At 70.1% G+C, this 54,726-nt stretch carries 62 protein-coding genes (2 of these 62 only partly in view); 28 read left to right on the top strand and 34 right to left on the bottom strand.

The genetic code is table 11. From position 1 onward, the window contains the following. The 11 genes in view from AB0M27_RS05130 to AB0M27_RS05080 are tightly spaced (at most 58 nt apart) and all read right to left on the bottom strand, a layout consistent with a single transcriptional unit that may run on beyond the window. Positions 1-463, bottom strand: the 5' portion of a protein-coding gene (locus AB0M27_RS05130; RefSeq protein WP_365718048.1) for a hypothetical protein. 113 nt of this gene lie to the left of the window's left edge; 463 of the gene's 576 nt are visible here — the first part of the coding sequence; the start codon lies at positions 461-463; its stop codon lies off the left edge, out of view. Then, positions 453-1,346 (bottom strand): phytanoyl-CoA dioxygenase family protein, encoded by an 894-nt coding sequence (locus AB0M27_RS05125; protein ID WP_365718046.1) that lies wholly within the window; start codon positions 1,344-1,346, stop codon positions 453-455. The genes AB0M27_RS05130 and AB0M27_RS05125 overlap by 11 nt, the downstream gene beginning before the upstream one ends. A 58-nt stretch (positions 1,347-1,404) precedes the next feature. Beyond that, positions 1,405-2,688: an MFS transporter gene (locus tag AB0M27_RS05120; RefSeq protein ID WP_365718044.1), complete on the bottom strand. Its 1,284-nt coding sequence runs from the start codon at positions 2,686-2,688 to the stop codon at positions 1,405-1,407. A gap of 15 nt (positions 2,689-2,703) precedes the next feature. Further along, complete coding sequence (locus AB0M27_RS05115; RefSeq protein WP_365718042.1) at positions 2,704-4,263, bottom strand: amino acid adenylation domain-containing protein; 1,560 nt, start codon at positions 4,261-4,263, stop codon at positions 2,704-2,706. Further along, entirely contained in the window at positions 4,260-4,505 is a 246-nt protein-coding gene (locus AB0M27_RS05110) for a phosphopantetheine-binding protein (protein WP_365718040.1), read from the bottom strand. The genes AB0M27_RS05115 and AB0M27_RS05110 overlap by 4 nt, the downstream gene beginning before the upstream one ends. Then, entirely contained in the window at positions 4,505-5,623 is a 1,119-nt protein-coding gene (locus AB0M27_RS05105; RefSeq protein WP_365718038.1) for an acyl-CoA dehydrogenase family protein, read from the bottom strand. The genes AB0M27_RS05110 and AB0M27_RS05105 overlap by 1 nt, the downstream gene beginning before the upstream one ends. Then, positions 5,620-6,069 (bottom strand): hypothetical protein, encoded by a 450-nt coding sequence (locus AB0M27_RS05100; RefSeq protein ID WP_365718036.1) that lies wholly within the window; start codon positions 6,067-6,069, stop codon positions 5,620-5,622. Before AB0M27_RS05100 ends, AB0M27_RS05105 begins: the two co-directional genes overlap by 4 nt. Then, positions 6,062-6,340, bottom strand: coding sequence for a hypothetical protein (locus AB0M27_RS05095; protein WP_365718034.1), 279 nt, complete (start codon positions 6,338-6,340; stop codon positions 6,062-6,064). Before AB0M27_RS05095 ends, AB0M27_RS05100 begins: the two co-directional genes overlap by 8 nt. Positions 6,341-6,372: 32 nt before the next feature. After that, positions 6,373-7,149 (bottom strand): hypothetical protein, encoded by a 777-nt coding sequence (locus tag AB0M27_RS05090; RefSeq protein ID WP_365718031.1) that lies wholly within the window; start codon positions 7,147-7,149, stop codon positions 6,373-6,375. A 46-nt stretch (positions 7,150-7,195) separates the two neighbouring features. Further along, a complete protein-coding gene (locus AB0M27_RS05085; protein WP_365718029.1) occupies positions 7,196-8,335 on the bottom strand; it encodes a YcaO-like family protein in 1,140 nt (379 codons plus the stop codon). Then, positions 8,328-9,677 (bottom strand): TfuA-like protein, encoded by a 1,350-nt coding sequence (locus AB0M27_RS05080; protein WP_365718027.1) that lies wholly within the window; start codon positions 9,675-9,677, stop codon positions 8,328-8,330. Before AB0M27_RS05080 ends, AB0M27_RS05085 begins: the two co-directional genes overlap by 8 nt. Positions 9,678-10,335: 658 nt before the next feature. Here AB0M27_RS05080 and AB0M27_RS05075 point away from each other — a divergent pair. The 4 genes from AB0M27_RS05075 (at position 10,336) to AB0M27_RS05060 (ending at position 13,418) form a co-directional block, all read left to right on the top strand. Further along, entirely contained in the window at positions 10,336-11,652 is a 1,317-nt protein-coding gene (locus AB0M27_RS05075) for a hypothetical protein (protein ID WP_365718025.1), read from the top strand. Between the two features lie 166 nt (positions 11,653-11,818). Next, complete coding sequence (locus AB0M27_RS05070) at positions 11,819-12,295, top strand: helix-turn-helix transcriptional regulator (RefSeq protein WP_365718023.1); 477 nt, start codon at positions 11,819-11,821, stop codon at positions 12,293-12,295. A 76-nt stretch (positions 12,296-12,371) separates the two neighbouring features. Beyond that, the gene (locus tag AB0M27_RS05065) at positions 12,372-12,962 is read left to right on the top strand and encodes a hypothetical protein (RefSeq protein WP_365718021.1); all 591 of its coding nucleotides are present in this window, start codon (positions 12,372-12,374) and stop codon (positions 12,960-12,962) included. 114 nt (positions 12,963-13,076) lie between these two features. Further along, complete coding sequence (locus tag AB0M27_RS05060) at positions 13,077-13,418, top strand: DUF2516 family protein (protein ID WP_365718207.1); 342 nt, start codon at positions 13,077-13,079, stop codon at positions 13,416-13,418. A 131-nt stretch (positions 13,419-13,549) separates the two neighbouring features. On the opposite strand, the gene AB0M27_RS05055 is transcribed toward AB0M27_RS05060, so the two are convergent. From AB0M27_RS05055 to AB0M27_RS05045, 3 genes are all read right to left on the bottom strand, one after another. Next, on the bottom strand, positions 13,550-14,851 hold the full coding sequence (locus tag AB0M27_RS05055; RefSeq protein ID WP_365718205.1) for a fused response regulator/phosphatase: 1,302 nt from the start codon (positions 14,849-14,851) through the stop codon (positions 13,550-13,552). Positions 14,852-15,192: 341 nt separating this feature from the next. After that, entirely contained in the window at positions 15,193-16,260 is a 1,068-nt protein-coding gene (locus AB0M27_RS05050) for an NlpC/P60 family protein (protein ID WP_365718020.1), read from the bottom strand. 224 nt (positions 16,261-16,484) lie between these two features. After that, positions 16,485-17,297: a class I SAM-dependent methyltransferase gene (locus tag AB0M27_RS05045; protein ID WP_365718018.1), complete on the bottom strand. Its 813-nt coding sequence runs from the start codon at positions 17,295-17,297 to the stop codon at positions 16,485-16,487. 200 nt (positions 17,298-17,497) lie between these two features. Between AB0M27_RS05045 and mshA the strand changes: the two genes are divergently transcribed. The 3 genes from mshA (at position 17,498) to AB0M27_RS05030 (ending at position 21,118) form a co-directional block, all read left to right on the top strand. Then, positions 17,498-18,835, top strand: coding sequence for a D-inositol-3-phosphate glycosyltransferase (gene mshA, locus AB0M27_RS05040; protein WP_365718016.1), 1,338 nt, complete (start codon positions 17,498-17,500; stop codon positions 18,833-18,835). Next, complete coding sequence (locus AB0M27_RS05035; RefSeq protein ID WP_365718014.1) at positions 18,828-19,328, top strand: YbjN domain-containing protein; 501 nt, start codon at positions 18,828-18,830, stop codon at positions 19,326-19,328. The genes mshA and AB0M27_RS05035 overlap by 8 nt, the downstream gene beginning before the upstream one ends. 104 nt (positions 19,329-19,432) lie before the next feature. Then, positions 19,433-21,118 (top strand): glycosyl hydrolase family 28-related protein, encoded by a 1,686-nt coding sequence (locus tag AB0M27_RS05030; protein ID WP_365718012.1) that lies wholly within the window; start codon positions 19,433-19,435, stop codon positions 21,116-21,118. Here the strand turns inward: AB0M27_RS05030 and AB0M27_RS05025 are convergent. Continuing rightward, on the bottom strand, positions 21,097-21,891 hold the full coding sequence (locus AB0M27_RS05025; RefSeq protein ID WP_365718010.1) for an AraC family transcriptional regulator: 795 nt from the start codon (positions 21,889-21,891) through the stop codon (positions 21,097-21,099). The two genes, AB0M27_RS05030 and AB0M27_RS05025, sit on opposite strands and share 22 nt — an antisense overlap. Before the next feature lie 49 nt (positions 21,892-21,940). Here AB0M27_RS05025 and AB0M27_RS05020 point away from each other — a divergent pair, with 49 nt between their 5' ends. Then, on the top strand, positions 21,941-22,366 hold the full coding sequence (locus AB0M27_RS05020; protein ID WP_365718008.1) for a DUF2000 domain-containing protein: 426 nt from the start codon (positions 21,941-21,943) through the stop codon (positions 22,364-22,366). A 15-nt stretch (positions 22,367-22,381) separates the two neighbouring features. On the opposite strand, the gene AB0M27_RS05015 is transcribed toward AB0M27_RS05020, so the two are convergent. Continuing rightward, positions 22,382-22,855 carry a carboxymuconolactone decarboxylase family protein gene (locus AB0M27_RS05015; RefSeq protein ID WP_365718006.1) on the bottom strand — a complete coding sequence of 158 codons (474 nt, stop codon included), beginning with the start codon at positions 22,853-22,855 and terminating at the stop codon, positions 22,382-22,384. A 537-nt stretch (positions 22,856-23,392) separates the two neighbouring features. On the opposite strand from AB0M27_RS05015, the gene AB0M27_RS05010 reads away from it, so the two are divergent. Next, positions 23,393-23,644, top strand: a complete 252-nt coding sequence (locus AB0M27_RS05010; protein WP_365718004.1) for a hypothetical protein — start codon at positions 23,393-23,395, stop codon at positions 23,642-23,644. 115 nt (positions 23,645-23,759) lie between these two features. Here the strand turns inward: AB0M27_RS05010 and AB0M27_RS05005 are convergent, their stop codons facing one another. Next, complete coding sequence (locus AB0M27_RS05005) at positions 23,760-25,013, bottom strand: MFS transporter (protein ID WP_365718002.1); 1,254 nt, start codon at positions 25,011-25,013, stop codon at positions 23,760-23,762. A gap of 155 nt (positions 25,014-25,168) precedes the next feature. Here AB0M27_RS05005 and AB0M27_RS05000 point away from each other — a divergent pair, with 155 nt between their 5' ends. Beyond that, positions 25,169-25,930: a phosphoglyceromutase gene (locus AB0M27_RS05000; RefSeq protein ID WP_365718000.1), complete on the top strand. Its 762-nt coding sequence runs from the start codon at positions 25,169-25,171 to the stop codon at positions 25,928-25,930. An 80-nt stretch (positions 25,931-26,010) separates the two neighbouring features. Here AB0M27_RS05000 and AB0M27_RS04995 read toward each other — a convergent pair whose 3' ends face one another. The 11 genes from AB0M27_RS04995 to AB0M27_RS04945 all read right to left on the bottom strand — a co-directional run bounded on the left by AB0M27_RS04995 (position 26,011) and on the right by AB0M27_RS04945 (position 33,224). Further along, positions 26,011-27,255, bottom strand: coding sequence for a tyrosine-type recombinase/integrase (locus AB0M27_RS04995; protein ID WP_365717998.1), 1,245 nt, complete (start codon positions 27,253-27,255; stop codon positions 26,011-26,013). Beyond that, the gene (locus AB0M27_RS04990) at positions 27,255-27,488 is read right to left on the bottom strand and encodes a helix-turn-helix domain-containing protein (protein ID WP_365717996.1); all 234 of its coding nucleotides are present in this window, start codon (positions 27,486-27,488) and stop codon (positions 27,255-27,257) included. The genes AB0M27_RS04995 and AB0M27_RS04990 overlap by 1 nt, the downstream gene beginning before the upstream one ends. Further along, complete coding sequence (locus AB0M27_RS04985) at positions 27,481-28,782, bottom strand: replication initiator (RefSeq protein WP_365718203.1); 1,302 nt, start codon at positions 28,780-28,782, stop codon at positions 27,481-27,483. Before AB0M27_RS04985 ends, AB0M27_RS04990 begins: the two co-directional genes overlap by 8 nt. 146 nt (positions 28,783-28,928) lie before the next feature. Then, positions 28,929-29,180, bottom strand: a complete 252-nt coding sequence (locus AB0M27_RS04980; protein WP_365717994.1) for a SpdD protein — start codon at positions 29,178-29,180, stop codon at positions 28,929-28,931. Positions 29,181-29,203: 23 nt separating this feature from the next. Continuing rightward, complete coding sequence (locus AB0M27_RS04975) at positions 29,204-29,398, bottom strand: hypothetical protein (protein WP_365717992.1); 195 nt, start codon at positions 29,396-29,398, stop codon at positions 29,204-29,206. Between the two features lie 16 nt (positions 29,399-29,414). Next, positions 29,415-29,606: a mobile element transfer protein gene (locus AB0M27_RS04970; RefSeq protein WP_365717989.1), complete on the bottom strand. Its 192-nt coding sequence runs from the start codon at positions 29,604-29,606 to the stop codon at positions 29,415-29,417. A gap of 4 nt (positions 29,607-29,610) precedes the next feature. Further along, complete coding sequence (locus tag AB0M27_RS04965; protein WP_365717987.1) at positions 29,611-29,796, bottom strand: hypothetical protein; 186 nt, start codon at positions 29,794-29,796, stop codon at positions 29,611-29,613. A 3-nt stretch (positions 29,797-29,799) separates the two neighbouring features. Continuing rightward, complete coding sequence (locus AB0M27_RS04960; protein ID WP_365717985.1) at positions 29,800-30,450, bottom strand: DUF2637 domain-containing protein; 651 nt, start codon at positions 30,448-30,450, stop codon at positions 29,800-29,802. 82 nt (positions 30,451-30,532) lie between these two features. After that, positions 30,533-31,909, bottom strand: a complete 1,377-nt coding sequence (locus AB0M27_RS04955) for an FtsK/SpoIIIE domain-containing protein (RefSeq protein WP_365717982.1) — start codon at positions 31,907-31,909, stop codon at positions 30,533-30,535. Continuing rightward, a complete protein-coding gene (locus AB0M27_RS04950) occupies positions 31,909-32,265 on the bottom strand; it encodes a hypothetical protein (RefSeq protein WP_365717981.1) in 357 nt (118 codons plus the stop codon). The genes AB0M27_RS04955 and AB0M27_RS04950 overlap by 1 nt, the downstream gene beginning before the upstream one ends. A 170-nt stretch (positions 32,266-32,435) precedes the next feature. After that, positions 32,436-33,224: a GntR family transcriptional regulator gene (locus tag AB0M27_RS04945; protein WP_365717973.1), complete on the bottom strand. Its 789-nt coding sequence runs from the start codon at positions 33,222-33,224 to the stop codon at positions 32,436-32,438. A 109-nt stretch (positions 33,225-33,333) separates the two neighbouring features. On the opposite strand from AB0M27_RS04945, the gene AB0M27_RS04940 reads away from it, so the two are divergent. The 4 genes from AB0M27_RS04940 (at position 33,334) to AB0M27_RS04925 (ending at position 36,915) form a co-directional block, all read left to right on the top strand. Then, complete coding sequence (locus AB0M27_RS04940) at positions 33,334-33,741, top strand: NUDIX domain-containing protein (protein WP_365718200.1); 408 nt, start codon at positions 33,334-33,336, stop codon at positions 33,739-33,741. Between the two features lie 46 nt (positions 33,742-33,787). Beyond that, positions 33,788-34,216, top strand: coding sequence for an ATP-binding protein (locus AB0M27_RS04935; protein WP_365717971.1), 429 nt, complete (start codon positions 33,788-33,790; stop codon positions 34,214-34,216). Continuing rightward, a complete protein-coding gene (locus AB0M27_RS04930) occupies positions 34,210-34,590 on the top strand; it encodes a hypothetical protein (RefSeq protein ID WP_365717969.1) in 381 nt (126 codons plus the stop codon). The genes AB0M27_RS04935 and AB0M27_RS04930 overlap by 7 nt, the downstream gene beginning before the upstream one ends. 534 nt (positions 34,591-35,124) lie before the next feature. Further along, complete coding sequence (locus tag AB0M27_RS04925) at positions 35,125-36,915, top strand: calcium-binding protein (protein ID WP_365717967.1); 1,791 nt, start codon at positions 35,125-35,127, stop codon at positions 36,913-36,915. A 697-nt stretch (positions 36,916-37,612) separates the two neighbouring features. Here the strand turns inward: AB0M27_RS04925 and AB0M27_RS04920 are convergent. Continuing rightward, the gene (locus AB0M27_RS04920) at positions 37,613-37,942 is read right to left on the bottom strand and encodes a hypothetical protein (RefSeq protein ID WP_365717965.1); all 330 of its coding nucleotides are present in this window, start codon (positions 37,940-37,942) and stop codon (positions 37,613-37,615) included. Between the two features lie 306 nt (positions 37,943-38,248). Here AB0M27_RS04920 and AB0M27_RS04915 point away from each other — a divergent pair, with 306 nt between their 5' ends. Both AB0M27_RS04915 and AB0M27_RS04910 read left to right on the top strand, forming a co-directional pair. Then, positions 38,249-38,437, top strand: coding sequence for a hypothetical protein (locus AB0M27_RS04915; RefSeq protein WP_079077019.1), 189 nt, complete (start codon positions 38,249-38,251; stop codon positions 38,435-38,437). A gap of 410 nt (positions 38,438-38,847) precedes the next feature. Continuing rightward, complete coding sequence (locus AB0M27_RS04910) at positions 38,848-39,333, top strand: DUF4265 domain-containing protein (protein ID WP_365717963.1); 486 nt, start codon at positions 38,848-38,850, stop codon at positions 39,331-39,333. Between the two features lie 819 nt (positions 39,334-40,152). Here the strand turns inward: AB0M27_RS04910 and AB0M27_RS04905 are convergent. Then, the gene (locus AB0M27_RS04905; protein WP_365717961.1) at positions 40,153-42,408 is read right to left on the bottom strand and encodes a hypothetical protein; all 2,256 of its coding nucleotides are present in this window, start codon (positions 42,406-42,408) and stop codon (positions 40,153-40,155) included. 295 nt (positions 42,409-42,703) lie between these two features. Between AB0M27_RS04905 and AB0M27_RS04900 the strand changes: the two genes are divergently transcribed. Then, positions 42,704-42,985 (top strand): hypothetical protein, encoded by a 282-nt coding sequence (locus tag AB0M27_RS04900; RefSeq protein ID WP_365717959.1) that lies wholly within the window; start codon positions 42,704-42,706, stop codon positions 42,983-42,985. Between the two features lie 26 nt (positions 42,986-43,011). Here the strand turns inward: AB0M27_RS04900 and AB0M27_RS04895 are convergent, their stop codons facing one another. Then, positions 43,012-43,212, bottom strand: a complete 201-nt coding sequence (locus AB0M27_RS04895; RefSeq protein WP_365717956.1) for a DUF6150 family protein — start codon at positions 43,210-43,212, stop codon at positions 43,012-43,014. Between the two features lie 213 nt (positions 43,213-43,425). Between AB0M27_RS04895 and AB0M27_RS04890 the strand changes: the two genes are divergently transcribed. The 3 genes from AB0M27_RS04890 (at position 43,426) to AB0M27_RS04880 (ending at position 45,778) form a co-directional block, all read left to right on the top strand. Further along, entirely contained in the window at positions 43,426-44,295 is an 870-nt protein-coding gene (locus tag AB0M27_RS04890) for a GAF and ANTAR domain-containing protein (RefSeq protein WP_365717954.1), read from the top strand. Next, a complete protein-coding gene (locus tag AB0M27_RS04885; protein WP_365717952.1) occupies positions 44,295-44,486 on the top strand; it encodes a hypothetical protein in 192 nt (63 codons plus the stop codon). Before AB0M27_RS04890 ends, AB0M27_RS04885 begins: the two co-directional genes overlap by 1 nt. A 101-nt stretch (positions 44,487-44,587) precedes the next feature. After that, positions 44,588-45,778 carry a GAF domain-containing protein gene (locus AB0M27_RS04880; protein WP_365717950.1) on the top strand — a complete coding sequence of 397 codons (1,191 nt, stop codon included), beginning with the start codon at positions 44,588-44,590 and terminating at the stop codon, positions 45,776-45,778. 69 nt (positions 45,779-45,847) lie between these two features. On the opposite strand, the gene AB0M27_RS04875 is transcribed toward AB0M27_RS04880, so the two are convergent. Both AB0M27_RS04875 and phoU read right to left on the bottom strand, forming a co-directional pair. Continuing rightward, positions 45,848-46,003, bottom strand: a complete 156-nt coding sequence (locus AB0M27_RS04875; protein ID WP_365334386.1) for a hypothetical protein — start codon at positions 46,001-46,003, stop codon at positions 45,848-45,850. Between the two features lie 142 nt (positions 46,004-46,145). Beyond that, positions 46,146-46,835, bottom strand: a complete 690-nt coding sequence (gene phoU / locus AB0M27_RS04870; protein WP_365718198.1) for a phosphate signaling complex protein PhoU — start codon at positions 46,833-46,835, stop codon at positions 46,146-46,148. A 179-nt stretch (positions 46,836-47,014) separates the two neighbouring features. On the opposite strand from phoU, the gene AB0M27_RS04865 reads away from it, so the two are divergent. Next, positions 47,015-48,274, top strand: a complete 1,260-nt coding sequence (locus AB0M27_RS04865) for an ATP-binding protein (protein ID WP_365717948.1) — start codon at positions 47,015-47,017, stop codon at positions 48,272-48,274. Next, on the top strand, positions 48,271-48,951 hold the full coding sequence (locus AB0M27_RS04860) for a response regulator transcription factor (protein ID WP_010358452.1): 681 nt from the start codon (positions 48,271-48,273) through the stop codon (positions 48,949-48,951). Before AB0M27_RS04865 ends, AB0M27_RS04860 begins: the two co-directional genes overlap by 4 nt. A 145-nt stretch (positions 48,952-49,096) precedes the next feature. Here AB0M27_RS04860 and AB0M27_RS04855 read toward each other — a convergent pair whose 3' ends face one another. Further along, positions 49,097-49,774 carry a DUF461 domain-containing protein gene (locus AB0M27_RS04855; RefSeq protein WP_365717946.1) on the bottom strand — a complete coding sequence of 226 codons (678 nt, stop codon included), beginning with the start codon at positions 49,772-49,774 and terminating at the stop codon, positions 49,097-49,099. A gap of 614 nt (positions 49,775-50,388) precedes the next feature. Between AB0M27_RS04855 and AB0M27_RS04850 the strand changes: the two genes are divergently transcribed. The 6 genes from AB0M27_RS04850 to rlmB form a co-directional block, all read left to right on the top strand. Next, positions 50,389-50,871, top strand: coding sequence for a CarD family transcriptional regulator (locus tag AB0M27_RS04850; RefSeq protein ID WP_003953493.1), 483 nt, complete (start codon positions 50,389-50,391; stop codon positions 50,869-50,871). A 331-nt stretch (positions 50,872-51,202) separates the two neighbouring features. Further along, positions 51,203-51,955, top strand: a complete 753-nt coding sequence (ispD, locus tag AB0M27_RS04845) for a 2-C-methyl-D-erythritol 4-phosphate cytidylyltransferase (RefSeq protein ID WP_365717944.1) — start codon at positions 51,203-51,205, stop codon at positions 51,953-51,955. Beyond that, positions 51,945-52,436, top strand: coding sequence for a 2-C-methyl-D-erythritol 2,4-cyclodiphosphate synthase (gene ispF, locus AB0M27_RS04840; protein WP_365717942.1), 492 nt, complete (start codon positions 51,945-51,947; stop codon positions 52,434-52,436). The genes ispD and ispF overlap by 11 nt, the downstream gene beginning before the upstream one ends. 91 nt (positions 52,437-52,527) lie before the next feature. After that, a complete protein-coding gene (locus tag AB0M27_RS04835; RefSeq protein WP_365717940.1) occupies positions 52,528-52,932 on the top strand; it encodes a PPOX class F420-dependent oxidoreductase in 405 nt (134 codons plus the stop codon). A 60-nt stretch (positions 52,933-52,992) separates the two neighbouring features. Continuing rightward, positions 52,993-54,393: a cysteine--tRNA ligase gene (gene cysS / locus AB0M27_RS04830; RefSeq protein ID WP_365717938.1), complete on the top strand. Its 1,401-nt coding sequence runs from the start codon at positions 52,993-52,995 to the stop codon at positions 54,391-54,393. Between the two features lie 94 nt (positions 54,394-54,487). Next, positions 54,488-54,726, top strand: partial view of a 23S rRNA (guanosine(2251)-2'-O)-methyltransferase RlmB gene (gene rlmB, locus AB0M27_RS04825; protein WP_365717936.1) — the 5' portion only. The gene runs 703 nt beyond the window's last position; only the first 239 of its 942 coding nucleotides appear in the window; the start codon lies at positions 54,488-54,490; its stop codon lies beyond the right edge, outside the window.

Raw genomic sequence — 54,726 nt, 5'->3', positions numbered from 1 at the left:
TGCCTTCGTCGGCGGCAGCGGCGATGTCGTCCTCGAACACCTCGGTGAAAGCGTAGTTGTTGGCCGCGTCGCCCAGGACGGGGCAGTGCTCCACGGCGAGGCTCAGACATGCGCGGTGAATCGCGGCGGACGTGATCACCGGCGATCCGTCCTCGGGTCTCTCCAGCGCCACCCAGGCGGTTGTGTCGAGGTCGTTTCCGCAGACCTGACAGCCCCACAGGCGGCGGCACAGCTCCGCCTTGACCCGCTCGACCTCCCGGAAGAGCGGTCCGCTGTCCCCCATGGGGGTGACCCAGGGAAAGGGCAGCCCGGCCACCACGGGGCGCGGTAGTCCGGCCGGGTTCTGGAACTCCGCCCCCTTGTAGCTCGGCGGGTGGACGTAGATGACGTCCTTCATGCGCTGGCCGTCATCCCGGTCACGCAGGTAGACGACCCTCTGGCCGGCGCGGGCTTCAGCGGGCAACGGTGCCCTCCTGCAGCCGCTCGATCATGCGCTCGGTCGTCGCGAGGGGCGCCTCCTGCGGCGAAGCCACTCCCACGGCGACGCCTGGCTGGTCGTTCCAGGTCTCGTGCCCCGCGAAGGGTATGGTCTCGTCCGGCGTGTACCGGGGCAGCTTCCGGTAGGTGTTCACGCCGTCGACGGGCTTGCCGCGGACCAGCACCGGGTCCAGGTAAAGGCCCTGGCTCTCGATGCGGGTGGACGCCGAGATGTATCCGATGTCGAGCCCGCAACGCCGCTTGGGCGACGTGTTCGCCTCCGAGCAGTGCAGGAGGTGCGGGTGGTGAATCGAGACGTCGCCGGGGTTCAACTCGATGTCGACGACGCCCTGTTCCGCGACCCACCGGGAGACCAGGTTGGTGTCGGCCTCCGAGAAAAGCATGTTGGGCTCGTCCGTGCGCAGGTTCGGCGGGTACAGCGGCAGCTTGTGGCTGCCGGGGATCATGCGCAGGCAACCGTTCTCAGTGGTGCTCTCGTCGATGGCCAGCCAGACCGTCAGTGCCCGCATCGGCGCCAGCTTCCAGTAGGCGCCATCCTGGTGCCACAGCACCGGCTGGCCGTCGTACGGCGGCTTGCAAATGTAGTGCGCGGTGAAACAGGCGAGGTCCGGGCCAAGGAAGTGCTCGCCGATGTCCACCAGCCGCGAGTCCGACACCAGCCGTACCCAAAAGGCATCGTTGCGGATCAGCGGGTGGTGGAAGTGCTCGGGGCGCAACTCCGGATACCTGGCGGTCAGCCACTCGACGTGGCTGCGCGCCTCTTCCAGCAGATCCTCGGGAATGACGTTGCGGATGATCGCGAAGCCGCGCTCCTCGTACTCGGCAGCGGCCTGCTCCAGTGGGGTCATGTGTGTCTCCGAAAGAACCGTTCGTCGTGTCTCTGGGGTGTCGAAAGGGGCGCGCCGGTCACACTTCCCACTCGGCCGGAAGCGTGCGGTGGCGGCGCAGGGGGGAGCACAGCAGTAGGACGAGGGGGAGGGCCATGACCAGCCCGCCGGCCCACAGGGCAGTACCGGTGGACCAGTGGCCGGCGATGAGACCGCCGACGAGCGCGCCGAGCGGGGTTGCTCCCTGAATGACGACGCTGTAGGCCGCCGTCACCCGGCCCATGTAGGCGTCAGGGGTCACGCGTGCGCGGAGACCGGCGGTGGAGACGGCCCTGCCGACGATGGCGATGCCGATGAGGACCTCCGCCACGGCAATGAGGGGTACTGCGGCCTGCCGGAACACTCCGGCCAGCGGCGCCGAGAGCACGGCGAACGGGGCCAGGCCGGAGAAGACCAGCGTCATGCGGATCTCGCCGAAGCGCCGGCGCAGCCGTGGCGCCAGCAGGGAGGCGGCGAAACCGGCCACGGCCCCGAGGGTGGACAGCAACCCGTACAGCCAGGTGGCTACCCCGATCTCCTTCAGGAGGAAGACCGGCAGCATCGACAGGAGGATGCCCGCGCCGATGTTGTTGAGGGCGGCCTGGTTGAGCAGCAGCCGCAACAGCGGCTGCTGGAACAGGACGCGTATCCCGTCCGCGATCTCCCGCCCGAACTTCTGCTCGGCGTCGGCCGGCCCGCGCGCGATGTCGCCCTGCGGGTGGATCCGCCGCAGCATCAGGAGCGACGCGAGGTGGCCGAGCGCGGCGAAGCAGTACAGGACCGGGGCCGCCACGCTCTGCGTCAGTACGCCCGCGACGCTGGGGGAGATGGCCTGGATGGCCGTCTCGGAGCTCTGCAGCCGGGCGTTGCCGTCCGCCACGCGCCGCCGGGGGAGCACGTAGGGCAGCACACTGCTGTGCGCCACGTCGAAGAAGACGCCCGCCAGGCTCACCACCAAGGCCACCGCGACGAGTTGGGCCACGGTGAGCACGCCCAGGAAGTAGGTGAGCGGCACGCTGGCGAAGGCGCCCGCGTACGCGATGTCGGCACAGATCAGCACGGGCTTCTTACGCCAGCGGTCGATCCACACCCCGGCCGGCAGCCCGATGGTGAGGAACCCGGCCCTGCTGCACATGAAGATCACGCTCATCGTCAGCGGCCGTGCATGCAGCAGGAGCAGGGCGGTGACCGGCAGGGCGAACGAGGCCACCTCGGCGGCCGCGTACCGGAATCCGTTCGCCGCCCACAGCCGCCTGAAATCAGGGACCTTGAGGACTTCGAGGGACTCGTCGGGGGCGACGTCGGCCGATGAGGAAAGCGACACGAGAACGGCCTTTCTTCAGTGGACGATCGTCAGCCCGAGGCCGTCGCCGAGGGCCGGTTTGGCGGCGAGCTCGGCGAGCGCCTTGCGATCGACCTTGCCGTTGGCGTTCCTCGGCAGCTCGCCGGCAGCCAGGACGATGCGCTGCGGGATCATGTAGTGCGGCAGCCGGTCCCGCAGCAGCTGGGGCAGCGCCTTGACGTCGTCGACGCCGTCCGCGCTCACAAATGCCGTGATCACCGTGGAGAAGAGTGCGTCCGGGGTGGCCACGACCACGCATTCGTGGATGCCGTTGAGGGCGTGCAGATGCCGTTCGATCTCGCCCAGTTCGACCCGGAACCCACGCGACTTGACCTGGGCGTCCCGGCGGCCGATGAACTCAAGCTCACCCGCCGCGTTCTCCCGGACCATGTCCCCGGTCGCGTACCACTGCCGGCCGTCCGCGGTGCGCACGAAGGCGCGGGCCGTCTGCTCGGGGTCCAGGTAGCCCTCCATCAGCATGCTGCCGCGGACCAGCAGCTGACCCGGGCGGCCGGGCCGCACCGGTTCCAGTTCCTCGTCCACCACGACGACCTCGGCACCGGGCAGCACCCGGCCGACGGGGATGACCGCGTCGAGCGGCTGCGGCCCCCGGATCTCGTGGAAGGTGCATACGTTGCTCTCCGTCGGTCCGTACACGTTGAGCAGCCGTATCCCGGGTACGGCTGCGAACAGGGTGTTCACGTCACCCGGCGGCAGCACCTCGCCGCCCACTACGGCGGCGCGCAGCGGCTCGAGCTGCGGCAGCAGGTCACTGCCCCGGCGGGCAAGCCAGACCAGGGTCGAGGTCACGGCGTACCAGACGGTGCCGCCAACCTGACGGCAGAAGTCGATGTAGGCGGCGGGGAAGGGCGCCGCCGAGGCGGGCATCAGCGCTACGGCGGCACCGACCCGCGCGGCACCGAACAGGTGCAGCGTGGTGGGGTCGAAGTGCAGGGGTGCCGAGTTGACGATGACGTCCTGCTCGGTGAGCCGCAGCTCGGCCACGGACCAGTCGACGAAGGCCGAGGCGCTCGCATGCGTGTGCACCACTCCCTTGGGGTGGCCAGTGCTCCCGGAGGTGTGGAACACGTAGGCGAGATCTGGTAATGGCGCGCGCGGGACGGCCGCCGGTATCGCGTACCACAGCGGGGCGTCCGCCGGGGATGCGGTGGGCAGCGTCTGCCAGGCGAGTTCGGGGGCCACCGTGTGCCACTGGTCGCGGGCCGGGGTGTCCGTCACGATGACGCGGGGCCGGCTGCGGTCGATGATGAGCCGGGCGCGGGCGATCGGGCCGTCTGGGTCGACGGGCACATACCCCGCCCCGGAGCGGAGGATGCCGTGCACGGCCGCCACTGCGAGGCGGGACTTCGCGCCGTGCCAGGCGACGCAGTCTCCGGGCCGGACGCCCGCCGCGCGCAGCGCCTGGGCGATCCGCTCAGCCATACCGTCCAGCCGGGTGTAGCTGAGCGTGCCGGTGCCGTCGATGACGGCGGTGCGGGCGCCGTGGCGGGCAGCGGTCGTGCGCAGGTCGTCCACCAGTGATCGGCTGGAAGTCATGAGTGCCCCTTGGACTTCAGGAACGCCCGGATGGCGAGCGGGGTCTCGAAATGGGCGGGGAGGATCTCCGAGTCGCGTACGGTGACCGAGAACTCCTTCTCCAGCAGCGCCACCAGGCTCAACAGCGACAGGGAGTCGATGATGCGGTGGGCGATGAGCTGGGTGTCCTCGCTCACCTCGGCGCCCGGCGCCACCTCCCGGACCGCGGCCAGCACGGTCCGCAGCGCGGAGTCTTCTGCCATCACAAACCCAGCCCTTCCGCGATGATCTTCATCTGCATGTCCGAGGTCCCGGAGTAGTACCTGCTGGCCACTGCGTCGGCCAGCAGGGCGGTCGCCCCCGTCTCCGGTAGCAGTGCGTAGCCGCCGTACACGTCCGGAAGTTCCTGGCAGAACCGGTTGAACTCGGTGCTGACGTGAAGTTTCGTCAGCGAGGAGCGGCCGTGGTCGAGGGCATCCGTGTCCGCGCGGCGGGCCGTGGCGTGGAGCAGCTCGCGTGCGCTGGTCAGGCTCACGTGCATGCGGACAAGGCGCCGGCGGATCGTGTCGTAGGAGGCGAGGGGATGCCCGAACTGGCCGCGGGCCCGGGCGTGTTCCACAGCTTGGCGCAGTGCTCGGGCCATCAGCCCCAGCGCCGGGGCGAGGATGAACGCCCGCTCGTGACGCATGGCGTGCATGAGGACGGCGAACCCGCCGCCGGGGCCGCCGAGCAGATCGGTGTCGTCGAGCACACAGTTGTCGAGGTGCAGGGAGCCCAGGTCCGCACCCGCCAGCCCGGTCTTGTCGATGACCGTGCCGATGTGCAGGCCAGGGGTGCCCCGGGAGACGAGGAACGCGGTGAGCCCGGACAGGGCGCTTCCCTCGGCGGTGCGGGCGAGAATGAGGAAGACGTCGGCGGTCGGCCCGTTGGTGACGAAGGTCTTGGCGCCGTTCAGCCGCCAGCGTCCCTCGCCGTCGCGGTCGGCGCTGGTGCGCAGGGAGAGCAGATCGGAGCCGGAGTCGTACTCGGTGGCCGCGAAGGCGCCGACCGCGGTGCCCGCGAGGAGCGGGGTCAGGTACCGGTCGTGTTGGCCCTTGCTGCCGAATTCGAGCAGCGGCTCCTGGCAGGCCCACATCTGTGCGGCCATGGCGAAGGGCGGACCGCTCAGACCGCTCTCCTCGGCGAACGCCTCCAGTGCCAGGCACGCGGCCTCGTAGCCGGCGCCGCTGCCGCCCGCGGGCTCGGGGACGGCCAGGGACAGCAGTCCCTGGGCCGCCGCCGTGCGCCAGATGCCGTCGTCCTCCCGGCACTTGGCCGCCCAGGACCGCAGCCCGGCCAGCCAGCCGGCGAACTCCTCCGGAGGGGAAGCGCGGTGCGTCACTGCAGCTCACCCCCCTCCCGGACCGGCCACCGGAACACGTGGTGGGACTCGGACAGCCCGAAGGTGTCGAAGGTGGACGGGCGCTGGCCGAGCGAGGCCAGCGCCAGCAGCTCCAGGTCGGTGCCCACGCCGAGGCTTGTCGCCAGCCAGTCGAAGATGTCCTCGGCGACGCCGGTGCCCCGGACATTCGGCCGGAGCTTGATCTCGTGGAGCATCAGCCGGCTCTTTCCCCCGGGCCGCAGCCGGCCGAGCGAGGTGAGGGCGAAGGCCGCGACGACCCGCCCCTCCGACTCGGCGACGTAGTGCGTGGTGCCGGGTGCTATGGCGCGGTCCGTCACCCGGTGGACGAACTCCTCGACGTCACCGCCCCCGTAGAGCTCGCGGATGGCCCCGGCGTCGGCCGCTGTCGCCGCACGGATGGTCCGTCGGTGTACCGGGCTAGCCACCGGCCACCGCCGACATGATCATCACGGTGGTCCGGGGCGTGACGACGACGTCCAGCGAACTGAGGTCGCGGATGTTGTCCTCACCGAGGTAGACGCTCACGAAGGGGAGGAAGCCCCCGGAGCCGTCCGCCAGGCGCTGTCGCAGCGCCGGATGACGTTCGTACACCCTGTCGATGACCTCGCGGAACGTGCCGACGGGCACCTGGAACTTGGTCTCACCGCCGGCGAACCGGGCGAGGGGTGTGGACAGGACGATCTCGACCTCGGACACAGCGTCCTCCTTCCTGTGCTGCTCGGTTGCGCTCATTCGGCGGTGCTCACCGCCGCGGCGTCGCGGTGTGCCCGGTGGGCCTCCCAGATCTGGATGGCCCGCTGGAGCTGGGAGTCGTAGTCGGTGTCCCGGATGAAGCCGTGGCCCCGGCCGTCCCGGAGCATGACGGCCCGGGCGCTCGGGTGGCCGCCGAGGCCGGCCATGATGGGCCGCAGGTGGTGCAGCGCGAAGTAGGAGTCCTTTTCCGACACCAGGGCGTGGAGGTAGCGGCCGGCCCCGGGCGAGGACCAGTCGGAGATGATGTCAGTCGTCTTCTGCGGTGCGGCCATGCCGGGGAGGTGGGTGAAGGGCACCGCCTCGCGCTCCCACTGGGGCAGGATCGTCGGGTCGTCGTGCGGGGAGATGACGAACGCGAGGTCGTCGCCGCCCGCCCGCATGCAGTGCTTGAGCGCCGCATAGCCGCCCGACGACAGGCCGTGCCAGACGGTTCCGCGCAGCCCGTGGCGTTCCAGCAGGGTGGCACGAAGGTCGTACATCCGTGGCGCGAACTCCTCCTCGCCCAGCAGGAACCAGCCGCAGCACGAGTCCTGGGTGTGCAGGTGGATCGGGTCGGAGAAGGACAGACACACGGACCGCTCCGCCTGCTTCCACTGCTTGCGCGCGAAGACCGGCGGCACGTGCTTCTCGATGCGGCTGAACCCGTGGAAGAGGATGTGCAGGTAGGGGCTCTCGACGACGTCGGGGACGGTCACCTCGTACTCGAGGACGTATCCCTCCGGGTGCCGGAACCGGTCCCGCTGAATCTTCACTGGAAACCTCGCAATGGCTGGTCCTGAGCATCACAGGCACTGGTCGTCAGGCGGACAGAGTGCGTCCCTCCGCGAAGGACAGGCCGGGGCAGACGACCCGGACGACGCTGAACGGCTCGTCCGGGTCGGACAGCCCGACCACCAGCGGGGCATGGCCGGTGACGTCCTTGATCCGCCGCGTCACCTCGGCCAGCTCTTCCTCCATGTCGTGGTGAGCGGCTCCGTGGCCGCGCAGCGCTTCATCGAGACTCACCGCGTCCGGGCCGGCGGGGAAGGGGGGCTCCGGGCTCGCGTCCCGCCAGGTGTCCTGGTCCGAGGGGATGTCGTCACGCGTGGCGCTGATCTCGGTCAGCCGGCTCTGCACCGCTTCGGTCAGGGCCCGGGACACCGCGACCACCGGGTCCAGGTGGCTGCCCGAGCCGGCGCAGCAGATGGGGAAGAGGGGCGACCACACGAAGGCGGCGAACGTCGGTACGGCGAAGCGGTTCGGGATGCAGGAGAGGTGGAAGTCCACTCCGGCGTCCGTGAGCCGATTGAGCAGTGACCGCAGGTGTGTGTCCTGGATCGAGTCCGGGGCGATCGTCAGCCGCCTGGGGTCGGCGCCGGACGGGTGGGCGGCCAGGACGTCGCGTTCGACCGCCTCGTACAGGGCGTGCAGGCAGGCCTCGGTGAACGTGTTGCCGGAGGCGAGTCCGGTGCTGCTGGACTCGAAAAGGCGCGGGCGCCAGAAGTGCGGTCCGCTGTAGGAGAGCCGGACCAGGTCGAGGGGCACCGGTACGGTCCGGCCGTCCGTCAGCGACCGGGCCCGGACCCACGGCAGCCGCAGTCGCCGGGTCCACTCGTCCGTCACCCGGAGGTTCAGGTCGGTCAGGGCGTACGGCAGGCGCAGCCTTGCGGGCGTGGCGGTGAAGGTGTCGAGAGGCGGCCGTTCCGCGTACCACAGCTCGATGGACTCCATGACTGCGGAGAGCTTGGCGAGGAGCGGCGAGGCTCCCTTGCCCTGGGACACGGCCAGGGTCTCCGACTCGGGCCGTACGGCGAGGAATACGGGGATGCCGATGTTGTCCAGGCGGGTGACGTCGGCGACCCGGGTGATGCCGTAGCGGCGCAGGCGGGGCGCGATACGCTCCCAGGTGGTCTCGGGGGCGACCGCGCGGTGTGTGCCGGGCAGTATGAGCTTATGCACCTGCCTCGCCTCCGAAGGGCTGCTGCGCCGTGCGGGAGCCCAGGTAGCCGATGGCGAAGGGGCGCAGGGCGACCGCCGCGTGGCGCAGGGACGGTAGGCCTCGCCGGGTGCACTCCGTGCTCAGTTCGGCCTCCGTGCGCACGTTCCAGATCAAGCGGAGCAACCGTGCGCAGGTGGCGTCGGAGATCTGGGCGAGGCTGCGTTCCGGGTGGGCGTCCAGGTGGTGCCGGGTGCGCTCCAGCCAGTCGGTGACCCGGGCCCGGTCCTCGGCCGACTCCCGTCGCAGCAACAGGTCCGCCTCGCGGGAGTCCGCCAGGTCGGGCAGCGGGCACAGCAGGGTCGTGATGCGGGAGCGCAGGACCGGGTCGTCATGCCATCGAGCGGCCGTGGGGCCGAGCTGCCGCAGGACGTGGTCCCGGAGGCCGCCGGGGGAGCCGGCGCCCGCCGCCTCCGCGCGGCGGTGCAGGAAGTCCCACCAGACCTCGGGGAAGTACGCGGCGAAGATCTGCTGGTGGGCGACCCGGTGCCGCAGCGTGGGATCGGCGGGCGCGAACAGGTTGCGCCAGCGCCGGTGGTACTCGGTGCGCCAGTCCCGGTCGCTCGTCGCGGACGGGGCCGGTGCCGCGCATGCCTTCGGCGGCTGGGCCGGTCGGCCGGCTGCCGTGGCGGGGGGCCGTGTGCCGGGCGGGCGTGAGCCGAGGCGCTCGGCCAGCGCCAGGGCCTCGAGCGCGTCCGCCCGTTTCTGGTCGAAGGAGGCCGGATCGGCGGCGAGGCAGGCGGTGTACCAGTCCGCGAAGGCCCTCTCACCACGTTCCCGCGCCACCGCGAGGATCCGCTCCTGGGTGCGCAGCGGGTAGTACTCCCGCTCCATCCGCTCCGTCAGGCCCCGGCCGGCCTGCTGCGTGAGGATGCCCGCCTCCTGGGCGACCAGGACCGCGGTGTGCAGATTCACCAAGGGCACGTTGAGTCCGGCGAGTGAGCCCGTTTCGCTGTGGGCCACGCTGACGGCGTCGTCCCCGTCGAAGACGCCGTCGCGGTACCAGTTGTAGACCTGGCCGACGCCGATCATGCCGAACTGGTCGAGTTCGGCGGCGCGCAGCGCTCCAATGCTGGCCGCGCCGACGACCGTCACTCCACGTGCCAGGGCATCCAGGATCTCCTTGTGCCGCAGGGCCAGGCGGTGGTGGTAGATCCCGTCCACGATGACGACGACGTCTCCGGCCGAGTACCCCTGCGGGAAGAGGTCGCCGTGCCGGACGGGTCCATGCACCACGAAGTCCGGGTGGTGCTGTCTCACCAGAGGTTCGGGGCACGACGGCCCGACGAACACATGTACCGCCATGCCCCTCCCCTTCGTCAACGGCGTGCCGGCGGTCGAGCCGGATCGGGCGGATCAGTCAGCACGAACCGCCGTGTGCCCGCTGTGTCAGTTGCGCACTTCGCTGTCGGTGATGATCAGCGGGGTCTCGCCGAACAGGACCTCGAAGTCCTCGCCCGCGATCTCCTCGACCTCGCTGGTGGTCTCGGCAATGACCTCAGCCATGTCTTTCTCCCATTCATCAAATGAGGGAACTTTCGGCGCCCCGGTGGCGCCAAATGGACGCTACAACTGTGCCTGTCGAGTGTCCAGGGAATTCATTTGGGCGGGTTCGTGTCGGGCGGCGACTCCGTGTGACTGGAATAGGTTTCGTGTTGTCGGGATGTTTTACTCAACTTTGTCGCCGCAGCTTTATGGATTGGAGTTCCTTGGGTTTCATTTTGCCGATTCATGGTGCACCTTAGCGCCCAATTATCGTAACTGCGCGGGCGAACACGCAGTTCAGGCGGGTGTCAGTGCGTAGGCTGTGTCCTGTTCGGAATTGGCCGAAGCTCGCCGCTTGGTGTCTCAAAGATGTTGTTGACTGCGTGAGCAATGCCATGCAGGATCGAGTGCGGTGGGTGATCCTCTGAATTACTCACGCAATAAACGGGGGGTGCGAGTGGGTTTTCGGCTCACGCCCATGGCTCTGATTGTCGCCGGGCTTCTTTTTCATCAGATCAATCGGCTGTGGGAATACGGTTTCGCGAGCGCGGGGCAGCGCTATGCGCCGGTCTTCGGGATCCGGCTGCCCCGCCGGACGGCCGCGGCCGGACAGCTGGCCGCCCTCCCGGTGGCCCTGCTGCTCGCACTGACGACCCCCTCCCTCGCCGGCCGTACGGCTGCGGTCCTGCTGATCGCCTTGTGGATGCTCGCCACCCAGGTCCGGCTCTCGGACCACTGCTGGCTCGGGGCGGTGGCGGCGGCCGTCATGGCGTTCACCCCGAGCCCCCTCCACGCCCTGGTCGCCGAGGATCTCCTGGCGGGCGTGTACCTGACCGCGGCCCTGTTGAAGGTCAACGACGAATACCTCTTCACCGAGCGCAGCGCCGGCCGTGTCGTCACCGCCCACTACCTGCGCCTGCTCGGCCTGCCGGACTTCCCCCGGCTCGTGCGGGCCGTGCCGGCCTCGGTGATCGTCGTCGAACTGCTGGCCGGCGTGCTCGCCTGTGTCCCCGGCGCCGAACGGTGGGCCCTGGGACTCGCGATCCTGATGCACCTGGCCTTCGGGGTGTCGGGCAACTACCCCTTCTCCGTGGTGGCGCTCGCCCTTTGGGTGACGGTGTTCTCACCCGACGGCCGGATCGAGCCGGATGGCCCGGCGTGGGCCCTGTGGGCGGCGGCGTTCCTCGTGGGCCTGCTGTCCGCGGCCACGGGACGGACCGCCAAAGGCCGCCGGTCGGCCGGCTGGCTGATCAAGGACTTCTACCAGGGGGTGGTGTACGGCGCCCTGTGCGCGACGGCGGTACTGTCCGCGGCGCCCGGCCCCAACCGTTCCTCGCTCTGGGTGCCCTTCGCCCACGGCCTCGTCGCTCTGGCCTTCGCCGCGAACTTCCTTCTCGTCGTCGCGGGCGTCAAGCTCGAGTGGAGCTTCGCCATGTTCACCAGCCTGCGCCCCTTCGGCCGCTCCTGGCTGGAACGGCACCGGCTGCGGGAGTGGCCGCGCTACTACGCGCTCACCCTGCCGGCCCGCATTCCAAAGTCCCTGCTGCAGGACGTCGATCCGACGTTCGTCTATCTGGCCACCCGGGACGAGAACGTGGTGCACGAAGGGGTCGTCCATCATCTGGAGGCTGTCGCGCGGAAACACGCAGTCACTTTCGCGCCGCGGGTCATGACCATCGCCCCCGGGGGCCGTGAGCTGGTTCCCTCACCATCGCAGCAGCCCCCGCCACGCCGTCGTTTCCTCGGCTACCCGGCTGTGGTCCCGAAGAGCCTGGACCGCCGATACCTCGCCTGAGCGCACAGGGGCCCACAGGCTCGCGCCTGTTGAAGAGCTCGCCGATCCATGACGTCCGTCGGTCGGACAGGCAGCGGGGTCGGAGTGGATCGCGTGTTGCGGGACGCGACAGACTTTTGCAAGCGGGTGCTTGCAATTGTTAGCGACGGTGGGGCAAGGTGGAGGCATGGCATCGCTCAACGTCGGCAATCTCGGTGAGTACCTGCGCGAGCAGCGGCGGAACGCACAGCTGTCGCTGCGGCAACTCGCCGACGCCGCCGGGGTGTCCAATCCCTACCTGAGCCAGATCGAGCGCGGGCTGCGCAAGCCGAGCGCGGAGGTGCTCCAGCAGGTCGCCAAGGCCCTGCGCATCTCCGCCGAGACGCTGTACGTCCGCGCCGGAATCCTCGACGCCGAGCGGGACCGGGATGAAGTGGAGACCAGGGCGGTCATCCTCGCCGATCCCTCGCTCAACGAGCGGCAGAAGCAGGTGCTGCTCCAGATCTACGAGTCCTTCCGGAAAGAGAACGGATTCGGGATCGGCGAGCCCGCCGACGACGAGGACAGCGCTCAGGAAGCGGACACCGACGGCACCACCGTGCCCGGCACCGGCGCCACCGATGGACACGATGCCGATGCAGGCCCGCGGCGGACGGCCGGATAACCGGACCAGGGCGCCGGCTCCCACCGCGGACCACACCAACCTCAGCCGAACGCGAATCCGGGAGGACCAGATCACCATGGCCATCACCGACGACCTGCGCAAGACCCTCAGCGACCCGACCCCGCTCTACTTCGCCGCCGGCACCGCCGACCTCGCCTTCCAGCAGGCCAAGAAGGTGCCCGCCCTGGTCGAGCAGCTGCGCGCCGAGGCGCCGGCCCGTATCGAGGCCGTACGCAACACGGACCCGAAGGCCGTGCAGGAGAAGGCCGCTGCCCGGGCCAAGGAGGCGCAGGAGACCCTCCAGACCAAGGTCAACGAGTTCTTCGGCACCCTCGACGTCGACCTGAAGAAGCTCGGCGAGCAGGCCCAGGACCTCGCGCTGCGTGGTGTCGGCGTCGCCGCCGAGTACGCCGTCAAGGCCCGCGAGACCTACGAGAAGGTCGCCGAGCACGGCGAGCAGGCCGTGAAGAGCTGGCGCGGCGAGGCCGCCGAGGAGATCGAGGACTTCGCGATCGCCGTCGAGGGCAGGCCGGAGCCGGCCGAGGCCAAGGACGAGCCGCAGCCGGCCGTGGCCGAGCCCGCCGTGGAGAGCAAGCCGGTGGCGAAGAAGGCACCGGCCCCGCGCAAGACCACCACCGCGAAGAAGACGACGCCGCCGGCCAAGTGACCGGCAGCGGCGGGATCACGCCGAGATGACAGCGGGCCGGGCACCTTGGGGGTGTCCGGCCCGTTGTACGGGTACGGTGGCTGTACGGACGACTCGACTCGGGTGGTGGGCATTGTGCTGATGACGGCAGTCGGCGGAGTGATGTGGCTGATCTTCACCGCCATGCTGGCGCTCGCCATCGTGGCGTTCGTGATGGCGGCGATCTTCCGCCAGGACGCGTACCGCGCCGCGGACAAGCAGAACAAGGGCTTCTGGCTGATCATCCTCGGCATCGCGGTTGCCGTGAACCTCTTCGTGCCCATGCTGTTCCTGCAGCTCGCGGGCCTGGTCGCCACGATCGTCTTCTTCGTGGACGTACGCCCCGCGCTGCAGCAAGTCTCCGGCGGAAAGGGTTTCCGCCGCCGCAGGGGAAGCAGCAGCGACGGTCCTTACGGGCCGTGGAACGGCGGCCGCTAGGAGTCGGGCGAGCTGCGGCTCGCCCAGGGGCGCGGGGCTGTGTCGATGTGCGGCTCCGCCGCACGGGCGCGAACGGCCCAGTCACACCCGGACCCGGCGACGGCGAAGTACTCCCTACGGCGTGACTCCGATCACGGCGCCCGATTCAAGAGCACCACGGCCACATCGTCGGTCAGCTCCCCACCGTTGAGCTCCCGCACCTCACTCACCGCCGCCCGCAGCAGCTCCTCCCCCCGCAGGCCCTCGGAGAGCTGGCGGCGGATCATCGACACCATCCCGTCCTGGCCGAGCCGCTCGCCGCCCTCGCCGACGCGGCCCTCGATCAGGCCGTCGGTGTAGAGCATCAGGCTCCACTCGGAACCCAGCTCCACCTGCATCCGGGGCCAGCGGGCGCCGGGCAGCAGGCCGAGGGCGGGGCCGTTGTTGTCGTAGGGCAGCAGGCGGGCCTGCCGGCCGGGGCGGGCGAGCAGCGGCGCCGGGTGGCCGGCCAGGCACAGGCCGGCGCGGCGGCCGTCGGGCGCGATGTCCACCGTGCACAGGGTCGCGAAGATCTCCTCGTCGGCCCGCTCGTGCTCCAGCACCTGCTGAAGCGTGCCGAGCAGTTCGTCGCCACACAGGCCCGCCAGCGTCAGCGCCCGCCAGGCGATGCGGAGCTCCACCCCGAGCGCGGCCTCGTCCGGGCCGTGGCCGCAGACGTCGCCGATCATGGCGTGCACGGTGCCGTCGGGGGTGCGGACGGCGTCGTAGAAGTCACCGCCGAGCAGTGCGCGGGACCGGCCGGGGCGGTAGCGGGCGGCGAAACGCAGCGACGAGCCCTCCAGCAGCGGCGTGGGCAGCAGTCCGCGCTCCAGGCGCCGGTTCTCCTGCGCGCGCAGCCGGCCCTCGGCCAGCCGCCGCTCGGCCGTGTCGGAACGTTTCCGCTCCACCGCGTACCGGATGGCACGGCTGAGTAGCCGGCCGTCCAGCTCGTCCCGGAAGAGGTAGTCCTGCGCGCCCACGCGCACGGCCTCGGCGCCGCGCTCGGCGTCGCCGGAGGCGGTCAGCGCGAGCACGGCATGCCGGGGCGCGAGCCGGAGCACGTGCCTGAGCACGGCCAGCTCGTCGTCGGTGTCGCCGCCGCCCGGCGCCGACAGGGCCAGGTCCAGCAGGATGCAGTGGACGTCGTCGGTGAGCAGCCGCTCGGCCTCGGTGAGGTTCCGGGCGGTACGCACACGGATCGGCTTGCCGGCCGAGTCCAGCAGGTCGGGCACGATCGGCGAACCGGCCGGATCGTCCTCGATCAGCAGCAGGGTGAGAGTGGCGCCGGTGCCGTTCGTGGGCATCGCGTCGCGGTGGGCCTCTTCCTTGAGGGGGCCGCCGGCTGCGGAGGCGGCCTGCCCCTGACCACTCTCCACGGCCGGGATCGCTCTCTGCCGCGGTACGGGTACGGGCATCGTCTTGGGTTCCTTCCCTCCCCCCGAGGGCACGGTGGCGTCGAGGGTCTCGAAGCCACCGACGGGGACCATAGCGGGTGCTCCCGGCCCGATGGAATGGTGTGAGCCGCGTCGCTCCCGCGCAGGCCGCTGTCATATGCCGCTTTCCGTACGACAGTTGGACACGGCACCCAGGCGCGGGGGATGACGAAGCTCACGTTCGGCCCGGGTTTGAACGGGGTTTGGTGGTGTGTTGGGTCACGTGGCGTGGGTCACGGCGCGAACGCCGCCGAGCGCAGCTCAACGGCGCTGTGCTGCCCCGTGCACCCGGCCGTGAGGCCGTACCCGCCCGGCCGCGAGGCCTACGCGTCCGGTCGTACGACCCCCAGGATCGGCATCGACCCGGCGCCCGCGACCGTCACCGTCCGCCCGGGGCGCGGGGCCTGGATGATCGCGCCGTCGCCGACGTAGATGGCCACGTGGCTCGCGTCGTCGAAGTAGATGATGAGGTCGCCGGGGCGCATGTCCTTGACGGCGACGCGCTTGAGCTGCTTCCACTGCTCCTGCGAGGTGCGCGGGATGGGATGGCCGGCGGCCGCCCAGGCCTGGGAGGTCAGGCCGGAGCAGTCGTAGGACTTCGGACCCTCGGCGCCCCACACATAGGGCTTGCCGAGCTGGGCCGAGGCGAACGCGACCGCCTTCTCGCCCTCCGCGGACGCCTTGCCGTGGATCTTCTTGAGTATGCCGGTGTCCAGCCAGTCCGTCTGCGCCTTCAGCGCGGCCTGCTCCTCCAGCTTGGCGAGCCGCTCCCTGTCCTTCTTCTCCAGCTCGGACTCGAGCTTCTCGGCGGCGGCGATCTGCTGCTCGATCTTCTTCTTGGCGGTGGCCTTGGCCTTGCGCTCGCCGTCCAGCTTCGTCCACTGCGCGGTGGCGTCGTCGGCGTATGCCTGCAACTGATCCTGGGTGCTGGCCAGTTCGCTCATCAGCGACTTCGTGGCCCGCTGGCCCTGGAGCACCAGCCCGGCCCCGTCCAGGACCTGTCCGGGGTCGTCGCTGAGCAGGAACTGGGCGGTGGGCGGGATGCCCCCGGTGCGGTACTGGGCGCGGGCGGCCGCGCCCGCCTGGTCCTTGAGCTTCGCGAGCTTCTGCTGCCCCTCGTCGATCTTCTTGGCCAGCGCGACGATCTGGGCGGACTGCTGCTTCGCCTTCTCCTCGGCCGCGTTGTAGGCGTCGGTGGCGACGGCCGCGTCGTGGTAGAGCGTGTCGAGCTTCTCGCGGACCTGTTCGAGGTCCTTGCTCGGCGGGGGAGTCGGGGACGTGCTCGGCGTGGGTGCCGGGATGGCGAAGGCCGTGCCGGGCGCTGCCAGCACGGTCACCGCGCAGACCACCGTCACGGCGGCCGAGAGGATGCTGCGCTTGCCCCAGCCCATCACACATGCCCCCAAAGCTGATTTACCGTCAGTAACTTACGGTGCTCCGGGGATGGTGTCACGTCACGACACAAAACGACAGAGGTAGGTGTTCCCCCCGAGTTCGCGCCGTTATGACGATCTCCCCGCCGGTGTGACGAACGGCGCACGGAGATCGTTCCGTTCCGGGTTCCCCGAATGGGTGATCCCGGCTCCGGCGGTCCGGCCTCCCAGAAGGGGTGATCTCAGCCCAGGGGCGCCAAGGCCCCCCACGCCACCGTCACTTCACCCTGCCGCCAGCGCGCCGGGCCGTCCGTCACCGGCCAGTCGGCCGTCAGGTCCCGTACCGCGCGCAGCCAGCGCTGCCGGGCGCCGTAGGAGGCGAAGGGCGCGGCGGCGGCCCAGGCGCGGTCGAAGTCGCGCAGGAAGGCGTGCACCGGCTCGCCGGGGACGTTCCGGTGGATCAGCGCCTTCGGCAGCCGCTCGGCGAGGTCGGAGGGGCGCTCCAGCGAGCCCAGCCGGGTGGCGAAGGTGACGGTCCGCGGGCCCTCCGGGCCCAGCGCCACCCACACATGCCGGCGTCCGATCTCGTCGCACGTGCCCTCGACCAGCAGCCCGCCGCGCGAGCCGCCGACGGCAGGGGCGAGGCGTGCGCACAGCCGCTCCCAGACGGTGGCGACCTCGGCCTCGTCGTACTGGCGCAGCACGTTGGCGGCCCGGATGAGCATCGGCCGCCCGGGCACGGGCACCTCGAATCCGCCGTGCCGGAAGGTCAGCCCCTGCCGCTCGTACGCCTTCGCCGCCGCGACCCGCGCGGGTTCGATCTCGATACCGACCACGTGCGTGCGGGGAGCGGTGGTCCGCAGCCGGCCGAGCAGCTCCACGGCGGTCCAGGGGGCGGCGCCGTAACCGAGGTCGATGGCCACGGGATGGTGGGCGCGGCGCAGTTCGGCGCCGTGGGTCGCCGCTATCCAGCGGTCCATACGGCGGAGCCGGTTGGGGTTCGTCGTCCCGCGCGTCACCGTTCCCACGGGGCGGGCGGCTGCGCGGGCTTTCATGACTACGAGGGTAAGCGGGGACGCGCCCCGACAAAGGACCGTCGGACCGTCGTCGTATCGAACGGTTGCTCGATCGATGGTAATGATTGGGCAAAGCGTCTTGATCGGGAAATGGCCCGGCCCCCGCCTCTGTTGCACCTCCTTGGAGGGCGAGGTCGGTCCTCCGTCCGGCATGCCCGCAGCAAGGAGAGGACCGCCAGGTGAGCCAGTACGCCAGCAGGCTCGGGCGACGCTCCCCGTCGGCCGCGTCACGGCTACGACTGCACCGCAGGCCCCGCCGCGTCGCCATGCTCTCCGTCCACACCTCCCCGCTCCACCAGCCCGGCACCGGCGACGCCGGCGGCATGAACGTCTACATCGTGGAGCTGGCCCAACGGCTCGCCGCCATCAACATCGAGGTCGAGATCTTCACCCGGGCCACGGCGGGCGGACTGCCGCCCACGGTCGAGCTGGCCCCCGGCGTCCTCGTCCGGCACGTCGACGCCGGTCCCTACGAGGGCCTGGCCAAGGAGGACCTGCCGGCCCAGCTGTGCGCCTTCACGCACGGCGTGATGCAGGCCTGGGCCGGACACCGCCCCGGCTACTACGACCTCGTCCACTCCCACTACTGGCTCTCCGGCCACGTCGGCTGGCTCGCCGCCCAGCGCTGGGGGGTGCCCCTGGTGCACGCCATGCACACCATGGCCAAGGTCAAGAACGCCAACCTGGCCGACGGCGACACGCCCGAGCCCGCGGCCCGTGTCATCGGCGAGACCCAGATCGTGGCCGCCGCCGACCGGCTCATCGCCAACACGGCCGAGGAGACCGACGAGCTGGTACGGCACTACTCCGCCGACCCCGCGAAGGTCGCCGTCGTCCACCCGGGCGTCAACCTCGACCGCTTCCGCCCCGCCGACGGCCGCGCCGCCGCCCGCGCCCGGCTCGGCCTCCCGCAGGACGCCCTGATCCCGCTCTTCGCCGGCCGCATACAGCCCCTGAAGGCCCCCGACGTCCTGCTCCGCGCGGTGGCGGTGCTGCTGGACGAGCGCCCGGAGCTCCGCTCCCGCATCCTCGTCCCGGTCGTCGGCGGCCCGAGCGGCAGCGGGCTGGCCAAGCCGGAGGGGCTGCAGAAGCTCGCCGCCCGGCTCGGCATCGCGGACGTCGTACGGTTCCGCCCGCCGGTCGGGCAGGAACAGCTCGCGGACTGGTTCCGGGCCGCGTCCGTGCTGGTCATGCCGTCCTACAGCGAGTCCTTCGGGCTGGTCGCCATAGAGGCGCAGGCGGCCGGTACGCCGGTGCTCGCGGCCTCGGTCGGCGGACTGCCGGTGGCCGTGCGCGACGGCGAGACCGGCTTCCTGGTCCACGGCCACCATCCCGCCGACTACGCGCGCGTGCTGCGCCGTTTCGACGAGGAGCCGTCCCTGCCGGCGAGCATGGGCCGGGCCGCCGCACGGCACGCGCAGTCCTTCGGCTGGGACCGGGCGGCCGCCGAGACCGCGGACGTCTACACGGCCGCGACCCAGTCCCACCGCCGTCGCGTACGCTCCCACCATGGGTGATGTCGAGAAGGCCGGGCAGGTCCTGGAAGATGCCCTGAAGGACGCCGAACTGGAGTGGGAGAGCCCCGAGCCCGGAAACTACGTGGTCAAGCTCCCCGGCACCCGCAAGCTCTCCACGACGGTCTCCTTCCTCGTCGGCCGCCACTCCCTGTCGCTCAACGCCTTCGTCGTCCGGCACCCCGACGAGAACGAGGCGGGCGTCCACCGCTGGCTCCTGGAACGCAATCTCAAGCTGTACGGCGTGAGTTACGCCGTCGACCGCCTCGGCGACATCTACGTCACCGCCCGCCTGCCCCTCGCCTCCGTCACCCCCGACGAGATCGACCGCCTCCTCGGCCAGATCCTGGAAGCGGCCGACGGCGCCTTCAACACCCTCCTGGAGCTGGGCTTCGCCTCCTCCATCCGCAAGGAGTACGCCTGGCGGGTGTCCCGGGGCGAGTCCACGCGCAACCTGGACGCGTTCAGGCATCTGATCGAGCGCCCGACGGACTGACACTCTGCACGACCCCTTCCCTCCGCCCGTGGGCAGTGGCATGCTCACCGCCGACGCATTCCTGAACGTCGTTCATAAACATGAATACGAAGGGGCGGGTGGACATGAGCAGCACGCACCTCACGAGACGGACCCTGCTGACCGCTGCCACAGCCGTGGCGCTCGGTGCGACGACGACCGCGACGGCGACGGCGGCCACGAAGGCCAGGGCGGCAGCCGCCGAACAGGGTGAAGTCCCCTCGATCTGGGACGAGTTCGGCCGATCACCCTTCACCCACCCGCAGATCCCCTACATCGGTCGCGCAGGTCATCGCGGCGCAGCCGCCCGCTTCCCCCGCCCCCGCCACTTCGCCGACGTCACCGAGTACGGCGCCGTACCCGACGGCACCACCGACTGTGCCCCCGCGATCAACCGTGCCATCGCCGCCGCCGGAAGGGCCGGCGGTGGCACGGTCACCATCCCGCCCGGCACCTTCCGCATCGACGACCTGATCCGCATCGGCGACTCGGGCGTCGTCCTGCGCGGCGCCGGCAGCGGCCGTACGACCCTGTACGCGACGCAGCCCCTCACCGAGCTGATCGGCGTCTACGGCTCCCGCTACGGCGGCGACAAGTCGGCGTGGTCCTGGGCGGGCGGCCTCATCTGGCTGGCGCCGAGGGCCCGTTGGGACTCCCTGGTGGCCGCGATCCGGTCCCGCGCCTGGCCCTTCGAGGGCTGGACCGGCAACAAGCGGGACGAGTGGACGCCGCTGACGGCGGTGGAACCGGCCCGGCAGGGTTCGTGGACGATCACCGTCGCCGATCCGGAGGGGCTGCGCCCCGGCCGCCTCGTCCTTCTCCGCCTCGCGGACGACCCCGCGCACACCCTCCTCCAGCACATGGCGGGCGGCGGCCCGGGCCCGGCGTCGTACTCCTGGGACGACAAGACCAAGCTGCTGTCGTACGTCCCCTACGAGTGGCCGGTGCGCATCACCCGCGTCCGGGGCCGCCGGGTCACCCTCGAACGCCCCCTCCCGCTCGACGTACGCCCCGAGTGGAACCCCCAGCTGACGACCCACGTCCCCGAGCTGACCGGATCCGGCGTCGAGGGCCTGACCCTGGAGGTGGTCGAGACCCCGCAGTCCCCGCACCTGCTCGACAAGGGCTACAACGGCGTGGTCCTGCAGTGTGCGTACGACTGCTGGGTGGACGACGTCACGGTGACGAACGTCGACAACGGCTTCGGTCTGGTCGCCGCCTCCGCCTGCACCCTGCGCCGCACCCGGGTCGCCGGCCGTGGCTCGCACCACCCGTACTTCTGCCGCGAGGGCTCCCACGACAACCTGATCGAGGACTTCACCGTCGAACAGCGCACGGTGCCCGCCCCGCCGAACACCCAGCTCCACGGCATCAACGTCGAAGGACTCTCCTCGTACAACGTCTGGTCGCGCGGCCGGATGCAGATGGGCACCTTCGACAGCCACCGCGGCCTGCCCTTCGCCAACGTCCGCACGGACATCACGGTGAACAACAACGGCCGGCACGGCGGAGACGCCAACGCGGGCCCGCTCTTCGGCGCCCGCTTCACCCACTGGAACATCAGGGTCACCAACGGCCGCGCGGGCCTGATGAAGATCGACGGCCTGGCCCCCTGCTCGGCGACCGTCGGCCTCAACACGGTCACCGAGTTCGACCAGATCGACGTCCCCGACTTCACCGGCGACCTGCGCTCCCGGCTGGAGCTGTACGGCACCACGGACGCCGTACGCCCGCGCAATCTGTACGACGCTCAGCGCGAGCTGCTGCGATAGCGCCCCGGGGTCACCCCGACCAGCTTCTTGAAGTGCCGGGTGAGATGGGCCTGGTCGTAGAACCCGGTGGCCGAGGCCACCTCACCCGGCGCCAGCCCGTCCAGCAGCAGCCGCCGCGCCCGCCCGACCCGGCGGGACATCAGGTACTGGTGCGGGGCGATGCCGTACGCCCCGCTGAACGCCCGTACCAGATGGGCGGGATGGGCGTGCAGCAGCCGCGCGGCCTCCTCCAGCGGAACGCCGTCCACGACCCGCGCGTCGAGCAGCTCCCGCAGCGAACGGGCGAGCACGGGATCCGGGCGGTGCGCCGGGCCGGCCGCCCCCCGCAGATGGCCGCGCAGCCGCTCCCCGACCAGGGTCAGCCTGCTCTCCGCCTCCAGTTCGTCGCCGGGCCGGGCGAAAGCGGAGTGCAGCTGCCCCACGCGCCGCCGCAGTACCGGATCCCGCAGATCGGGCGTGTCGACGGCCCGCCCGATGAGATCCTCGCCGAGCCGGCTGCCGTCGAGGTAGACGACCCGCTTGCGGAAGCCGTCCGGGGTGGCCGGGGAGCCGTTGTGCGGCACGTGCGGCGGGAGCAGCGTGACGGTGTCGTGCGGGGTGCCGTGCTCGTGCCGGTCGAGGTCGTACCGTACGGCCCCGTCGTCCACGATGAGCAGCGTCCAGGCGTCGTGGACGTGCATCGGGTACGCGTACTCGGTGAAGTGGGCGTGGAAGACCTCGGTGACGCCCGGAACGCTGGGGCGCCACGCGCTGACTTCCTGCCGGGCGGCCATGCAAAGAACGTACAAGACGGCGTCGTGGTGCGGTTGGCAGTCTCATTCCATGAGCCCTGAACCCATCCGTTTCGACACGAAGATCGCCGTGCTGCTGCGCGAGGACCTGGAACCCTGGCAGCGCCTCAATGTGACGGCCTTCCTGGTCAGCGGCCTCGGCAGCCAGATCCCCGAGGTGATCGGCGAGCCGTACGAGGACGCGGACGGGGTGGCGTACCTGCCCATGTTCCGCCAGCCGGTGCTGGTCTTCGAGGGCTCGAAGGAGACCCTGGAGGCGGCCCACGGCAGGGCACTGAGCCGCGCCCTGCCCCGGGCCGTCTTCACCTCGGACCTGTTCGCCACGGGCAACGACCGCGACAACCGCGCGGCGGTGCGGGCCGTACCGACGGCGGAGCTGGACCTGGTGGGGCTGGCGGTGTACGGCCCGCGGGGCGGAGTGGACAAGGTCCTCAAGGGCGCGCGCATGCACCCCTGAGGCCCTTGGCCGGGGTCAGTCGAACATGACGGGCTGGTAGTCGCCGGCGGGCTGCCGGACGATGACGTTGAGGCGGTTGTAGGTGTTGATCAGGGCGATCAGCGTGACGAGCGCCGCGAGCTGGTCCTCGTCGTAGTGCTTGGCGGCGTTCGCCCAGACCTCGTCCGGGACGCCTCCGGCGGCGTCGGCGATACGTGTGCCCTGCTCCGTCAGCTCCAGCGCGGCCCGCTCGGCCTCGCTGAACACCTGGGCCTCCCGCCAGGTCGCGACCAGGTTCAGCCGCTGTGCGGTCTCCCCGGCGGCGGTCGCGTCCTTGGTGTGCATGTCGAGGCACATCCCGCACCCGTTGATCTGGCTGGCCCGGATCTTCACCAGCTCCTGCGTCGCGGCCGGCAGGGGGGAGTCCGTGACCACCTTCCCCGCCGAGTTGAGGTACTTGAAGAACTTGCCGGTGACAGGGTTGGCGAAGATGTTCAGACGAGCGTCCATGGTGTGCTCCCGTGTGGTCTCCGAGCGGTTTTTCGTTGCCTGCACCTCCCTGACGGATCCCTCCGGGGAGATGTGACCGGGCCGAGTGTGACCTAGGTCACCGGATCGTCGGGGCGGGCTCGCCCGGGTGTCCGCCGCCGTGCTCTTCGTCCTGCCCTCCGGGCGATCTGCTCACCGCCCGGGGCCGCGGATCCATCCGTGAACCGAATCTGCACAATGCGTACGCATCCGCGGGCCGGGTGGGTTCCGTTGGTGGGGAGTTGTCCCGGTCGGCGCGGCGATGGCAAGAGCTGTGGCCTGCCTGTGCGGCGTGGCATGTGGAGGAACTGGCCCCAACGCGTGACCGTACCCGCACGGATGCGTCATCAGGGACGGCCAACTGACCGGGTGCGAGCGGCGCTTGACTGGATGCCCGGCGAGCTCCGTGGTTTGATCGCTCGCACCGCCGGGATCGCGCCAGGTGTCCTGAAAGGGACGGCGCACGCCTGCGGTCGCGGCCCGACCATCTGTCCCCAACGGGCCGCTTTCCCTTGGACCATGTGGACCATCCGTGCGAAGGGCAGTCTCATCATGAACGCCGCTCACCAGATCCAGACCGTCGAGATCTCCGACGCCGAACTCGACACCGTTTCCGGTGGCCTGGCCCCCGAGGCCAGCCTCACCGCCGACTCCACCACCCTGAGCACCGCCGACGCGCTGTCCCAGCTCGGCGCCGTCCAGGGACAGGTGATGGGCGCCGTCAGCGCCCTCAGCCAGCCGCACCAGATCGGCGTCAACCTCGCCTTCTGATCCTTCCGAAGGCGCTGATCGTCGCGATCGCCGTACCGAGCCCCCTGCCGACGGAGAACGTCCTGGCAGGGGGCTGGGTCGTGCGAGGGGGGTGCTTGCCGGGCGCCTCGTCCGATCAGGCGGCGCTGACCTCCGGCTCGGCGTCCGACCTCGGGGCCGCCACCGCCGGGCTTTCCTTCGGCAGCCCCCGCATGAGCACCCCGTACCCCAGCCCGGCGACCGTCCCCACCGCGGCGCACATCCCCCACAGCCACTCCGCGCCCAGCCGGTCGATGACCGCGCCGGACATCAGCGGGGCGACCAGCGCGGCGACGGACCAGGACAGTGTGTACACGCCCTGGTAGCGCCCGCGCCCGTGCACCGGCGAGAGTCGTACGACGAGTCCGGTCTGGGTCGGGGCGTTGACGATCTCGGCGAGGGTCCAGACGCACACGGTGACCATGAAGACGCCGACCGAGCCGGCGAAGGCGGTGAGCCCGAAGCCGTAACCGGCGAGCAGCGAGGAGACGACCAGCAGGGTGCGTGGGTCACGGTGCTCGATGAACCGGGTGACCGGGATCTGCAGGGCGACGATCAGTATGCCGTTGACGGCGATGGCGAGGCCGTAGTCGGCGGGCGAGAACCCGGCCCGCCCCATGGCCACCGGCAGCCCCACGGACCCCTGCTGGAAGACGAGGGCGACCAGGAAGGACAGCCCGACGACGGCCATGTACCGCCCGTCCCGCAGCACGGTCCCGAGGCTGACGGCGCTGTCCCTCTCCTTCACCTGTGCCGCCGGCCGGGACTCGGGCACCTTGAGGAAGACGACGAGCGCGCAGGCCAGGGTCATCCCGGCCTCGATGAGGAAGCCGGCGAGATAGCTGAACTCGGCGATGAACCCGGCGGCCGTGGAGGAGACGGCGAAGCCGAGGTTGATGGCCCAGTAGTTGAGGGAGAAGGCCCGCACCCGGTCCTCGGGCCGGACGATGTCGGCCATCATCGCCTGTACCGCGGGCCGGGAGGCGTTGGAAGCCATGCCGACGAGGAAGGCGGCGGCGGCGATGGCGACGGGGTCCGTCATGAAGCCGAGCAGGGCGACGGAGGCGGCGGTGGCCGACTGGGCGATGAGGAGGGTCGGCCGCCTGCCGAGCCGGTCGGCCATGACCCCGCCCCCCAGCGAGGAGACGACCCCGCCCAGCCCGTGCAGCGAGGCGACGAGACCGGCGTACGAGGCGGAGTAGCCGCGGTCGAGGGTGAGGTAGAGGGCCATGAAGGTGGCCACGAACCCGCCGAGCCGGTTGACGAGGGTGCTGGTCCACAGCCACCAGAACTCGCGGGGGAGCCCGGAGACGCTCTCCCGTGCGGCACGTCGGAGACGGGCGCCGGACATGACAAAACCCCCCATGGATCAGTAAGCGGCTCACGCGGTAAGCACAACTTACATACGAGGTCTGCCGGCGGCCACTCGATTAACAGATGCCGTCAACCGTCCACCCACTGACCGGCCCGGGCAGCGGCGCGAACCCGTGGATTACGCTCTTTCCCATGGCCGACGCACCGTACAAGCTGATCCTCCTCCGCCACGGCGAGAGCGAGTGGAACGCGAAGAACCTGTTCACCGGCTGGGTGGACGTCAACCTCAACGAGAAGGGCGAGAAGGAGGCAGTCCGCGGTGGCGAGCTCCTGAAGGACGCCGACCTTCTCCCCGACGTGGTCCACACGTCCCTGCAGAAGCGCGCGATCCGCACGGCCCAGCTGGCCCTCGAGGCCGCGGACCGCCACTGGATCCCGGTCCACCGCAGCTGGCGCCTGAACGAGCGCCACTACGGCGCCCTCCAGGGCAAGGACAAGGCGGCCACGCTGGCCGAGTTCGGCGAGGAGCAGTTCATGCTCTGGCGCCGCTCCTACGACACCCCGCCGCCGCCGCTCGCGGACGACTCGGAGTTCTCCCAGTTCGACGACCCGCGCTACGCCACGCTCCCGCCGGAGCTGCGGCCGAAGACGGAGTGCCTGAAGGACGTCGTCCACCGGATGCTTCCGTACTGGTTCGACGACATCGTCCCCGACCTCCTGACCGGCCGCACGGTCCTGGTCGCGGCCCACGGCAACTCGCTGCGCGCCCTGGTCAAGCACCTGGACGGCATCTCCGACGCCGACATCGCGGGCCTGAACATCCCGACGGGCATCCCCCTCGTCTACGAACTCGACACCGACTTCAAGCCGCTCACCCCCGGCGGCAGGTACCTCGACCCCGAGGCGGCCGCGGCGGCGATCGAGGCGGTCAAGAACCAGGGCAAGAAGAAGTAACCGCCCACGAACAAGCCCCCTGCCTGCGGTTTCTCCGCTGGCAGGGGGCTTTTCGCTGCCTCTGGGCCGTCTCTGGGCCGTCAGGTGCGGGAGGAGGACGACCGGGCCGTGTCGAAGACGGCGGCGACCGCCTTGCGGGTGCGCTCCTGGCTCGACGGCATGAGATGCGCGTACACGCGGAGGGTCAGGCCCGGGTCCGAGTGGCCGAGGTACTCGGCGAGGGCCTTGATGTTCTCGCCCGCGTCCAGGAGCACCGAGGCGTAGAAGTGGCGGAGGGCATGCATGCCGTTCTCGCGGGACTGGGCGTACGACCCGCCCGGCTTCCGCTCGGGGATCACCCCAGCCGAGGCGAGAGCCCGCTTCCAAACCTCCTCGTTGAGCGACGTACGCCAGACGTGCCCGCCGCGCGGCCCCGTGAAGATCAGCCGTTTCGTCATCGGAGGGCCGTCCGCCACCTTCCACGGCAAGGTGATGTCGACGGGCGGGAACCGCTTCATGTGGGTCCGAAGGGCGTCCGCGACAGGTCCGGGGAGCGGCACGTCCCGCAGCTTGCCGCCCTTGGGCGGAGCGAAGACGGGCTTGCTGCGGCTCAGCTTGAGCTGCTGGACCACGTGGAGGGTGTCCGACTCGAAGTCGATCGCGTCGACGGCCACGCCCAGGATCTCGCCTTGCCGAAGGCCGCAGCCGCCGCCCAGGTCGACCATGGCTTGGTAGCGCTCGGGCATGCCGGCCCGGACGGCGAAGACCCGTTCCGGCGTCCAGGGCACGACGCGCTTGTTGTCCACAGTCGGTGGACGAACCGAGCGGGCGGCGCACGGGTTCCGGGGAAGGTGCCCGTCGTCCACGGCCGCGCTGAGGGCGGCGCGCACGTTGGAGTAGATCGTCCGGGCATACGAGCCGCGGACGCCGTTCTCCTGGAGTTGCCGCACCCAGTCGCGGATGTGAGCGGGCTGGAAGGAGCCGAGGGGGCGCGACCCCAGGTAGGGGTAGGCGTGCAACCGAAGCTGCGACTCCATCGAAGCCTGCGTATTCGGGTCCGGTGCGTGGGTCACCCACTTCTCGGCGTACTGCTGGAAGGTGATCCGGGCCGCGCGGGGGTCGATGTACTGCCCCCGCGCCATGTCCGCTTCGGTCTGCGCCAGCCACTGTTCGGCGAGCCGCTTCTGACGGTCGGGGAAGCTCTTGGACTTCTCGGTGCCGTCCGGGCCGACGTAGCGGGCGCGGTAGCGCATGCCCGTGCCATAGCGCTCGGTCTTGACCTTGCGAGTCTTGCCGTCCGGTCCCTTCCCTTCCTTGTACCAGCGGTCTTGGATGTGTCCGGCCATCAGGCAGCGGCCCCCTTGATCTGGGACTCAACCCAGGCGCGTACGTCGTCCGGGTCGAAGCGGAGATGCCGGCCGACCCGGAATCCTCGCGGACCAGTGCGCTTGCGGCGCCACTGATAGACCGTCTCGACGCTCGGCAGCTCGAACATCTCCACCAGGTCGTCAGGGGTCAGGAACCGGGAGGGCAGGGCGCGCGGTTCGGCCTGCGCCACTGTGCTGCGTCGGTCAGCCACGGGTGGGTTCTCCCTCCGTTCCAGGGGCGGGTTCGAGTGATGCGGCAAGCCAGGCTTCGGCGTCGGACAGGCCGGTGCCGGCGAAGACCCAGTGGGCGAGGACGTACGTCGTCTGGGTCTCTGCTCCGTTGGCTGCGGCGGCTTGTGCTCGGCGCCATTCGGCGCGGGCGTCGCGGAGGGCGCCCAGGGTGGTGGAGTAGCGGCGGGACTTGGTGGAGAAGTGGCCGCGGAAGCCGAGCATGTGGGCCCAGGCGCGTAGGCGGAGGTGTTCCAAGTCCTTCCGCGCGCCGAGCGTCCAGGCCGTTCGGATGAGGCGGCGGGCGTGGTCGCTGATGTCGAGCTGGGCGAGTTCGGCGGCGAACTTCAGTGGCCGGTCGAGGGCGCCTGTCGCGGTCTCGGCTCCCTTGGTGGCGTACTTGGCGATGTACGCCGCTACGGCCCGCTCGGTCAGCTCCTGGCCGTCATTGAAGTCGGCGGAGCGGATGGTGCGGACGTCGAGCTGGCGGCCGAAGGTGAAGGTGTGGGCGCGGCCGTCGATGACCGGGCCGTCGACGCGGACCTTGGCGGCAGCGGCCCGGATGGCGTCGGTGAGGAGTTCGGCTGTTGCCCAGGGCGGGGGCGGGGTGTCTCCGCCGCCGGGGCCGTCGAGGCGGATGACCGCGTGGAAGTGGACCGCACCGCGCTTTTGGTACTCGGCGACCTTGGCGAAGGAGACGCGGGCGTGTTCGCGGAACCGGCGCTGTGACAGGCTCGCGCGCTTGGCGACCTCTCGGCGGAGGTACGTCGAGAAGCGGCGCCAGAGCTGCCCGGCGTGCGCGTTCCAGAGCACGGCGGCTTCGTAGTCGTACGTATCCGGGTCGAGCGGGGTGCCAAGGGCGTCGTCGTCCTGGTCGTGATGGGTGCCGCAACGGCAGGGGCGGCCGTCGGCGCGACGGTTGTGGACCGGGCCGAAGCCGGGTGCGGTGAAGGTGGCGAAGACGCGCGGGTGAGCGGCGACCTGTTCCGGGGTGCCCTTGCCGCCGCGCAGTCCGGCGGTGATCAGGTGGAAGGTGTCGCGCCGGTAGACCTCCGCGCAGGCCGGGCACCGGGTCGTGCGGCGGTTGTTGCAGCGGACGAGGAGTTGGCCGGCGGGGAGGGCGGTCGAGTCGAGGCGGTGGAGGACGCGGCCGATCTCACCGGTCGTGGTCTCGACGTCGTACTCGGTGCGGTGGCCGTCGAGGCGGATCGGGTGGGTGCAGCCGCCGAGGCCGGAGAGCTGCCGGAGGATACCGGGCAGGGTGCCGTGTTCGGCCAGCCTTGCGAGTTCCGGGAGCGGGGGCGGGGTGGTGCGGGTGAAGATGGCGGTCTCCTTCTGACTGACTGGTTCGGTCGGGAGGGAGGGACCCCGGGGCGGCGGATGCTTGGCGGTATCGGGCCGCCCCGGGTGTCGGGCGCTGTTCTTCAGCGCCGGTGCTGCTCGCGGAGCAGGGAGCGCAGGACCACGGCGGCGACGGCCACCGAGATGGCCGTGACGGCGACGGCCGCCAGGAGCGCGGTGAGAACCACGCCGCCGACGATCACGGTGGCGATCGTCTTGTTGTCGATGGACAGCGACGGGAGCGAGCGCCGGACGGGGGCCGGTTCAGCCGAGGCGGGGGCGTGGGTGTGCGCGGGCGGCGGGGTCGGATTGTCGGGGTACTTGGGCAGGAACACGGCGGTCCTCCTCATCTACTCGTCTAGTCGTGTGTGCCGTTTATGACGGTCACGCCGGAACGCGTGCCGGACTCGATGGCCGGAGCCATGAAGGTGTGCGAGAGCCAGAAACCGAAGAGGGCGATCAGGACGACGATCCACGGGCGGACGCCGAGGAACTTGACCGCTCCCCAGGCGAAGAGGCCGAGGACGAAGACCAGCGGCAGGCTGACGGTCACGGTGTGCGGAGTCCCTTCAGCGGATGGGGCAGCGGTGCGTTCGGGCGGCGAGTTCGGCGGCGGCGCGGCTGTCGTAGTCGGCGGAGAAGCCGCAGCGCGGGGCGGTGCAGGCGGCGGTGTGCTTCTCGCGGCCCCGGTTGTCGTAGGCGGTGCCGACCTGGACGGGGCCGATGCGGGTGACGTCACGGAAGCGGCGGTTGGCGGGCATGGGTTCAGTCCTCCTGTCGCAGGCTGGGGCCGGGGAAGGCGTTGAGGATGCGGGCGGCTTCGGTCGGGTCCGGGGTGAGCTCGGCGGCGGCTTCGGCGAGGAGCCGAGCAAGTGTCGTCCGGCCGCTTGCGGCCATCTCGTGGGCGGCCTGGAGGTAGTCCGCGGCGGTGTTGAAGGTGAAGAGGGGCACGGGTCAGCTCCGTGTCGGGGTGAGTTGGGCGGCGATGGCTTCGGCCATGGGCGCGGGGACGCCGAGGCGGGCGCGCAGGGTCGGGGTGTCGATGGTGGCCCCGGTGCGGGTGTGGTGGTCGGCGGCAACCTTGCGGGCGTGTTCGACGAGGGCGGCCGGGACGGGCACGGCGGGTTGCGCGGGGCGTTCCGGTGCTTCCTTGGCGGCCGGTTGGGCGGGTGCCTCAGGGGCGGGTTCGGGGTCGTCCTCCTGGTCCTCGATGGCCCCTTCGTCGGTGTCGGTTTGCGGCTTGGGTGCGGTGTGGGCGAGGAGGGTGCCGCCGAGGAAGGCGACCGCAGGCCAGCCCGCGACGAGAATGCGCAGCCATGACGGCACCTGGTGCATGTCGAGAAGTCCGGCGGTGGCGACGTTGGCGCCGAGGGATGCGGTGAGCGCGATGATGAACCAGCACCATCCGGCGGCTTTCGTGTCGCCGGACCGGAGTCGACGCCAGGCGGCGACGAGCAGCAGGTCAACGCTGATCGGGTAGGCCCACGCTTTCCACCCGGCCTGCCCGGCGGCCGAGGCGATGTCGTGCAGGTGGGCGAAGGACAACGCGGCGGCGATAACAGCTTGGACGAGTACCGCGTCGACGCGGGCCAGGTGGGCGCGCATGCTGCGGCTCCTTTTCGGGTTCGGGCATGGGAGGGGTAGGGACGTGGCGTGAGGCGGTCACGCCGACCGGGTTGGGGAAAGGTCAGTCGGTCACCGGACGCGGCTTCACCAGCGAGACAGGCGCTTCGACCGGTCGTACGGGCACGTCGGGCCGGAAGGGCTTGAGTGCGGGCAGGTCGGGCACCAGGTGCGCCGACTCGCGGCAGGTCTCGGCAGCGGCGCCGAGGGAGAGGTACGGCGTGCGGATGCGGGACCAGCCGCCGGAGGTGTCCCCGGCCACGGCGAGGCCGGGCCGCTCAGGGGCGATGGCGCAGGCGGCATAGACCGCTTCGGGGGCGATGTCGCCGAGCGCCATCTTGGCGGAGGCTTCGTCGTTCACGCGGTGGCAGACACGCCCGGTGAGCTGGGCCCGGAGCATGGTGGCGCCCTTGCCGAGTTCGGCGCCGAAGCGCTGCCCGCACACCTCCAGGTAGATGCCGGCGGCGCGGCCGAGCTGGGCGAGGCGGATGAGCTGGGTGACCATCACGTCCCGGCGTTCCTCGTCCTTCTTCGTGGCGACCAGGAACAGCTCTGCCACCTCGTCCACGAACAGCACGATGGGCACCGGGCGTTGCTTCTCGGGCAGGCCCCAGATGTCGGAGGTGATCTCCTCGTCCGGCGTGTCCGGGGCGATCCCCTGCCGGGCCTTGATCAGGTCGTATCGGTCCTCCATTTCCTTGACCAGTACGGGCAGTAGTTCGGCCGCCTGTTCCGGGTTAGTGGCCAGCGCCGAGAGCCGAGCGGCGAAGGGTGCCAGCTCCACTCCCCGCTTGCAGTCGATGCCGACCAGGGCCACGGGCTGTCGGGCGAGTCCGGCGATCAGGTGGCGCAGGTACATGGACTTGCCGGACAGCGTGGCGCCGAGAGTGAGTTGGTGCGGGATGGTGCGGTAGTCCCGGACGAACGGAGTGGCGTCTTCCCGCAGCGCGACCGGCACCTTGAGGAGGCTGCCGCCGACCTTGCGGGGCATCCGTACCCGCCGTAGAACGTCGTAGCCGACCAGACGCAGTTCAACCACGCCCGGTTTGACGGTCGTGACGTACACGGCGTGCACGCCCCACGCGTGCCGCAGCCGTTCCGCCGAGGCGGCGACGTCGGCGGGTTCCTGTCCCGGCGCGAGCCGGAGCCGGATGCGGAGGCCGGTCGAGGTGGGCCGGATGAGTCCCCGGCGGGGCGGTACGGGCCGGACCTCACGGTTGGTCGTGGCCTTGACGGCGAGGGCCCGGAGCCGGGAGGGCGCCACGGTCAGGCCGCACGCTTCCATGACCGAGCTGTACGAGCCGAGCAGCCGAGCCGTGGATATTGGCAGGCCGACCGTGGACCAGTACACCGCCGGATGCTTGGCCCGGGTGTAGGCGGCCCCGCCGCCGAGCGCGGCGAGGGGGCCACCCACCTCCAGGAGCGTCGTCAGGTCGGTCATCAGGCGGCGGCCCCGGTGGCGGCCGGGAAGGTGGCCGGGGTGACGGCGGCGGCCCGGTAGGCGATGCCGTGGCGCTGCTGCCCGTTGAACACGGACTCCCACGGCCGGGCGACCAGCCCCGGGAGCGAGACCGGTGCCCCGAGGGTCAGCCCCTCGGAGATACCGCCCTCCGGCACGGTGACCTTGATCAGCGACGACTCGCCGTCCTCGATGTAGACGACGCCGATCGTCATCAGGGCCTCACCGCTGTTCGCGTCCTTGGCGATCTCGCCCGTCTGCCGGTCGCGGACCTTCGGCTCCGGCGCCTCGGTGAGCAGGATCGTCGCAGCGGAGGTCTCAACGCGGATGGTGCGCAAGGGAGTTCCCCTATCTACTCGTCTATACAAGAGCCTGTCTGGGAACCCGATCTCCCGGGCTCGTGCGGACCACTGTGCCACACAACTTGCCCACTCGTCTATACGAGTAAGCGTGTTGGGGTGTACGAGTTCGGGAAGGCGTCCCCGCGCACCACCGCAAACCATGATGATCAGGTCGCCGGGAGCTGGTACGACAGGACGTACGCGTCCGCCGCCATCACCGTGTCGCAGACCTCGACGGCCCGTCCCTCGGTGTCGAAGGCGGTTCGGATCAGATGAATCACGGGCACGCCGGCCGCCAGGTGCAGCGTCTTCACCTCGGCGGGGGAGGGCATCCGGGCGCGGATCTCTTCCTCGAAGTGGTCGAGGCGGTGGCCCAGCTCTTCCAGGCGGGCGTAGATGCCGCCGGGGCCGGGGTTGGGCTCAGCGATTGGGGTCCCGCGGGCGATGTCCAGGGGGAGATAGGAGGTGGCGAACTCGACGGGCCGTCCGTCGAGGAGGTACCGGCGCCGCCGGGCGAGCACGCGCCGGACGGACCCGAGCCGGGTGGAGACGTCCTGACTCGCCTTCTCCTCCTTGACCTCAAGACTGTCGACCTGGGGGTGACTACCGGCCGCGTTGGCCTCCACGATGAACGCGGATTTCCCCTGCTCCCTGTGCCGCCGGGCGAACCGGTCGGAGGCGAGCCGCCGCACAGGCGGCCGAGGCCGGACGAAGACGCCCTTGCCGTGCTCGGCGTGCACCAGGCCCTCCCCCTGAAGGATGGAGAAGGAGTTCCGGACCGTCATCCGGGACACCCCGTAGTGCTCGACAAGCTCAGCTTCGGATGGCAGCTTTTCGCCCTCGCGGAATCGCCCACGGTCGATGGCCTCGCGCAGCTGGTCGGCGATCTGCCGGAAGACCGCACGATCGCTCGTGGGGTCGAGATCGCCGAGGAGGCCGGAAGGGAGAGGGCTCACTGGAGTACTCCTTTAGGTATCTAGACGAGTGGGCGAGTGTTGTTGCTACGGTGGAGAGCCTAGCCAGCCGAGAGGGCCGAGGAACGTGAGCACAGAACGCCCGCACTCCGTGAGCGTCGCCGGGGTCGTCGTGGACGACCACGGCCGGGCCCTCCTGATCCAGCGCCGGGACAACGGCAAGTGGGAGCCGCCGGGCGGCGTCCTCGAACGCGAGGAGACCATCCCGGAAGCCCTCCAGCGCGAAGTCCTCGAAGAAACCGGCATCAAGATCGCGCTTCCCGCGACTCTGACCGGCGTCTACAAGAACATGAAGGGCCTGATCGTCTCGCTGGTCTTCCGCTGTGAAGCCGCCGACGGTGTGCCCACCACCGGTGACGAGACCCGCGCACTGCGCTGGGCCACCCGCGAAGAGGTCACCGAGCTTGCCGACGAGGCCTACGCGATCCGCGTCCTTGACGCACTCGACGCGACGATCCCGCCGGCCATCCGCGCCCATGACGGCGTGAAACTCGTCTAGCCCGAACCCGCTGCACATGGCGGCCTACCAGCACGAAGGAACTTGTATGCACGAGTATATGAGTACAGCCCGGGTCTGGGGACTGAGTTGCCCAGGATTCCCAGAAGAAGTGAGCCGCGCCCGCCGCTGGACCCGCGACATCCTGCGCGGCTCCCCCTTAGCCGAAGACGCCGAACTGATCGCGAGCGAGCTGAGCGCGAACGCGATCCTTCACACAGCCAGTGGCCGGGAGTACGGCAGCTTCCACCTGGCCGTCGCGGTCTCGGCTCAAGTGGTGGCGGTGTCGGTCACGGATGACGGCGGTACGGCCACGGCCCCGAAGGCCGAGCACCAGAACCAGGACGCCGAGCACGGCCGCGGGCTGGGCATGGTCAGCGCCATCGCTCACCGAGTCGTCGTGCACGACAGCGACCAGGGCCACACGGTCACGGCGGAGCTGTACACGGACACTCGGCTGGGAGGCCACCCATGCTGAAGCCGCCGCAGTGGGGCTACTGGTGCGAGTGCTGGACCGAGGACCTGACCGAGCAGTGGGGGCCGGCGCTGCTGGCATCGTTCGACGCCTACTCGGCACCCCAGGCTGACCGTTGGGTAGCGGTCGCACTCCGCACGATCTCACCGGCCCTGGACGCGGATGCATCCGATGAGGCGTGGGAGTGGCTGTACGAGGGCCGCATCGAGACCCGACGAGCCTTGTTGCGCGCCGAGCCGTGCACGGTGTCAGTGAACCACGCCAAGACCCGCGTCACCTGGACGATCCGGCCGGTACTCTTCCTGCCACTCGCACACCGTCAGACGGCCGAACTCCCGGCGTGTGCACACGACTTCAAGCCTCGCCAGACAGACTGAGTTACAACTTTCTCTACTGGTTCAAGGCGGCTCGCTCCGCTCACCGCGCGCGGCCCGGCCCCCGGCCGGGCCTGCGCTCCTGTCTCCGCCCCGCTCCAGCCCGGCCGGCACCCGTGCCGCGCTCATGGCAATCAGTCGGCCTGCGGCCAGAGAAGGGGTACGTCGTGGCTGGGGCGGTCGGCGCGCTCCCCAATGACGTCGGTCAAGCCGAGCCAGAGGGGCCGGAAGCGGCCACGAGCACGCGGTCGGAGTTCGTCTTGATTATCGCGGCATGGACCGGCGGGCCCGAAGAGGGCGACTGGGCTGATCAAGCGTCGTCCGGACTCGCTTGGCCGAACAAAAGGCGCGCCATCGGGGTCACGAAGAGAAGAAGCGGTAGTTGTCTAGGCGCCGGGTCGCCGGGGCCCTGTGTCCGACCGGCCCCGCCTTGAACGGCCGCATGAGGTATCCCGCGAGGAAATGCCGCCGCGGCGATGACCACCGGATGTGCGATGGCCGGCGACGGCCGGAAGATGAAAGGCAGCTTGAATGGAGATGCCCAGGTTTCTTCTCGACCTGCTCTTCGCGTTCAGACGCACCAGAGGGGCAAGAGGCCGGCAGTGGACGCGGCACAGCCGGGTCGGGGCGGTAGCGGCCCTGGGTGCGGCGCTGGTGTTGTTCTGTCCCGGGGTCGCGCTGGCCGCCCCGGGCGATCTGGATCCCACTTTCGGCACCGGCGGCAAGGTCACCACCGACTTCAGCGGCAACAACGACTTTGCCACTGCCGCGCAGGCCGACGGCAAGATCATCGCCGTCGGCCAGAGCGACGCGGGTGGCGGTGACTTCGACTTCGCACTGGCCCGCTACAACCTCGACGGCAGCCTGGACACCACCTTCGGCACCGGCGGCAAAGTCACCACCAACTTCGGCGGCGTCGACGGGGCTCGCGGGGTGGCGGTGCAGACCGACGGCAAGATCGTCGTTGCCGGCTTCAGCAACACGGACTTCGCGGTGGCCCGCTACAACACCGATGGCAGCCTGGACACCACCTTCAACGGCACCGGCGCCGTGACCACCGACTTCGGCGGCGGCGAAGACGTGGCTTTTGGGGTGGCTCTGCAGGCCGACGGCAAGATTGTCGCCGCCGGCTCCACCAACGCGTTCGGTGGCCTCGACTTCGCGCTGGCCCGTTACAACCTCGACGGCAGCCTGGACACCACCTTCGGCACCGGCGGCAAGGTCGTCACCGACTTCGGCACCGGCGACAATGACATTGCCAACGGGGTGGTGGTGCAGACCGACGGCAAGATCGTCGCCGCCGGATCCGGCGTCTCGGGCAGTACCCTCGACTTCGCGCTGGCCCGCTACAACACCGACGGCAGCCTGGACACCACCTTCGGCACCGGCGGCTTGGTCACCACCGACTTCGGCGGCGACAACGATCAGGCTCTCGGGGTGGCTCTGCAGAACGACGGCAAGATCGTCGCCGCAGGCTTCACCAACGCGGGCGGCACCAACGACTTCGCACTGGCCCGGTACAACACCGACGGCAGCCTGGACACCACCTTCGGCACCGGCGGCAAGGTCATCACCGACTTCGGCGGCACTATTGACGAGGCTTTCGGGGTGGCGGTGCAGACCGACGGCAAGATCGTCGCCGCAGGCATCACCAACGCGGGCGGCACCTTCGACTTCGCGCTGGCCCGTTACAACACCAACGGCAGCCTGGACACCACCTTCGGCACCGGCGGCAAAGTCACCACCAACTTCGGCGGTAGTGACGTGGCACGGGGGGTGACGCTGCAGACCGACGGCAAGATCGTTGCCGCTGGATCCAGCAACGCGGGCGGCACCACCGACTTCGCGCTGGCCCGCTACCTGGGCGGCGGCGTCCCTCAGCCGTCCCTGACCATCACCAAGACCCATACCGGGAGCTTCATCGCGGGTCGGACGGGCACCTACACCATCACCGTCGGCAACAACGGGACTGCCGCAACCAACGGCACCACGGTCACCGTCCAGGACGCTCTCCCGTCAGGGCTCACCGCCGCCAGCATCACAGGCCGCGGATGGCGCTGCACCCTTTCCACCCTGACCTGCACCCGCAGTGACGTCCTGGCCGTCGGGAGCACCTACCCGGCCATCACCTTGAGGGTCCGCGTCGCCCGCACCGCCAGCGGCACGGTCACCAACACCGTCACCGTCACCGGTGGCGGCGACACCACCACCCACACCGCCACCGACCCGACCACCATTGACCCCGATCCGGCCCATCACGAGCCGGGGCACCACAAACCAGGCCACCATGAGCCGGGCCACCACGAGCCCCACGGCAAGAGGAAGTAACCCACACTGAAGAAGCCCCCTACCTGCGGTTCCGTCGCAAGGAGGGGGCTTTTCGGGGGCTGGGCCACTGCCTGACCTCTGCCTGCTTCTTCCGCATCGTGGAGAGCGGCGACCACTGCCTCGACCTGGTCTTCGGGTGAGTGGGGGAACAGCGGGGGATCACGAGCGTCCGAGGCCTGGGAGGCCCGTTGATCGGGCGCGCCTGATCGCCAGCCCTCCAAGCGCCGGGCGCTGGTTGCTGTACAGCAGCGAAGTACAGCAACCGGCGCAACCGCAGTCGGCCGCCAACGGCCCCCGATAGCCGCACGACCAGCGTCCCAGACCACAATGGCCTTACAGCCGAGAGTTCGGGACGAAGAGGTCCTGCCAGAACCGTGCCAGATCGTGCGGGGAACCACGGGGAAGAGTGGGGACCAGGCCGCCGCCCAGTCAGGTCCCGCAACTGCTCCGCCACAGGTCAGTCCAGCAACCACCCGCAAAGAACCCGAGCTTCCCAAGCTGAGGGCCTTGAGTCGGCGGACCCTGAGGCGTCCCACGGCCCGGTCGGCGCGGCTTGCTCTCAGCGACGGCATGGCAGCGTGGCTGAGGCCGGTGGGGGCGCAGCGAGGCACACGCGCGCCTGGTCCGTTGACGCACCCGCCATCCTGGCTGACTGTCGTCGGCTGAGGTACGAGCACCAACGATCCCCCGGATCCGGTCAGTTCGAAGGTGTGAAGCCGGCGGACTGGTCGAGGTGGAACGCGGAGCCCGGAGCCGTCGGAGTCCAACCCTCACGCAGGGCAAGCCGAACAGCTGCAGCCACACCGGACGGCAGTACAGGCTCAGCCTCACGACCGACCCAGTTGCTCGGATGCGGCTGGTCGGTGGTGACCACGAGGGTCGCACCCGGGGTGTCCGCGTGCTCGACCGCGAATGAGCACGGCGACCAGGCCAAGCCCTGGAAGTACGTCGGCCTGCCTCGCAGACGCCAGCGGTAGACCGTGCCGTCCACAACGATCCGTCGTGATCCCTTGCGGACCAGTGCCATGGCTCCCCCTTCAACAGCCACGATGCTAGCGAGCCCGGCCCCGCCGCCCGTCTCAGTTTCCGTCTCATTCAGCGCCGTTCACGGCCGTTCAGACGAGGCCGGAGGCAGTAGCCGCCCCGACGACCGACCGCCCATGAACGCAGGTGAACGGCACCGTTCGAGGCCCCCGAGTCCACCACCACAGTTGGAAAGCGTGTGGGGCAGCAGCTGCATACTCCCTCGCCGGTTGATCGCAGCCCGCGTATGGTCGCGCGTCGGGGATGACGCGCTGAGGACGGCACGGGGCTGTGCCAGGAACGGGGGACTATGAGCAGGAGACGCTACGTCGCCCGGGGCGTACCGGGTGGTTACCGGATCTGGGACAACCGTGGACGTCGATGGTGGGGCGATCTCTACGAGTTGTGTCCTGACGATCTCGTGGCCGAGCTCAACGGCCAGGCGGACCACGCTCGGATCACTGCGCTGATGAAGCGCTACAGAGCGCAAAAGCGGTAGGTGACCCCGAAGCGTGGATGACGAGTGCCGCACCACAACCGCACCAGAACGGGCGGGGAACAGCGGGGAATCACGGGGAAAGCAGCCGAGCCCGATGGAGCCGCGCCGCGAGCGTCCGCCCAGGTTAGCGCCTGAACCGGCCCCGAATGATCGCAGCTTCCCAAGCTGAGGGCTCAGGCACCGTCGTTACGGGGCGGCCGTCCCGGCTTGCTCTGGTCGACGGCACCGGCAGCGTGGCGGAGGCCGGTGGGGGTGCAGCGAGGCATACGCGCGCCTGGTTGGTCGGCGCACCCGCCGTTGTGGCTGACTGTCGTCGGCTGAGGCGCAGACGAACCCGTGTCCACCTGTGAGCAGACGTCTCCGGTCACCCACCCGCGGCCGGTGCGGCAGGGCTGTGCATCCTGGGCACCATGACGAACCCAGAGGGCCCGTACGTGAAGGTGCACTTCCGGCTTGAGATCGAGGACGACTGGCCCCCGGCATCGGTAGAGAGCCTGTGGGCGGTTGACCAGGGCGACGGCACGGCACGGCTCGACAACATCCCCTGGTTCGTCCGAGGCATCGCCTGCGGGGACATCGTGGCCACCGAGCCCGACGAGGAAGGCGTGCGATGGGTCGGCGAAGTGGTTCGGCGTTCGGAGAACTGCACCATCCGCCTCATCGTGTTCCGTGACGGCGGGTCAGGACCGGCGCGGCAGAGCGTGATCAACGCCTTCAAGGAACTCGGCGTCGATGGCGAGGGCATAGAGCGATTCGGCATGGTCGCCTTGGACGTCCCGCCCACCGCCGATCTCGCCAAGGTGCGCAGACTGCTCAACCACGGTGTGGCCGAGGAATGGTGGGAGATGGAAGAGGGGTGCATCACCGCGCAGTGGCACGCCGCTTCCGCCAGCTGACGCCGTCCATGTGATCCACGCTGGGCCGTCTCTGGGCCGTCCGAGGTCGCTCGACAGCGGCCAACAACGACCAACGACGACTGCCAGGCGCTCAGCGATAGCTCTCTTGAGCTGCAAGAACCCAGCTCCCCAAGATCCCCGGCAAGACCCAGGGCAAGAAGAAGTAACCCGTCCTGAAGAAGCCCCCTCCCTGCCGTTCCGCCGCAAGGAGGGGGCCTTTCAGTGGGCTGGGCCCAGCTCTGGGCAGGCAGCTGATTGATCGGACAGTCCGGCGATAGGGGCCAGAGAGCCCGGCGCCAGCGGCTATCTGAACCTCTGCCTGCTTCTCCCGCATGGTGGAGATCTGTACAGCAGCGAAGTACAGCAACCACCGCGACCGCAGGTAGCCATCAACGGCTGCCGATGACCGCACGACCATCGCCTTGGACCGCAATGGCCGTCCGGCCGAGAGTTCGGGACGAAGAGGTCCCGTGCCAGACGCGTGCCAGATCCTGCGGGGAACCACGGGGAACACCAGGGAATCAACGGACCCACCACCAGGCGTCGAAACCCTTCCGCTGCAGGCCAGCCGTGCGGCGAGTCCCAGATCACCTTAGCTTCCCAAGCTGATGTGCTCGGCACGGTCCTCGCACTGGTGTCTCTGCCTTCACTGTGAGGGGGAGATCGTTCAGCGTGGCGCCCCCTAACGAGGACGTGCGCCATACGTGGCCGCCGCGCGGTCCGGCGAAGATCAGCCGCTTGGTCATGGGAAGCCGGACTGCTTTTACTCGGGTGCCATAAATCGGAGCTGACCACCAACCGTCTCCGCACTGCCCGGCCTCATGAGGGGCTGCCGGGGCGGACGGTGAGGTGGGTCCACTGGCTCCACACGCTGCCGGTCTGTGCGCCCTTGGCCGGCGGCGTGTAGTGGCCGCGGATGCGGTAGTGGTCGTTGCTCGCGAAGAGCTTCAGAGCCCGGCCGTAGCCGTACCAGCCGTCGGAGTACAAGGGCACGCAACTCTGCGAGGTGACCTGGTGCCAGGCACCCGAGTAGTAGTGCTCGACGTACACGGACATACAGCCGCCGGACTGATGGGGAGTGACCTGCAGGTTGAAGCTCATGTTGACTTCGGACTTGTAGAAGACCTGGTAGGTGGTGGATCCGATGCGCGTGGTCGAGAGCGGCCACTGCATCTCCGTCCGGACCGTCGGCGTGAGGGTCGCACTAGTGGTCACCGTGCGTGGCGCGTAGCGGTAGTCCCCCGCGAAGGCCGTGCTGAAGACGGTGTTGCGGGTGATCTTGTAGTACGCGACGAGGTTCCCCTGCGCGTCGACCTTGCCGCTCTTGAGCTGCGTCCGCGGCTTGCCCGCGGGCTGGACGTACAGCGTCACGGAGCGGGAGTTGTACGTGGTCCCCAGATGCGCGGTGACCTTGGCGGTCGCGCCGGAGTGGTACGACTTCGCGTCAGTCGCCACACTCAGGGTCGGAGTGGCTCGGGATACCTGCACCTTCGCCGACGCTGTGACCGGGAGGTAGGAGGTGCCACCGTCGTAGGTGAAGGCGTACGTGTTCGCGCCGCCGACCTGCGGGGTGTCGTGGAAGGCGAAGCTGCCATCGGCGGCGACGGGCACGGTGCCCACCGAGTAGCCGGAGGGGTGCGCCAGGTCGGTCTTGACGACGTCGACCGCGCCGGTCGTCACATGCGCATGCGGCCAGGTGAGGTGACCGGTGACGGTCAGCGGTGCGGCACGACCGGCGGAGGAGGGAGCGGCCAGCGCCATGGTGGGCGCGTACTTGGCCACCGGGATGTCGAAGGGGCGGCTGGCCGGTCCGTAGTGGCCACTTCCGGAGTAGTCGACGCGCAAGCTCAGTTGACCGGTGAGGGGTGCCGTGCCGTCGACGCGGTAGGAGCCGAAGAAGCTGACCGGACCCTTTGCCGGGGTGGCTGTCGGGGGCGGGACGAGCACGCCGTCCGGATCGGTGTCGTCGTAGCGCGTGATGCGTACGGTGCCGGGAATCATGGATTCTCCCCCGCTGAGGCTGAGGCTCGAATCGGGCGACACCACGAACGAGTAGGCCTCGCCGGGGGCGAGTGGAGTGGTCCAGCTTCCGTGGAGCGTGACCGGCGCGATTTCCGGGTTACGAGAGATGTGGAGCGTCGGTGTTCCCCCGGCGGCGTCGACCGCGATGCCGTAGACCCGGCTCTCGTCCGGCGCCCAGGCGAGGCCGTGTGCGGCGGAGTTCAGTTCCGGGGCGTAGGAGTACTCGGTGTAATAGCCCTCGCCCGTCTCCGGAAACGTCACGACTCCTCGGTCGCCGCCTGCCATGGTCCCGTCCGGGGCCACGGCGACGGCCTTGCCGTACACCCCCGTGGCGAACTGCCCGTCAACCGCCAGATCCGAGGTGCGATACCGATTGGCGGTCGCGTCCTGAAACGACGGAACCGCCAAATGCGGCCCGTCCGCCGTGACCGCGAAGTCGCTCAGGTGGGGGACGGGCAGCGCCTTCGCGGCCTGCCGGGTCAGCGCACCGCCCTCGGCCCGGTACGTGACGAAGGCGGAAGTATCGCCCGTCTGCACGGCGGCCGCGAGTACGCCGGAGGGCGTCGGGGTCGTCGCCAGCATGGGCGCTGCTGCCCAACTGCCGGAGTCCTGGCGCAAAGTGACCGTACCGGATCCGTCGACGGACCCGATGCCGCCAACGCCCGCTGTGCCGTAGCCGAACCAGAGGGTGCTCCCGGCGACGGCCAGCGAGTCCGGATGGGTGTTCGCGCCCGTGCCGTAACGAGCAGACTCGGTCAGCTTCTCCGTGCTGATCGCCGCGATCGCGTCCTGGTCCGGGAGAGCCGCGTACAGTGCGGATCCGTCGTCGGAGAGGGCGAGACCGGTGGCACCCGGCTCACCACTGATCATCCTCGGGTTCCCGCCGTCGAGGTCGGTGGTCAGAATGCCGTCGGTGCCGGCGCCGCCGCTGATGAACAGGTGTCCGTGCGGCTCGTCCACGACCATGTGCGAGAAGTGCGCGATCGGCAGCGGTACGTCCGACGCCGCGTACGTGTCGACCGCGCCGGGACCGATGCCAGTCGTCAGTCCCACGAGCAGCGCTGCGGCGGTTAGCGACGAGAATCGCGCCAGCTTCATGAAAGGCCCCCACATAACCTTCACGATCAAGGGGCGCAACCTAGCACGGGGAAGGTCGGGCCACGACAGCGGGTGGGGCGGATCAAGGGCCGGTTCGCGGCACAAGTGCCGTCGCTTCCCAAGCTGCAGCCTGCCGTTCAGACCGGCACATGTCGTGTTGCGACAGCGACAGGGAGGGCGACAGGGAGACCGAGAGGCGGAGACCCGGGTGGATCTGTGACGGAAAGCGTGAGGTGGCTAGGTTGAGGTCGTGGACGATGACGCGATCACCATCAGACTCACACGCGATCAAGCGTTCGTACTGTCGGACTGGTTCTACCAAGCGATGTTCGAGTCCGAGGACCTTGCGGGGATCGTCCGCGACCGAGCCGTCTGGTCACCGATCTACGCGATCTCGGGCACCCTGGACAAGGCGCTGAGCGAGATCTTCATGCCCGACTACGGCGCACGACTCGAAGCGGCCAAAGAACGTCTCCGCGTCAACCTGTACGGCGCGGCCGACGAGCCCGTAACACCGAGCGAAAGCGGTTGAGCGATGGCCGGGCGCCGAGCTGGGGCTCAGTTCGCTTCCCAGGCGTTCTGGACCACGTAGACCTTTTTGTCGGCTTCCCAGGTCCGGTTCACGATGTAGACCTTCTTGTCGGCTTCCCAGGTCCGATGCACGATGTAGATCTTCTCGTCCGCCTCCCAGGCCTGGTTCACGATGCAGACCTTTTCGTCGGCCTCCCACGTGCGATTGACGATGTAGACCTTCGGCATGCCCAATCCCCCACTGAGTCGGATGAAGATCAACCGCCAGCGTACAGGCGCTCGTTGACGCGCGTCCCGGTGCCCGGATCGGCTGTCGGGAAACCGTCACGTGAGTTCGTTCCGAGTGGGAACCCGGAGTGTGGAGCAGTCGGTCCGGGGGTGTCGGACGGGATGCTGGTGGATCATGTGTGCTGACGGCGCGCCGCGACGGGGGTGATGACCATGGCACCCGAGCGGTCGGAGGAGCAGGCCGGTGGCGGTGTGCCGCCGGACGGGCAGGCACGGCTGCGGGTCAGTGAGACGCTGGCCGCCGCCGCGAGGGGGGCTGACGACCCGCAGGCGGTACCGGGCGCGCTGTGTCAGGCGTGTGTACGGCTGCTGCCCGTCAGCGGTTCCTCGGTGTCGATCTCCGGTGGGAAGGGCGTACGCGTCATCTGGTGCGCGAGCGACCGGGTCGCCGCCCGGCTCGCCGAGCTGCAGTACACCGTGGGGGACGGGCCCTGCCAGACCGCTCTCGACCAGGGCGCCCCCGTCGTCGCGGCCGACCTCACCGACGGCCCAGACGTCCGCCGATGGCCGATCTTCGCGCACGAGGCGGTGGGCCTCGGCGTCCGCGCGGTCTTCTCGCTGCCGCTCGGTGTCAGCGGTGCCGCGATCGGCACCCTCGACCTGTACAGCGACAGCGCCGGCGGACTCACCGAACAGGACATGCGGACCGCGCTGTGGGTACGCGACGCGGTCACCTACGCGCTGATGAGCCTCCAGGCGACCCGGCACGACAGCGCCGAGGAGGACACGGAGGACGAGGTGGCGTCCTGGGTGGCGGCGTCCGAGGCCGACCACACCGAGGTCTACCAGGCGGTCGGCATGGTGATGGTGCAGCTGGAACTGGACCCCGAGCAGGCTCTGGACCGGCTGCGCGCCCGCGCGTACGCCGAGGGCCGCACGGTCAGCCAGCTGGCCCGCGAGGTCCTGTCCCGGAAGTTCCGTTTCCGCAAGGAGGCGGACGACGGCGGTGACCGGAGGGAGTACGCCGGCGAGGACGGACGCGACGGCGGGGACGAGGCAGATGGAAGGGACGGTGAACGGTGATGGGCCGTGAACAACAGCTCGCCGAGGCCGAGGCCGGTGAACTCTCCCTGGCCGACGCCCGCGCGGTCCTGCGCGGCTACGCCGACGGCCACCGCGGCCGCCTGGTGGACACCGCGCACGCCGTGGTCCATCGGGCCCTGCCCCCGGACGCCTTCCTCGGCACAGAGACAGGGGCGGAGACGGAGACCTGAGGTCCCGCAGAGCTGACGCCCTCGCCCGTGCGACTTACGCTGAGACGGGGGCCGAGCCGCGGGACCCGGGCGATCCCGTGGTGTGCAGGCAGGGGCCCGAAATGCAGCACTTCTCCTGCCGGACCATGGCGGAACTGGGCATGCCCGGACTGGCGACCGGCAGGCTGACCGTCCTCGCGCTGTTCGGCGACGCCGACTCCGGTGTCGACCTGGACACCGCGCTGCGCGCTCCCGGTCCCACTCAGCTCGTCCTCGACCTGAGCGGACTGCGCCGGCTGTCCCCCGCCGCCGCGCGGGCCCTGTACCGGTTCGCCGAGGGTTCCGCCGAGCACGGCCGGATGCTCTTCCTCGCCGCCTGCCCCGCCGAGGCCGCGGCCGTGCTGGCCGGGGCGCGGCTGCCCGGCGGCACCGGGTGCCGGGTGTATCCGACGGTGTCCGACGCCATGAGCGTCCTCCTCACCTCGGCCGCCGCCCCGTACGGCCCCCACCTGCGCCCGTACGCCGTGGAACTGCGCCACGAACTGCTCGCGCACGCCCTGGTCACCCGCGCGCAGGGCATCCTCATGGAGCGGTACGGCCTGTGGAACGCCCGCAGTGCGGCCGCTCTGCTCCGGGCCGTCGGCCGCGCGCACGGGCTCAGCACCGTCCGGCTCGCGGCGGCCCTCGGTCAGTCGCGGCCGCCGCGCGCCCACGAGCCCTGGTTCCCCGGCCGTATCCGGCTTCCACCGCCCGTCGTCGAGTTCGTCACCGCCGCGTCGGACCGGCCGCCGTCCCTGCCGGTGTTCCTCGACGCGCTCCGGGACGCCGTCTGCGCGATCACCCGCACCGGCATGGCCGACGTCCAGCTCATCGACGCCAGCGACAACACACTGTGGCTGGAGTCCCACTGCGGCCTGCCCACCGAGTTCGTGAACTTCTTCGCCGTGACCGACGACACCACCACCGCGTGCGGGCACGCCGCGCGCAAACGCGAACGGGTCGTCGTCGAGGACGTCGCCACCGCGCCGGACTTCGACGAGACGGCGCGCGCCGTGATGCTGGCCGCGCACAGCCGCTCGCTGCAGTGCACCCCGATCCCGGGCCCGGCGGGCCGGCCGCAGGGCGTGTTCTCCACCCACCACGACCAGCCCGGACACGCCTACACGGGGGCCGAGCTCGGTGCGCTGGACCGGGTCGCCCGGGAGGCGGGGGCGTGGCTGGACTGGTACCGGACGACCACCGTCCGGGATGCCCTGGAGGACCTGCACCGGCGGGCGCAGGCTCGTCAGGGCGACGGGCAAGGGCCGGTGTGACATGGGAAGGGCCGGTGTGAATCAGGTTCACACCGGCCCTCGACAGGCTCTACGACGTCGTACCGGCCCTCAGCCGCACTGGCAGGGGCCGCCCGACTGGCACCCGCAACCGCAGCCCGAGCCGCAGCCGCACGCGCCGATCAGCGGAAGGCTCCTGGTCTCGGCGGGCTGGTCGGTCTCGCGCTCCTGCGTGGGGTCGGGCGTGGTGCTGGGGGATTCGGCCATGGGTCCCTCCTAGACGCTGGGGCAGGGATGCCCTCGCCTATTGCATGCCCGCTTCCCTGGGCGCATCAACGGCGCACGGAGGCGTCCACGCGCCCCCGACGCCACCCGGCGAGCGGACCCGGCCCCTGCCCGCCCCGGAGGGTTACGCGCCCTCGACGCCCGTCACCGGCTGGATGTCCGGCTGGAGCTCGTCCGCGTGCTCGCCCGTGACCAGGTAGACGACCCGCTTGGCGACGGCCACGGCGTGGTCGGCGTACCGCTCGTAGTAGCGGCCGAGGAGGGTGACGTCCACCGCCGTCTCGATGCCGTGCCGCCAGCGCTCGTCGATCAGGTGCTGGAACAGGGTGCGGTGCAGCAGGTCCATCTCGTCGTCGTCCTGCTCCAGCTGCAGCGCGAGGTCGACGTCCTTGGTGATGATCACCTCGGCCGCCTTCGCCATCAGACGCTGCGCGAGCTGGCCCATCTCCAGGATCGTGGCGTGCAGGTCGTTCGGCACCGCGCGCTCGGGGAAGCGCAGCCGGGCCAGCTTCGCCACGTGCTGGGCGAGGTCGCCGGACCGCTCCAGGTCGGCGGACATGCGCAGGGAGGTGACGACGATCCGCAGGTCGGTCGCCACCGGCTGCTGCCGGGCGAGCAGGGCTATGGCCCGGGCCTCCAGGTCGTGATGGAGCTCGTCGACCTTCTGGTCGGCCTCGATCACGCTCTCGGCCAGCTTCAGGTCGGCGTCCAGGATGGCGGTCGTGGCGCGCCCGATCGCCGACCCGACCAGCCGGGCCATCTCCACCAGACCGTCGCCGATCGAGTCAAGTTCCTCGTGGTACGCGTCCCGCATCAGGTTCCCTCTCATAGGTGTTCTTGGTCCCCACGCTCCCACGTTCTGCGCCACACGCGTCCGTTTCCGCCACCCCAAATGAACCAATCCTGGCCCCAAGGTGAACTCTGGGCGACGAGTGTCCGAGGTCGCACCCCGACGGCTGTAGTCATGTCGTAGGCCCTGCTTAACCTGGGTGCATGGACGTGAACGCGGCGGTCGCCGCAGCGGCAGCGATCGCCGGGGTGCTCACCGGCGTCATCGCCATGCTGGCGTTCCGCTGGAGCGAACGCGACCAGAAGCGACCGACCAGGACTTCTTTGCACACCGATCCCGTACTCCCGCCGGGCGTGGACACCGTACTGTCCGTGCTGCGCTCCTCGGCCGTCGTCCTCGACGAGGCCGACGCCGTGGTCAAGGCAAGCTCCGCCGCCTACGCCCTCGGGCTGGTCCGCGGCGGCAAGCTCGCCGTCGAGCCCATGCTCCAGATGGCCAGGGACACGAGGAGGGACGGCGAGATACGTCAGGTCGAGCTGGACCTGCCCCGGCGTGGCACCGGGCGCGGCGAGGCCCTCGCCGTCTCCGCGCGCGTGGCCCCGCTCGGCTCCCGCCTCGTCCTGCTGCTGGTCGAGGACCTGACCGAGGCCAGGAGGATCGAGGCCGTACGACGCGACTTCGTGGCCAATGTGAGCCATGAGCTGAAGACGCCCGTGGGCGCCCTCTCCCTCCTGTCCGAGGCGGTCATGGACGCCTCCGACGACCCCGAGGCCGTACAGCGCTTCGCGGGCCGTATGCAGATCGAGGCGACCCGCCTGACCAACCTGGTCCAGGAACTGATCGACCTCTCCCGGGTGCAGAACGACGACCCGCTGGAGGACGCCGAGCCCGTCCGCGTGGACGAGCTGGTCGCCGAGGCCGTCGACCGCTGCCGCCACCAGGCCGGCACCAAGCAGATCACCATGGCCGCGGGCGGCACCGCCGACCTGCACGTCTGGGGCAACCGCGGCCAGCTCGCGGCGGCCCTCGGCAACCTGGTCGAGAACGCCGTGAACTACTCCCCGGCCCGCACCCGCGTCGGCATAGCCGCCCGCCGGGTCAACGCGCCCGGCGGCGACATGATCGAACTCGCCGTGACGGACCAGGGCATCGGCATCTCCGACAAGGACAAGGAGCGCATCTTCGAGCGCTTCTACCGCGTCGACCCGGCCCGCTCGCGGGCCACCGGAGGCACCGGTCTGGGTCTCGCGATCGTCAAGCACGTGGTCGCCTCGCACGGCGGGGAGGTCACGGTCTGGAGCGCCGAAGGCCAGGGCTCCACGTTCACCCTCAGGCTGCCGGAGGCGGGTGCGGCCCGCGACCGTGCACAACAGCACCCCGACCTCGACGACGAAGACGAGGCCGACGGCGCCCCCGACTCACCCCCGTACGAACCGCTTCCTGCCCCGGAGGTCCTTCCGTGACCCGAGTGCTCGTCGTCGAGGACGAGGAGTCCTTCTCCGACGCCCTGTCGTACATGCTCCGCAAGGAGGGCTTCGAGGTCGCCGTGGCGGCCACCGGCCCCGACGGACTCGACGAGTTCGAGCGCAACGGCGCCGACCTCGTCCTCCTCGACCTGATGCTGCCGGGGCTGCCCGGCACCGAGGTGTGCCGCCAGCTGCGCGGCCGCTCCAACGTCCCCGTGATCATGGTGACCGCCAAGGACAGTGAGATCGACAAGGTCGTGGGCCTGGAAATAGGAGCCGACGACTACGTCACCAAGCCCTTCTCCTCGCGCGAGCTGGTGGCCCGCATCCGGGCCGTCCTGCGCCGCCGCGGCGAGCCGGAGGAGGTGACCCCGGCGGCCCTGGAGGCCGGCCCGGTCCGCATGGACGTCGACCGCCACGTGGTGACGGTCTCCGGCTCCAAGGTCGACCTCCCCCTGAAGGAGTTCGACCTCCTGGAGATGCTCCTGCGCAACGCCGGCCGCGTGCTGACCCGCATGCAGCTCATCGACCGCGTCTGGGGCGCCGACTACGTGGGCGACACCAAGACCCTCGACGTCCACGTCAAGCGTCTGCGCGCCAAGATCGAGCCGGACCCGGGCGCGCCGCGGTACCTGGTGACGGTCCGGGGCCTGGGCTACAAGTTCGAGCCGTAAGCCGTAACCGGCATACACACCGGCTGCACCACCGGTCGCACCGGCTGTACGACGAAGGGCGGCACCCCGCGGTAGGGGTGCCGCCCTCGTGCGTACGGCTGGTCGGCGGCTCTCACTGCTGCTGCTCAGTGGGTCGTACGGCTGGTCACTGGCCGGCGGCCGACTGCGAGGCCGAGTCGCTCGGGGTCGCGCCCGTGGTCGCGGTGTCGGTCGCGGTCGCCGACGGGGTGGCCTTGCCGTGCTTGCCCGGCTTGGCGCTGCCGGAGGCGGTGGCGCCCGGGGCCCCGGTGACCGTCGCCGAGGCGGACGGGATCTCGCTCGGGCCCCACTTGTCGAAGTAGCCGGCGGCCGGCACCACGAAGGCGCGCAGGCTCACCGCACCGGTCTTGCTGAAGGTGAAGGTGACCTTCTGGGCGTTGCCGTCCTGGACGGCCTCGCGGCCGCTCGGGATCTCGGCGGAGGCGTTGCCCTTGCCGCCGAGGAGCAGGGAACCGTGCGCCGGGACGGTCAGGCTGCCGCCCTTGGCCGGGGTCAGCTTCACCGACTCGGTGCTGCCCGGGATGGTGATCGACTGCAGGGTCTCGTCCGTGCTGCCCGCGTTGAACAGGGTCGCGGAGATCACGGCCGGGCCCGTCGCCTTCAGTTCGGGCTGGGTGATGACCGTGGCGTTCTGGACCTTGATGTTGCCGACCGAGGTCGCAGCATTGTCCGGCTTGATCCCCAGGGTCTGCGAGTTGTTGCCGGCGCCACAGGCGGCGAGCGAGGCGATCGAGAAGACGATGGCGGAGGCGGCGAGGGCGCCGCGTCGAAGGCTGCTGCTCACGGCGGCGGCAACTCCTTGAACGCGCGGGCGGCTCCCTTATAAAGCCACCCTAAGTGTCTGTCAGCGGCCTTAGGTTACCGAGCCGTTCCCGAGCCGCCGCACCCGACCCTCCCCAAGCACCTCGCTTGCCTCCGGCTGGGGGTACCGCGAACGCTTCGTCACTCCAGTCACAAGTGCCCCTCCAGTCACTTTGCCGATCGCTCGTCCGCCATTCACATAACCACTCGCAAAATTTCCGTGAAGGAATGCGCGACCCCTCGATGACCGCCCTCGATATTGATCACGCGCACCCCTCCCGGCAGCCGTTGATCAATTCCGGAATCGGCCCGGATCGGCCTCGGGTCACCGAACGGAGTAGCGGAAGTCGTACGCTTGGAAGTGGACAAATCGGGACGTTAGTCCACTTGGAGACGGCTCCAGGAGTGTGTAACGTACGCGTTTCACCTCGCCCGAAGAGCCCCTCCGACCTGCGAATTCCCGCTTCCGCAGGCCCCTCGCAGCACGTTCCTGTCGCAGTTGTCAAGCCCCGAGATATGCCCTGACCTGCGAAAACGCCATTCAGAAGACGCCGTATCCGTGTTACCCTGGATAGCCACGGAAGGGGTACCTGTCACATGACGTTCAAGGTTGGCGACACCGTGGTCTATCCCCATCACGGGGCCGCGCTGATCGAGGCCATCGAAACTCGCCAGATCAAAGGCGTGGACAAGACCTACTTGGTGCTGAAGGTCGCCCAGGGTGACCTGACGGTACGTGTGCCAGCGGACAATGCTGAGTTCGTGGGCGTGCGTGATGTGGTCGGTCAGGACGGGCTGGACCGGGTCTTCGAGGTGCTGCGCGCGCCGTACGCCGAGGAGCCCACGAACTGGTCGCGTCGATACAAGGCAAACCTGGAGAAGCTCGCCTCCGGCGATGTCATCAAGGTCGCGGAAGTCGTGCGTGACCTGTGGCGTCGCGAGCGGGAGCGAGGGCTCTCCGCCGGTGAGAAGCGCATGCTCGCCAAGGCCCGCCAGATCCTGGTGAGTGAGCTGGCTCTCGCGGAGAACACGAACGAGGACAAGGCCGAGGCCCTGCTCGACGAGGTGCTCGCTTCCTGACGCGCCACGGCAGCGAACCATCGCTTCCACCACGCTCAGCACGCTCAGCACAGTGAAATGCCGCGGTGCCCGATGACACTGAACATGTCGCCGGGCGCTGCGGCATGTTCGTCTCCGGAAAAAGCCGCAAAACCTCAGCGCGGCTTCGGCAGCCGGAAACGGGCGCCGAAACGCCTGCCACACACTCAGGGAAACCCCCCGATACTTGATGTGCCGGGCCCGGGCAGATGGCTCGACCAGGGTCACGGAAAGGGTCCGGTCAAGGCGTCGCGCCCGGCACTCCTCCAGGCCATACCCACCTAGGCCGAGCACACAAACCTGACAGGAACCGATGTCTGACGAATCGCGCCCTTCGCCCGCGCAGACCCCCGTCGCCGCCGTGATTCCGGCCGCCGGCCGGGGCGTACGCCTCGGTCCGGGCGCCCCCAAGGCGCTCCGCGCGCTGAACGGCACGCCCATGCTCATCCACGCGGTCCGCGCGCTCGCCGCGTCCCGCCATGTCTCCCTGGTGATCGTCGTGGCCCCGCCGGACGGCGCCGGCGAGGTCAAGTCGCTCCTCGACGCGCACGCCCTGCCCGACCGCACCGACTTCCTGGTCGTCCCCGGCGGGGACAGCCGCCAGGAATCGGTCAGGCTCGGCCTCGACGCACTGCCCCCCGAGTACGGCGTCGTCCTCGTCCACGACGCGGCCCGCCCGCTCGTCCCGGTCGACACGGTCGACGCCGTCATCGAGGCCGTACGCGCGGGCGCCCCCGCCGTCGTCCCCGCGCTCCCGCTGGCCGACACCGTCAAGGAGGTCGAGCCGGCCACCGAGGCCGGCGCGCCCGAGCCGGTCGTCGCCACGCCCGAGCGCGCCCGCCTGCGTGCCGTCCAGACGCCCCAGGGCTTCGACCGCGGGACCCTGATCCGTGCCCACGAGACGGTCACCGACAACGTCACCGACGACGCGAGCATGGTCGAGCAGCTGGGCCTGACGGTCGTGGTCGTCCCCGGGCACGAGGAGGCCTTCAAGGTCACCCGCCCCCTCGACCTGGTCCTCGCCGAGGCGGTCCTGGCCCGTAGGAGGCTGAACGATGGCTTCTGAGCACGTCCTGCCCCAGGTCGGCATCGGCACCGACATCCACGCCTTCGAGGAAGGCCGCGAGCTGTGGTGCGCGGGCCTGAAGTGGGAGGGCGAGGGGCCGGGCCTGGCCGGGCACTCCGACGCGGACGTCGTCGCCCACGCCGCCTGCAACGCCCTCTTCTCCGCCGCGGGCCTCGGCGACCTCGGACAGCACTTCGGCACCGGCCGCCCCGAGTGGTCCGGCGCCTCGGGCGTGACCCTCCTGACGGAGGCCGCCCGGATCGTCCGCGAGGCCGGTTTCGCCATCGGCAACGTCGCCGTCCAGGTGATCGGTCCCCGCCCGAAGATCGGCAAGCGCCGGGAGGCGGCCCAGAAGATCCTCTCCGAGGCGGCCGGCGCGCCGGTCTCCGTCTCCGGCGCCACGACGGACGGCCTCGGCTTCCCGGGCCGCGAGGAGGGGCTGATGGCGGTCGCGACGGCGCTCGTGGTCCGTACGGGCTGAGGCCGCCGTTCCGCTCGTGGTGCGGGTGAGCCGAGGGCGTGCGAGGGTACCCACACGACCACCAGTGATCCCTGGACTCCGGAGGGTGCCCATGTCCGCCGTACTGTCCGACCAGCTCAAGTCCGTGCTCGACGGCAAGGTGTTCATCGTCGTCGGCACCCTCCAGCCCGACGGCAGCGCGCAGATGTCTCCGGTCTGGGTGCAGCGGGACGGTGACGACGTCCTCTTCTCCACCACCGTCGACCGCCGCAAGTACAAGAACCTGGACCGCGACCCCCGGGTGACGGTGGTGGTCACGAACCCCGACCAGCCCTACGAGTACGCCGAGATCCGCGGCACCGCCCGGATGACCACCGAGGGCGGCCAGGAACTCATCGACACACTGAGCCAGAAGTACACCGGCCAGAAGTACGCGGACTTCAACCCCGACGCCGGTCAGGACGCCCAGCGGGTGGTCGTGCGGATCACGCCGCGGAAGGTGGTCGGCAGGCTCTGACGCCCCGGCATTGTGGGGAAGGGGCATGAGGCACCCCCTCGCGCCCACTACCCTGGAGTGGTGACCATTCGCCTGTACGACACCAGCGCCCGGCAGATCCGTGACTTCACCCCGCTCAAGCCGGGCTGCGTCTCGATCTACCTGTGTGGCGCCACCGTGCAGGCGGCACCGCACATCGGGCACATCCGGTCGGGCCTGAACTTCGACATCATGCGCCGCTGGTTCGAGTACCGCGGCTATGACGTGACGTTCGTCAGGAACGTCACGGACATCGACGACAAGATCATCGCCAAGGCCCATGAGCAGGGCCGGCCGTGGTGGTCGATCGGGTACGAGAACGAACGCGCGTTCAACGGGGGCTACACCGCCCTCGGCTGCCTGCCGCCGACGTACGAGCCGCGCGCCACCGGCCACATCACCGAGATGGTCGAGATGATGCAGCGCCTCATCGAGCGCGGGCACGCCTACGCGGCCGACGGCAACGTCTACTTCGACGTACGGTCCTTCCCGCGGTACCTGGAGCTGTCCCGGCAGGAGCTGGACAACCTGCTCCAGCCGTCCGGCGAGGGCGAGAGCGGCAAGCGGGACCCGCGCGACTTCGCCATGTGGAAGGCGGCGAAGCCGGGCGAGCCGACCTGGCCGACCCCGTGGGGAGAAGGCCGTCCCGGCTGGCACCTGGAGTGCTCGGCCATGGCGCACAAGTACCTGGGCACCGCCTTCGACATCCACGGCGGCGGCCTCGACCTGATCTTCCCGCACCATGAGAACGAGATCGCCCAGGCCAAGGCCTACGGCGACGACTTCGCCCAGTACTGGGTGCACAACGCCTGGGTCACCATGGCCGGCGACAAGATGTCCAAGTCGCTGGGCAACTCCGTCCTCGTGTCCGAGATGGTCAAGCAGTGGCGGCCCATCGTGCTCCGCTACTACCTCGGCACCCCGCACTACCGCTCGATGATCGAGTACAGCGAGGAGTCGCTGCGCGAGGCGGAGTCGGCGTTCGCGCGGATCGAGGGCTTCGTGCAGCGGGTCACCGAGCTCGCCGGGAAGACCGTGGAGCCGGCCGCCGAGGTGCCGCCCGCCTTCGCCGAGGCGATGGACGACGACCTGGGCGTCCCGCAGGCCCTGGCCGTCGTGCACACCACCGTCCGGCAGGGCAACAGCGCGCTGGCCGCCGACGACAAGGACGCCGCCGTCGCCCGCCTCGCCGAGGTACGGGCCATGCTCGGCGTCCTCGGTCTCGACCCGATGGACGAGCACTGGGCCGGTGAGGCGGAGAAGGGCGAGGACCTGCACGGCGTGGTCGACAGCCTCGTCCGTCTGGTCCTCGACCAGCGCGAGTCCGCCCGCGCCCGCAAGGACTGGGCGACGGCAGACGCCATCCGCGACCAACTCAACCAGTCGGGCCTGGTCATCGAGGACAGCCCGCAGGGCCCGCGCTGGACCCTCGGGTCCCGCTAGGTCCCCCGACTCTTGATCGATTGTGCCGCCCGGCCCCCCGGGCGGCACACTGCATAGACGTACGCACACTTTTTTCGTAGAGAACAGGTAGGTCATGGCCGCGAACAACCGCCGCATGTCCGGCAAGAAGGGCGCGCAGGTCGGCAGCGGCGGCAAGCGGCGCCGGGGCCTGGAGGGCAAGGGCCCGACCCCGCCCGCCGAGATGCGCAAGGGCCACGCCAAGCAGCGCGCCGCCGCGGCCAAGGTCCGCCGCACGCAGGGCCGTCCGCAGCAGCGCCGGGGCAGCGGCAAGTCGGCCTCCGAGCTGGTCGTCGGCCGTAACCCGGTGGTCGA

The sequence above is a fragment of the Streptomyces sp. NPDC052107 genome (genome assembly GCF_040680215.1).
In the GTDB taxonomy this organism is placed as follows: domain Bacteria; phylum Actinomycetota; class Actinomycetes; order Streptomycetales; family Streptomycetaceae; genus Streptomyces.
Note: the sequence above shows the minus strand (reverse complement) of the source record. Positions and strands in the feature narration are given on the sequence as shown.

Coding starts and splice junctions, on each gene's coding strand:
- AB0M27_RS04970 (WP_365717989.1), bottom strand. CDS start 29,606: ATGCCCGCCAACCGCCGCTTCCGTGACGTCACCCGCATCGGCCCCGTC.
- AB0M27_RS04850 (WP_003953493.1), top strand. CDS start 50,389: ATGACGTTCAAGGTTGGCGACACCGTGGTCTATCCCCATCACGGGGCC.
- AB0M27_RS05075 (WP_365718025.1), top strand. CDS start 10,336: ATGGCTCTGATTGTCGCCGGGCTTCTTTTTCATCAGATCAATCGGCTG.
- AB0M27_RS05010 (WP_365718004.1), top strand. CDS start 23,393: ATGTGGACCATCCGTGCGAAGGGCAGTCTCATCATGAACGCCGCTCAC.
- AB0M27_RS05110 (WP_365718040.1), bottom strand. CDS start 4,505: ATGGCAGAAGACTCCGCGCTGCGGACCGTGCTGGCCGCGGTCCGGGAG.
- AB0M27_RS05030 (WP_365718012.1), top strand. CDS start 19,433: ATGAGCAGCACGCACCTCACGAGACGGACCCTGCTGACCGCTGCCACA.
- AB0M27_RS05055 (WP_365718205.1), bottom strand. CDS start 14,851: ATGCCCGTACCCGTACCGCGGCAGAGAGCGATCCCGGCCGTGGAGAGT.
- AB0M27_RS04925 (WP_365717967.1), top strand. CDS start 35,125: ATGCCCAGGTTTCTTCTCGACCTGCTCTTCGCGTTCAGACGCACCAGA.
- AB0M27_RS05125 (WP_365718046.1), bottom strand. CDS start 1,346: ATGACCCCACTGGAGCAGGCCGCTGCCGAGTACGAGGAGCGCGGCTTC.
- AB0M27_RS04995 (WP_365717998.1), bottom strand. CDS start 27,255: ATGGCCGGACACATCCAAGACCGCTGGTACAAGGAAGGGAAGGGACCG.
- AB0M27_RS04920 (WP_365717965.1), bottom strand. CDS start 37,942: ATGGCACTGGTCCGCAAGGGATCACGACGGATCGTTGTGGACGGCACG.
- AB0M27_RS04935 (WP_365717971.1), top strand. CDS start 33,788: ATGCACGAGTATATGAGTACAGCCCGGGTCTGGGGACTGAGTTGCCCA.
- AB0M27_RS05045 (WP_365718018.1), bottom strand. CDS start 17,297: ATGAAAGCCCGCGCAGCCGCCCGCCCCGTGGGAACGGTGACGCGCGGG.
- AB0M27_RS05000 (WP_365718000.1), top strand. CDS start 25,169: ATGGCCGACGCACCGTACAAGCTGATCCTCCTCCGCCACGGCGAGAGC.
- AB0M27_RS05065 (WP_365718021.1), top strand. CDS start 12,372: ATGGCCATCACCGACGACCTGCGCAAGACCCTCAGCGACCCGACCCCG.
- AB0M27_RS04960 (WP_365717985.1), bottom strand. CDS start 30,450: ATGCGCGCCCACCTGGCCCGCGTCGACGCGGTACTCGTCCAAGCTGTT.
- AB0M27_RS05115 (WP_365718042.1), bottom strand. CDS start 4,263: ATGACTTCCAGCCGATCACTGGTGGACGACCTGCGCACGACCGCTGCC.
- AB0M27_RS05020 (WP_365718008.1), top strand. CDS start 21,941: ATGAGCCCTGAACCCATCCGTTTCGACACGAAGATCGCCGTGCTGCTG.
- AB0M27_RS05035 (WP_365718014.1), top strand. CDS start 18,828: ATGGGTGATGTCGAGAAGGCCGGGCAGGTCCTGGAAGATGCCCTGAAG.
- ispF (WP_365717942.1), top strand. CDS start 51,945: ATGGCTTCTGAGCACGTCCTGCCCCAGGTCGGCATCGGCACCGACATC.
- AB0M27_RS05070 (WP_365718023.1), top strand. CDS start 11,819: ATGGCATCGCTCAACGTCGGCAATCTCGGTGAGTACCTGCGCGAGCAG.
- phoU (WP_365718198.1), bottom strand. CDS start 46,835: ATGCGGGACGCGTACCACGAGGAACTTGACTCGATCGGCGACGGTCTG.
- AB0M27_RS04915 (WP_079077019.1), top strand. CDS start 38,249: ATGAGCAGGAGACGCTACGTCGCCCGGGGCGTACCGGGTGGTTACCGG.
- AB0M27_RS05080 (WP_365718027.1), bottom strand. CDS start 9,677: ATGGCGGTACATGTGTTCGTCGGGCCGTCGTGCCCCGAACCTCTGGTG.
- AB0M27_RS04890 (WP_365717954.1), top strand. CDS start 43,426: ATGGCACCCGAGCGGTCGGAGGAGCAGGCCGGTGGCGGTGTGCCGCCG.
- AB0M27_RS04880 (WP_365717950.1), top strand. CDS start 44,588: ATGCAGCACTTCTCCTGCCGGACCATGGCGGAACTGGGCATGCCCGGA.
- AB0M27_RS04875 (WP_365334386.1), bottom strand. CDS start 46,003: ATGGCCGAATCCCCCAGCACCACGCCCGACCCCACGCAGGAGCGCGAG.
- AB0M27_RS04865 (WP_365717948.1), top strand. CDS start 47,015: ATGGACGTGAACGCGGCGGTCGCCGCAGCGGCAGCGATCGCCGGGGTG.
- AB0M27_RS05015 (WP_365718006.1), bottom strand. CDS start 22,855: ATGGACGCTCGTCTGAACATCTTCGCCAACCCTGTCACCGGCAAGTTC.
- AB0M27_RS04885 (WP_365717952.1), top strand. CDS start 44,295: ATGGGCCGTGAACAACAGCTCGCCGAGGCCGAGGCCGGTGAACTCTCC.
- AB0M27_RS04930 (WP_365717969.1), top strand. CDS start 34,210: ATGCTGAAGCCGCCGCAGTGGGGCTACTGGTGCGAGTGCTGGACCGAG.
- AB0M27_RS05025 (WP_365718010.1), bottom strand. CDS start 21,891: ATGGCCGCCCGGCAGGAAGTCAGCGCGTGGCGCCCCAGCGTTCCGGGC.
- ispD (WP_365717944.1), top strand. CDS start 51,203: ATGTCTGACGAATCGCGCCCTTCGCCCGCGCAGACCCCCGTCGCCGCC.
- AB0M27_RS05005 (WP_365718002.1), bottom strand. CDS start 25,013: ATGTCCGGCGCCCGTCTCCGACGTGCCGCACGGGAGAGCGTCTCCGGG.
- AB0M27_RS04955 (WP_365717982.1), bottom strand. CDS start 31,909: ATGACCGACCTGACGACGCTCCTGGAGGTGGGTGGCCCCCTCGCCGCG.
- AB0M27_RS04835 (WP_365717940.1), top strand. CDS start 52,528: ATGTCCGCCGTACTGTCCGACCAGCTCAAGTCCGTGCTCGACGGCAAG.
- AB0M27_RS04895 (WP_365717956.1), bottom strand. CDS start 43,212: ATGCCGAAGGTCTACATCGTCAATCGCACGTGGGAGGCCGACGAAAAG.
- AB0M27_RS05050 (WP_365718020.1), bottom strand. CDS start 16,260: ATGGGCTGGGGCAAGCGCAGCATCCTCTCGGCCGCCGTGACGGTGGTC.
- AB0M27_RS04910 (WP_365717963.1), top strand. CDS start 38,848: ATGACGAACCCAGAGGGCCCGTACGTGAAGGTGCACTTCCGGCTTGAG.